Origin of the sequence: Phytohabitans houttuyneae, from assembly GCF_011764425.1 — a bacterium.
GTDB classification, from domain to species: Bacteria; Actinomycetota; Actinomycetes; order Mycobacteriales; family Micromonosporaceae; genus Phytohabitans; species Phytohabitans houttuyneae.
Genome location: NZ_BLPF01000002.1, coordinates 1,084,264 through 1,140,825, shown reverse-complemented (window position 1 = coordinate 1,140,825; position 56,562 = coordinate 1,084,264). Strand labels below are relative to the sequence as shown.

Annotated in this window: 55 protein-coding genes and 2 pseudogenes (2 of these 57 cut by a window edge); 26 read left to right on the top strand and 31 right to left on the bottom strand. The window is 71.1% G+C overall.

Annotation, left to right across the window (positions count from 1 at the left end; all coding sequences use genetic code 11):
* The 4 genes in view from Phou_RS28645 to Phou_RS28630 are tightly spaced (each overlapping or abutting the next) and all read right to left on the bottom strand, a layout consistent with a single transcriptional unit that may run on beyond the window.
* Positions 1-332, bottom strand: the 5' portion of a protein-coding gene (locus Phou_RS28645; RefSeq protein ID WP_173061347.1) for an FtsX-like permease family protein. Its footprint begins 1,561 nt before the window's first position; only the first 332 of its 1,893 coding nucleotides appear in the window; the start codon lies at positions 330-332; the stop codon falls past the left edge of the window.
* Positions 224-607 carry a hypothetical protein gene (locus Phou_RS28640; RefSeq protein ID WP_173061344.1) on the bottom strand — a complete coding sequence of 128 codons (384 nt, stop codon included), beginning with the start codon at positions 605-607 and terminating at the stop codon, positions 224-226. The genes Phou_RS28645 and Phou_RS28640 overlap by 109 nt, the downstream gene beginning before the upstream one ends.
* Entirely contained in the window at positions 604-1,293 is a 690-nt protein-coding gene (locus Phou_RS28635) for an ABC transporter ATP-binding protein (RefSeq protein WP_173061341.1), read from the bottom strand. The genes Phou_RS28640 and Phou_RS28635 overlap by 4 nt, the downstream gene beginning before the upstream one ends.
* Positions 1,290-1,814, bottom strand: a complete 525-nt coding sequence (locus tag Phou_RS28630) for a PadR family transcriptional regulator (RefSeq protein ID WP_173061338.1) — start codon at positions 1,812-1,814, stop codon at positions 1,290-1,292. Before Phou_RS28630 ends, Phou_RS28635 begins: the two co-directional genes overlap by 4 nt.
* A gap of 151 nt (positions 1,815-1,965) precedes the next feature.
* Here Phou_RS28630 and Phou_RS28625 point away from each other — a divergent pair, with 151 nt between their 5' ends.
* Positions 1,966-2,412, top strand: coding sequence for a CBS domain-containing protein (locus Phou_RS28625; protein ID WP_173061335.1), 447 nt, complete (start codon positions 1,966-1,968; stop codon positions 2,410-2,412).
* Positions 2,413-2,452: 40 nt separating this feature from the next.
* A complete protein-coding gene (locus Phou_RS28620; protein ID WP_173061332.1) occupies positions 2,453-3,751 on the top strand; it encodes an ArsB/NhaD family transporter in 1,299 nt (432 codons plus the stop codon).
* A gap of 26 nt (positions 3,752-3,777) precedes the next feature.
* On the opposite strand, the gene Phou_RS28615 is transcribed toward Phou_RS28620, so the two are convergent.
* The 4 genes from Phou_RS28615 to Phou_RS28600 all read right to left on the bottom strand — a co-directional run bounded on the left by Phou_RS28615 (position 3,778) and on the right by Phou_RS28600 (position 7,377).
* The gene (locus tag Phou_RS28615; RefSeq protein WP_173061329.1) at positions 3,778-4,209 is read right to left on the bottom strand and encodes an STAS domain-containing protein; all 432 of its coding nucleotides are present in this window, start codon (positions 4,207-4,209) and stop codon (positions 3,778-3,780) included.
* A gap of 111 nt (positions 4,210-4,320) precedes the next feature.
* The gene (locus Phou_RS28610; RefSeq protein WP_173061326.1) at positions 4,321-5,898 is read right to left on the bottom strand and encodes an ABC transporter permease; all 1,578 of its coding nucleotides are present in this window, start codon (positions 5,896-5,898) and stop codon (positions 4,321-4,323) included.
* Positions 5,895-6,821: an ABC transporter ATP-binding protein gene (locus tag Phou_RS28605; protein ID WP_246273920.1), complete on the bottom strand. Its 927-nt coding sequence runs from the start codon at positions 6,819-6,821 to the stop codon at positions 5,895-5,897. The genes Phou_RS28610 and Phou_RS28605 overlap by 4 nt, the downstream gene beginning before the upstream one ends.
* Before the next feature lie 58 nt (positions 6,822-6,879).
* Positions 6,880-7,377 carry a GbsR/MarR family transcriptional regulator gene (locus tag Phou_RS28600; RefSeq protein ID WP_173061320.1) on the bottom strand — a complete coding sequence of 166 codons (498 nt, stop codon included), beginning with the start codon at positions 7,375-7,377 and terminating at the stop codon, positions 6,880-6,882.
* 230 nt (positions 7,378-7,607) lie between these two features.
* Between Phou_RS28600 and Phou_RS28595 the strand changes: the two genes are divergently transcribed.
* A complete protein-coding gene (locus tag Phou_RS28595) occupies positions 7,608-8,870 on the top strand; it encodes an MDR family MFS transporter (protein WP_218579240.1) in 1,263 nt (420 codons plus the stop codon).
* Here the strand turns inward: Phou_RS28595 and Phou_RS56200 are convergent.
* The 8 genes from Phou_RS56200 to Phou_RS54585 form a co-directional block, all read right to left on the bottom strand.
* The gene (locus Phou_RS56200; RefSeq protein ID WP_173061317.1) at positions 8,848-10,599 is read right to left on the bottom strand and encodes a cellulose binding domain-containing protein; all 1,752 of its coding nucleotides are present in this window, start codon (positions 10,597-10,599) and stop codon (positions 8,848-8,850) included. The two genes, Phou_RS28595 and Phou_RS56200, sit on opposite strands and share 23 nt — an antisense overlap.
* A gap of 310 nt (positions 10,600-10,909) precedes the next feature.
* On the bottom strand, positions 10,910-11,584 hold the full coding sequence (locus Phou_RS28585) for a hypothetical protein (RefSeq protein WP_173061314.1): 675 nt from the start codon (positions 11,582-11,584) through the stop codon (positions 10,910-10,912).
* Positions 11,585-11,745: 161 nt separating this feature from the next.
* A complete protein-coding gene (locus tag Phou_RS28580) occupies positions 11,746-13,260 on the bottom strand; it encodes a SulP family inorganic anion transporter (protein ID WP_218579239.1) in 1,515 nt (504 codons plus the stop codon).
* A gap of 206 nt (positions 13,261-13,466) precedes the next feature.
* The gene (locus Phou_RS28575) at positions 13,467-15,290 is read right to left on the bottom strand and encodes an alkyl/aryl-sulfatase (protein WP_173061311.1); all 1,824 of its coding nucleotides are present in this window, start codon (positions 15,288-15,290) and stop codon (positions 13,467-13,469) included.
* Between the two features lie 110 nt (positions 15,291-15,400).
* Positions 15,401-16,036, bottom strand: coding sequence for a class I SAM-dependent methyltransferase (locus tag Phou_RS28570; RefSeq protein ID WP_308784569.1), 636 nt, complete (start codon positions 16,034-16,036; stop codon positions 15,401-15,403).
* Positions 16,033-16,176: a hypothetical protein gene (locus Phou_RS55065; RefSeq protein WP_308784568.1), complete on the bottom strand. Its 144-nt coding sequence runs from the start codon at positions 16,174-16,176 to the stop codon at positions 16,033-16,035. Before Phou_RS55065 ends, Phou_RS28570 begins: the two co-directional genes overlap by 4 nt.
* Positions 16,177-16,186: 10 nt before the next feature.
* Entirely contained in the window at positions 16,187-17,770 is a 1,584-nt protein-coding gene (locus tag Phou_RS28565; RefSeq protein ID WP_173061308.1) for a B12-binding domain-containing radical SAM protein, read from the bottom strand.
* The gene (locus Phou_RS54585; protein WP_173061305.1) at positions 17,767-18,993 is read right to left on the bottom strand and encodes a glycosyltransferase; all 1,227 of its coding nucleotides are present in this window, start codon (positions 18,991-18,993) and stop codon (positions 17,767-17,769) included. Before Phou_RS54585 ends, Phou_RS28565 begins: the two co-directional genes overlap by 4 nt.
* A gap of 137 nt (positions 18,994-19,130) precedes the next feature.
* Here Phou_RS54585 and Phou_RS28555 point away from each other — a divergent pair, with 137 nt between their 5' ends.
* Both Phou_RS28555 and Phou_RS28550 read left to right on the top strand, forming a co-directional pair.
* Positions 19,131-19,496, top strand: coding sequence for a hypothetical protein (locus tag Phou_RS28555; protein WP_173061302.1), 366 nt, complete (start codon positions 19,131-19,133; stop codon positions 19,494-19,496).
* Positions 19,497-19,550: 54 nt separating this feature from the next.
* On the top strand, positions 19,551-20,288 hold the full coding sequence (locus Phou_RS28550) for a lysophospholipid acyltransferase family protein (protein WP_218579238.1): 738 nt from the start codon (positions 19,551-19,553) through the stop codon (positions 20,286-20,288).
* An 88-nt stretch (positions 20,289-20,376) separates the two neighbouring features.
* Here Phou_RS28550 and Phou_RS28545 read toward each other — a convergent pair whose 3' ends face one another.
* From Phou_RS28545 to Phou_RS28535, 3 genes are all read right to left on the bottom strand, one after another.
* Positions 20,377-21,408 (bottom strand): glycoside hydrolase family 11 protein, encoded by a 1,032-nt coding sequence (locus Phou_RS28545; RefSeq protein WP_246273919.1) that lies wholly within the window; start codon positions 21,406-21,408, stop codon positions 20,377-20,379.
* Positions 21,409-21,933: 525 nt separating this feature from the next.
* Complete coding sequence (locus Phou_RS28540) at positions 21,934-22,815, bottom strand: hypothetical protein (RefSeq protein ID WP_173061299.1); 882 nt, start codon at positions 22,813-22,815, stop codon at positions 21,934-21,936.
* 110 nt (positions 22,816-22,925) lie between these two features.
* A complete protein-coding gene (locus Phou_RS28535; protein ID WP_173061296.1) occupies positions 22,926-23,297 on the bottom strand; it encodes a roadblock/LC7 domain-containing protein in 372 nt (123 codons plus the stop codon).
* A 170-nt stretch (positions 23,298-23,467) separates the two neighbouring features.
* Here Phou_RS28535 and Phou_RS28530 point away from each other — a divergent pair, with 170 nt between their 5' ends.
* The 4 genes from Phou_RS28530 to Phou_RS28515 all read left to right on the top strand — a co-directional run bounded on the left by Phou_RS28530 (position 23,468) and on the right by Phou_RS28515 (position 27,590).
* The gene (locus Phou_RS28530) at positions 23,468-23,809 is read left to right on the top strand and encodes an ArsR/SmtB family transcription factor (protein ID WP_173061293.1); all 342 of its coding nucleotides are present in this window, start codon (positions 23,468-23,470) and stop codon (positions 23,807-23,809) included.
* 120 nt (positions 23,810-23,929) lie between these two features.
* Positions 23,930-26,608 (top strand): pyruvate, phosphate dikinase, encoded by a 2,679-nt coding sequence (gene ppdK / locus Phou_RS28525; RefSeq protein WP_173061290.1) that lies wholly within the window; start codon positions 23,930-23,932, stop codon positions 26,606-26,608.
* A 10-nt stretch (positions 26,609-26,618) separates the two neighbouring features.
* Entirely contained in the window at positions 26,619-27,014 is a 396-nt protein-coding gene (locus Phou_RS28520; RefSeq protein ID WP_173061287.1) for a hypothetical protein, read from the top strand.
* Positions 27,015-27,110: 96 nt separating this feature from the next.
* A complete protein-coding gene (locus Phou_RS28515; RefSeq protein WP_246273918.1) occupies positions 27,111-27,590 on the top strand; it encodes a nitroreductase/quinone reductase family protein in 480 nt (159 codons plus the stop codon).
* A 181-nt stretch (positions 27,591-27,771) separates the two neighbouring features.
* On the opposite strand, the gene Phou_RS28510 is transcribed toward Phou_RS28515, so the two are convergent.
* The gene (locus Phou_RS28510; protein ID WP_173061284.1) at positions 27,772-28,452 is read right to left on the bottom strand and encodes a CBS domain-containing protein; all 681 of its coding nucleotides are present in this window, start codon (positions 28,450-28,452) and stop codon (positions 27,772-27,774) included.
* A gap of 197 nt (positions 28,453-28,649) precedes the next feature.
* On the opposite strand from Phou_RS28510, the gene Phou_RS28505 reads away from it, so the two are divergent.
* From Phou_RS28505 to pflA, 6 genes are all read left to right on the top strand, one after another.
* Positions 28,650-28,964 carry a hypothetical protein gene (locus tag Phou_RS28505; RefSeq protein ID WP_173061281.1) on the top strand — a complete coding sequence of 105 codons (315 nt, stop codon included), beginning with the start codon at positions 28,650-28,652 and terminating at the stop codon, positions 28,962-28,964.
* A 96-nt stretch (positions 28,965-29,060) separates the two neighbouring features.
* Positions 29,061-31,712: a bifunctional acetate--CoA ligase family protein/GNAT family N-acetyltransferase gene (locus tag Phou_RS28500; RefSeq protein WP_246273917.1), complete on the top strand. Its 2,652-nt coding sequence runs from the start codon at positions 29,061-29,063 to the stop codon at positions 31,710-31,712.
* Between the two features lie 11 nt (positions 31,713-31,723).
* Positions 31,724-32,569 (top strand): universal stress protein, encoded by an 846-nt coding sequence (locus tag Phou_RS28495; protein ID WP_173061278.1) that lies wholly within the window; start codon positions 31,724-31,726, stop codon positions 32,567-32,569.
* 100 nt (positions 32,570-32,669) lie between these two features.
* Positions 32,670-33,137, top strand: coding sequence for a universal stress protein (locus Phou_RS28490; protein ID WP_173061275.1), 468 nt, complete (start codon positions 32,670-32,672; stop codon positions 33,135-33,137).
* A gap of 28 nt (positions 33,138-33,165) precedes the next feature.
* Positions 33,166-35,400: a formate C-acetyltransferase gene (pflB, locus tag Phou_RS28485; protein WP_218579237.1), complete on the top strand. Its 2,235-nt coding sequence runs from the start codon at positions 33,166-33,168 to the stop codon at positions 35,398-35,400.
* Entirely contained in the window at positions 35,397-36,146 is a 750-nt protein-coding gene (gene pflA, locus Phou_RS28480) for a pyruvate formate-lyase-activating protein (protein ID WP_173061269.1), read from the top strand. Before pflB ends, pflA begins: the two co-directional genes overlap by 4 nt.
* On the opposite strand, the gene Phou_RS28475 is transcribed toward pflA, so the two are convergent.
* From Phou_RS28475 to Phou_RS28465, 3 genes are all read right to left on the bottom strand, one after another.
* Positions 36,093-36,560 carry a pyridoxamine 5'-phosphate oxidase family protein gene (locus Phou_RS28475; RefSeq protein WP_218579236.1) on the bottom strand — a complete coding sequence of 156 codons (468 nt, stop codon included), beginning with the start codon at positions 36,558-36,560 and terminating at the stop codon, positions 36,093-36,095. The genes pflA and Phou_RS28475 overlap by 54 nt on opposite strands.
* Before the next feature lie 128 nt (positions 36,561-36,688).
* Positions 36,689-37,699: a type I glyceraldehyde-3-phosphate dehydrogenase gene (gene gap, locus Phou_RS28470; protein WP_173061263.1), complete on the bottom strand. Its 1,011-nt coding sequence runs from the start codon at positions 37,697-37,699 to the stop codon at positions 36,689-36,691.
* Positions 37,700-37,719: 20 nt separating this feature from the next.
* Entirely contained in the window at positions 37,720-37,995 is a 276-nt protein-coding gene (locus Phou_RS28465) for a DUF1876 domain-containing protein (RefSeq protein WP_173061260.1), read from the bottom strand.
* Between the two features lie 639 nt (positions 37,996-38,634).
* Here Phou_RS28465 and Phou_RS28460 point away from each other — a divergent pair.
* The 8 genes and pseudogenes from Phou_RS28460 to Phou_RS28425 all read left to right on the top strand — a co-directional run bounded on the left by Phou_RS28460 (position 38,635) and on the right by Phou_RS28425 (position 47,463).
* The gene (locus tag Phou_RS28460) at positions 38,635-39,702 is read left to right on the top strand and encodes a hypothetical protein (protein WP_173061257.1); all 1,068 of its coding nucleotides are present in this window, start codon (positions 38,635-38,637) and stop codon (positions 39,700-39,702) included.
* A 222-nt stretch (positions 39,703-39,924) separates the two neighbouring features.
* Positions 39,925-40,581, top strand: a complete 657-nt coding sequence (locus Phou_RS28455) for an SRPBCC family protein (RefSeq protein WP_173061254.1) — start codon at positions 39,925-39,927, stop codon at positions 40,579-40,581.
* Between the two features lie 159 nt (positions 40,582-40,740).
* Positions 40,741-41,097, top strand: a complete 357-nt coding sequence (locus Phou_RS28450) for a VOC family protein (protein WP_173061251.1) — start codon at positions 40,741-40,743, stop codon at positions 41,095-41,097.
* 79 nt (positions 41,098-41,176) lie between these two features.
* Complete coding sequence (locus Phou_RS28445; RefSeq protein ID WP_173061248.1) at positions 41,177-42,241, top strand: baeRF2 domain-containing protein; 1,065 nt, start codon at positions 41,177-41,179, stop codon at positions 42,239-42,241.
* Positions 42,242-42,523: 282 nt separating this feature from the next.
* A pseudogene (locus Phou_RS55060) lies at positions 42,524-42,775 on the top strand (DUF1918 domain-containing protein); the annotation flags it as partial.
* 49 nt (positions 42,776-42,824) lie between these two features.
* Positions 42,825-43,835, top strand: coding sequence for an Acg family FMN-binding oxidoreductase (locus Phou_RS28435; protein ID WP_173061244.1), 1,011 nt, complete (start codon positions 42,825-42,827; stop codon positions 43,833-43,835).
* Between the two features lie 50 nt (positions 43,836-43,885).
* On the top strand, positions 43,886-46,480 hold the full coding sequence (locus tag Phou_RS28430; RefSeq protein ID WP_173061241.1) for a cation-translocating P-type ATPase: 2,595 nt from the start codon (positions 43,886-43,888) through the stop codon (positions 46,478-46,480).
* Positions 46,477-47,463: an Acg family FMN-binding oxidoreductase gene (locus Phou_RS28425; RefSeq protein ID WP_173061238.1), complete on the top strand. Its 987-nt coding sequence runs from the start codon at positions 46,477-46,479 to the stop codon at positions 47,461-47,463. The genes Phou_RS28430 and Phou_RS28425 overlap by 4 nt, the downstream gene beginning before the upstream one ends.
* 29 nt (positions 47,464-47,492) lie before the next feature.
* Here the strand turns inward: Phou_RS28425 and hypE are convergent, their stop codons facing one another.
* From hypE to hypF, 6 genes are read right to left on the bottom strand one after another with little or no spacing between them, the layout of a single operon-like run.
* Positions 47,493-48,527, bottom strand: coding sequence for a hydrogenase expression/formation protein HypE (gene hypE / locus Phou_RS28420; RefSeq protein ID WP_173061235.1), 1,035 nt, complete (start codon positions 48,525-48,527; stop codon positions 47,493-47,495).
* Positions 48,527-49,633, bottom strand: a complete 1,107-nt coding sequence (gene hypD / locus Phou_RS28415) for a hydrogenase formation protein HypD (RefSeq protein WP_173061232.1) — start codon at positions 49,631-49,633, stop codon at positions 48,527-48,529. Before hypD ends, hypE begins: the two co-directional genes overlap by 1 nt.
* Positions 49,630-49,902 (bottom strand): HypC/HybG/HupF family hydrogenase formation chaperone, encoded by a 273-nt coding sequence (locus Phou_RS28410; RefSeq protein WP_173061229.1) that lies wholly within the window; start codon positions 49,900-49,902, stop codon positions 49,630-49,632. Before Phou_RS28410 ends, hypD begins: the two co-directional genes overlap by 4 nt.
* A gap of 5 nt (positions 49,903-49,907) precedes the next feature.
* A complete protein-coding gene (locus tag Phou_RS51350) occupies positions 49,908-50,222 on the bottom strand; it encodes a Kae1-like domain-containing protein (RefSeq protein ID WP_218579234.1) in 315 nt (104 codons plus the stop codon).
* A complete protein-coding gene (locus tag Phou_RS55710) occupies positions 50,120-50,416 on the bottom strand; it encodes a Kae1-like domain-containing protein (RefSeq protein ID WP_371872207.1) in 297 nt (98 codons plus the stop codon). The genes Phou_RS51350 and Phou_RS55710 overlap by 103 nt, the downstream gene beginning before the upstream one ends.
* Entirely contained in the window at positions 50,413-52,209 is a 1,797-nt protein-coding gene (gene hypF / locus Phou_RS28405) for a carbamoyltransferase HypF (protein ID WP_218579233.1), read from the bottom strand. Before hypF ends, Phou_RS55710 begins: the two co-directional genes overlap by 4 nt.
* Positions 52,210-52,419: 210 nt before the next feature.
* On the opposite strand from hypF, the gene Phou_RS28400 reads away from it, so the two are divergent.
* Genes Phou_RS28400 through Phou_RS28390 form a run of 3 tightly spaced genes read left to right on the top strand, consistent with a single transcriptional unit; the run spans position 52,420 to position 55,367 of the window.
* Positions 52,420-53,832 carry a cytochrome ubiquinol oxidase subunit I gene (locus Phou_RS28400; protein WP_173061226.1) on the top strand — a complete coding sequence of 471 codons (1,413 nt, stop codon included), beginning with the start codon at positions 52,420-52,422 and terminating at the stop codon, positions 53,830-53,832.
* A gap of 12 nt (positions 53,833-53,844) precedes the next feature.
* Positions 53,845-54,846, top strand: coding sequence for a cytochrome d ubiquinol oxidase subunit II (gene cydB / locus Phou_RS28395; RefSeq protein ID WP_173061223.1), 1,002 nt, complete (start codon positions 53,845-53,847; stop codon positions 54,844-54,846).
* 20 nt (positions 54,847-54,866) lie between these two features.
* Positions 54,867-55,367, top strand: coding sequence for a flavodoxin domain-containing protein (locus Phou_RS28390; RefSeq protein ID WP_173061220.1), 501 nt, complete (start codon positions 54,867-54,869; stop codon positions 55,365-55,367).
* A gap of 5 nt (positions 55,368-55,372) precedes the next feature.
* Here the strand turns inward: Phou_RS28390 and Phou_RS28385 are convergent, their stop codons facing one another.
* Together Phou_RS28385 and Phou_RS53135 are read right to left on the bottom strand one after the other, a co-directional pair.
* Entirely contained in the window at positions 55,373-55,831 is a 459-nt protein-coding gene (locus tag Phou_RS28385) for a hydrogenase maturation protease (protein ID WP_173061217.1), read from the bottom strand.
* A pseudogene (locus tag Phou_RS53135) lies at positions 55,828-56,562 on the bottom strand (Ni/Fe hydrogenase subunit alpha); its annotated part runs 429 nt beyond the window's last position; the annotation flags it as partial. The pseudogene Phou_RS53135 and the gene Phou_RS28385, both read right to left, overlap by 4 nt.

Here is a 56,562-nt window from a genome sequence, read left to right as displayed (position 1 = left end):
ACCGCGATCATCCCGAAGAAGACGCCCCAGATCCCGACCAGGTCGGCGCGCGCGTCCGGCTGCTCGATGCCGCGGATCTCGGTCGCACCGCGCATGGCCCGCAGCTGGTCCGGTGTGTGGCCGACGACGGCGACGAGCTCGTCGGGCATGAGCAGGCCGTCGGGGCCGATCTCACCGACGACCGCGCCCGGGTACCGGTCGTCCAGCTCGCCGTCCGGCACGCTCAGCAGCAGCCGCGCGAGCGCGGGTGAGACCACCTTCTCGCCCGGCCCGGGCAGCCGCGAGATCCCGGGCGGCACGGGCGGCCGGTCGCCGAGCGCGGCGACGTGCACCCGGATGACGTCCTGCCCGCGTACCGGTCGGTGACCGCGAGCCACAGCGCGTGGTCGGGTGCGGTGGGCGGGCTGGCGGCGGTGGTGCGGTGCCACCCCAGGCGGTCGACGTGGCCCTGCAGGATCGGCACCGCGGCGAGCGCCAGCAGCGCCAGCGGCACGCCGATCGCGACCCCGACGGTCATCAGCGCGAGCCGGGCCAGGCTCTCCCGCCCGCCGGCGCGCGCCATGCGGACCCCGAGCAGGGCCATGCGGACGGCGAGCCGGAGGTTCACGCCAGCACCGCCGGCAGCATCGTCTGTCCGTCTCGGACGGTGACCTGGCGGTCGGCGTACGCCGCCACGCGCGGCTCGTGCGTCACGAGCACGACACTGACGCGCTCGGACTTGGCCGTGGCGACGAGCAGCTCCATGACCTGGTCGGCAGCGACCGAGTCCAGCGAGCCGGTGGGCTCGTCGGCGAAGACGACGCGCGGGCCGGCGATCAGCGCGCGGGCCACGGCGACGCGCTGCCCCTGGCCACCGGAGATTTCGCCGGGCAGGCGGTGGGCGACCTCCACCAGACCCAGGCGCGGCAGCCAGCTCTCGGCGGCCGCCAGCGCGGCGCGGCGCCTTTGGCCGCCGAGCAGCAGGGGGAACGCGATGTTTTCCAGCACCGGCAGCTCGGGCACCAACTGTCCAAACTGGAAGACGAAACCGAACTCGCCGCGCCGCAGCCGGCTGCGCTCCCGGTCGGCCATCAGGTCGACGCGCCGCCCGTCGAAGAGCACCTCGCCCGCGTCCGGCGTGAGGATGCCGGCCAGGCAGTGCAGCAGCGTCGACTTGCCCGACCCGCTGGGCCCCATGACGGCGAGCACCTCGCCGGCCGTGACCGCGAGGCCGGCGCCGCGCAGGGCCGGCGTCAGCCCGAAGCTCTTGCACAGCCCGTGCCCTACCAGCAGCGGCGCGCCCTGCTCGCTCATGGCGCCAGCTCCGCGGCGAGGGTGTCCAGGCGCCCGGCTGCGTGGTCGATCCAGCGCAGGTCCGCCTCGATGTGAAACAGCTGGTAGTCGATGAGCATGCTGTCGCGCAGGCCGACCTTGCGCCGGGCGGCGGTGAGCTCACGCATCACCGCGAGGTGCCGGTCGCGCTGGCGCTCCAGAAACTCCTCGGCCGGCTTGCCGGACAGCAGCGCCAACGCCACCTTCGTGAAGAGCACCGTCTGCAGCTGCGGCTGCGGGTCCTCCGGCTCGGCAAGCCACCGCGAAAGGTCGGTGACGCCGTCCGCGGTGATCGTGTACCGCTTGCGGTCGGGGCCCGCGCCCTGCTCCACCCCGATGACCTCGATGAGGCCGTCCCGCTCGAGCTGTGCCAGCGTGCGGTAGACCTGCCCGAACCGCAGCGGCCGCGCGGCGCCGAACCTGCGGTCGTAAGACTGCTTGAGGTCGTAGCCATGGCGGTCGGCCTCGTTGAGAAGCCCCAACAACGTGTACGACACCGTCATGCGCGAGACTATACCCGACGGGTATACCCGATGGGTAGAGCTTCCGGCGGAGGCTGCGGTGAACGCCTCGGCCGGGTAGGGTGAGCGCCAGGTGTGCCGGGAAGTCTGGTCGGCGTCGTTGTCGGCGTGACCAGGGCAGGAGGCACCACCGTTGCGGGCACAGGATCTGGCCACCCCGTATCCCACCGTCGAAATGGGCACCTCGGCGATGGATGCCGCGCGGCTGCTGGCCGGGCAAAACCTGCCCGGGCTGATCGTGATCGACGACGCGGGCCACCCGGCCACGATCCTGCCGGGCACGCAGGTGCTGCGGATGGCGATCCCGTCGTACTGCCAGGAAGACCCCGCTCTCGCGCGGGTGATCGACGAAGCCGCGGCGGACCTGTTCCTGCGTAACGTCGGTGACCGCACCGTGGCCGAGCTGCTGCCCCGCGAGCGGCGCGAGCTGCCGGTCGTGTCGCCGGACGCCACGGTCCTGGAGATCGCCGCGGTCATGGCACGCAGCCACAGCCCGCTGGTGGCGGTGACCGGCAAGGGCGGCGACCTGCTGGGCGCGATCACCCTCGACGCGCTGCTGGACCGGATGCTCGGCACATGAGCGGGAGGGCCGACGCGCCGCCGGCGCGACGAGGACCGCGGTGAGCGGCAGTGCGTGGGCGGCCGTCGCGGTCTTCGCGATCGCCTACCTGCTGATCGCCACCGAGCGGGTGCACCGGGTCGCCGCGGCCCTCGGCGGTGCGGCGGTGATGCTGGTCATCGGCGCCACCGACGCCGAGCACGCGTTCTTCTCGGAAGAGGCCGGGATCGACTGGAACGTCATCGTCCTGCTGATCGGGATGATGCTGATCGTCGCCGTCCTCAAGCGCACCGGCGCGTTCGAGTACCTGGCCATCTGGGCCGCCAAGCGAGCCAAGGGCCGCCCTTTTCGGGTCATGGTCCTGCTCGTGCTCGTCACCGCGGTCACCTCGGCTTTTCTGGACAACGTCACCACCGTCCTGCTGGTCGCACCGGTCACGTTCCTGGTGTGCGAGCGGCTGGACGTACCGGTGGCACCCTTCCTGATCGCCGAGGTCCTCGCCTCCAACATCGGCGGGACGTCCACTTTGGTCGGTGACCCGCCGAACATCATCATCGCCAGCCGCGCGGGCCTGTCCTACAACGACTTCCTCATCCATCTCGCGCCCATCATCGCGGTCCTCGTGGTGGTGTTCATCGGGCTGTGCCGGATCCTGTTCCGGTCGGCGTTCCGGTACGACCCGGAGCGGGCCGCGCGCATCGCCAGCCTCCGCGAGCGCGACGCGATCCGCGACGGCCGGCTGCTCGTCGTCAGCCTGGTGGTGCTCGCCGTGGTGACGGCCGCTTTCGTGCTGCACACCGCGCTGCGGCTCGAGCCCTCGGTGGTGGCGATCGTCGGCGGGCTGGTGCTGCTGGCCCTGTCCCGGCTGGACGCGGGCGAGGTCGCCAGGGACGTGGAGTGGCCGACGCTGGTGTTCTTCGCCGGCCTGTTCGTGATGGTCGGCGCTCTCGTCGACACCGGCGTGATCGAGCAGATCTCGCGCGCCGCGACCGACGCCACCGAAGGCCGGCTGTTTTTCGCCTCCATGGTGCTGCTGTGGGGTTCCGCGCTGCTGTCGGCGTTCGTCGACAACATCCCCTACGTCGCGACGATGAGCCCCGTCGTCGCGGACATGGTCGACAACAGCGGCAACACCACGCAGTCGCAGGTGTTGTGGTGGGCGCTCGCGCTCGGCGCGGACCTGGGCGGCAACGCCACCGCGGTCGGCGCCTCGGCCAACGTGGTGGTACTCGGCATCGCCGAACGTGCCGGCAGGCCCATCACCTTCTGGCAGTTCACGAAGTACGGCATCGTGGTCACCGTCGTGACGGTCGCGTGCACGGTGCCGTATCTGTGGCTGCGCTACTTCGCCTTCGCCTGACCGCGGTGGCCGCGCCTGCGGTCACGTCACCGGCCCCGCCGCGGCCGGGTGTGCGTCGACACGAACCGCGGCCCGGCACCCGCCGCGGGCCGCCGGCGAACACGCCGTGGCGGCCGGACCGGCGTGCACCACTGGGCGATCGGCTCGCTCGGCACCGGGTGGCCCGGATGAAACTGGAGCAGGGCCCGGATCAGCGGCGAGGTGCCGCGAACCGCCAGACCGACACCGGCCGCAGCGCACGCGCGGTTGCCGCTGACCAGGCATCCGACGCCGGCGTGGTCGACGCGCTCGACATCGGTGAGGTCGACGACGATGGAACGGGGACGCGGCGTCCGCGCCGTCTCGGCCGTGATCGCCGCACCGAGCTGGCGAGCGGTCTGCTGGTCCAGCGTGCCGTGCAGGGCCAGGACGACCAGGTCGCCGTCCCGCGGATGCAGATGAGCGATCGACAGCGTCACGGCAGTGTCCCGTGAAGTTGTCGCGCCATTGTCAGCCCTCCTGCGCACAACGTATGCCGCCTGGCCGTCCGGCGCAACGCGAGCGCCGGGCCGGCCCGTGCCACCCGCGCCTCAGTAGCCGAGGTCGCGTCGCCGCAACCCGGCATATCCGCCGGCGGCGAACGCCAGAGCCAGCGCACCGAGGACCAGCAACGGCGCCGCGGCCCAGGCTTCGAGGGGAACCTCCGGGGTGTGGTCGAAGGGTGAACCACGGCGCAGCCACCGCGGCAGGCCGAACGACTCGGCGAACAGGGCGACCATCGCGCAGTATCCGACCACCACCCACGCCACGGCCGCGGCGGCCCGGGGCAACCAGCCGATGCCGAGCACGGCGACGCCGGTGACCAGCCACACGGCCGGCAGGTAACCGAGCGTGACAGCGACCATCCGCGGGACCTGCCCGCCGTCAGAGGTGGCCAGTCCGTAGGCGAGGCCTTCGCCGAAACCCGCGGCGACCAGGACCAACGCGGTACCGGCGGCGGCCACGACAAGGTGGCTGCCCAGCCAGCCGGCGCGACTGGTCGCGGTGGCCAGCAGCGGCTCGGCACGCCCCGACGTCTCCTCCCCACGCGCCCGCAGTGCGGTGACGACACCGTACGCGGAGGCGATCAGAGCCAGGGTCAGCGCGGTGAACGCCAGGTACGAGTTGACGATGTCCGCGGCGCCGCCGGGCAGGTAGTCGGCCACCGCGGGGTTGTCGACGACGAACTGCTCGATGGTGTCGCCGATCGAGCCGTAGGCGGCACCGAGCAGGAGCAAGCCGACAGCCCACCCGGTCAACGCCCCGCGCTGCAGTCGCCACGCCAGCCCGAGCGAGGAACCCAACGCAGCCGAGGCGGTCGCCCGTCCGAGCCGCGGCCGGACGAGTCCGGCGGCGAAGTCCCGCCGCTCCAGCAGCGCCATCGCCCCGGCGACCAGCAGACCGATGGCCACGACCGGGAAGAGCAGCGGCCACCACCGGTTGTCGACGTACGGAAACGTGCGCTGCGCCCAGCCGATCGGCGAAAACCACGCCAGCGTGCCATTTCCGACGTCGCCGGCGGCGCGCAGCACATAGGCGGCACCGAGGGACAGCGCGACTGCGCCGTAGGCCGCGCGGGCGTTTTCGAACACCTGCACCGCGACGGCGGCGAGCGCGGCGAACGTCATCCCCACCGCCGCGGTCGCGACGCCGAACAGCACAGATCCGGCGACCGGCAGGCCGGTGACGCTCGCGACGGCGAACACCAGCACGGCGACGGCCGCGTTCGCCAGGCCGGCCAGGGCGAGCGCGGCGGCGAGGGTGGCGTGCCGGCCGACCCGGGCGGAGCGGACCAGCTCGGCCCGTCCGGACTCCTCGTCGGCGCGGGTATGCCGGCCGATCAGGAACATGTTCATCAGCGCGACGACGATCGACACGAACCCGAGGATCTCGAACACCACCTCGCCGCCGATGTTTTCCAGCAGGCGGATAGGCCCGCTCATCGCGACGACGGCGGTGTTGCTGCCGATGGTCCGGCGCAGGTTGGCCAGGTCCTCCGGCGACCCGTACAAGCCTTGGCTCTGGGTGGACTGGACAAGCACGAGCAGCGTGGCGCCGAGCAGCCACCAGGGCAGGGCGAAGCGCTCCCTGCGCAGCATGAACCGCAGCAGCCCGCCGATCCCGGTCATCGCGCCGCCGCCTTCGCCTCGGCGCCGTCCTCGTCGCCGTAGTGGCGCAGGAACATCTCCTCCAGCGTCGGCGGCGTGCTGATCAGGCTCCGCACGCCCAGCGGGGCAAGCTTGCGCACCACCTCGTCGAGCTCGGCGGTGTCCACGTCGAACCGCGCGTGGTGGTCCTCGAGGACCAGGTCGTGGACACCGGCCAGCGCCTCGATGCCGGTCAGCGGCTGGGTGGTCTCCACCGAGATCGAGGTACGGGTCAGGTGGCGCAGCTCGCTCAGCGTGCCGGTCTCCACCGTGCGCCCGAGCCGGATGATGCTGACCCGGTCGCACAGCGCCTCCACCTCGGCCAGGATGTGGCTGGACAGCAGCACCGTGCGGCCCTCGGCCTTGACCTGGTGGATGCACTGCTGAAACTGCGCCTCCATCAACGGGTCCAGCCCGGAGGTCGGCTCGTCGAGCAGCAGCAGCTCGGCGTCCGAGGCCAGAGCGGCGATCAGGGCGACCTTTTGCCGGTTGCCCTTGGAGTAGGTGCGGGACTTCTTGCGGGGGTCGAGGTCGAACCGCTCCAGCAGCTCCGCACGCCGGGCCCGGTCCAGTCCGCCGCGCATCCGGCCGAGCAGGTCGATGACCTCGCCGCCGGTGATGTTCGGCCAGAGGTTGACGTCGCCGGGCACGTACGCCAGGCGCCGGTGCAGGGCCACGGCGTCCCGCCACGGGTCGCCGCCGAGCATCCGGACGGTACCGGCGTCGGACCGCAGCAGGCCGAGCAGGATCCGGATGGTGGTGGTCTTACCGCTGCCGTTGGGTCCGAGGAAGCCGTGCACCTGACCGGACTCGACGGTCAGGTCGAGCCCGTCCAGGGCCTTGGCACGGCCGAACGACTTCGTGAGGCCGGCTATCTCGATCGCCGGCGAGTCGGAAACGCTCACGTCAACACTCCACAGTGGAGAGAAGGAAGAGTCAGGCATGGTGCGCGCGGGACGGTCGTCACGGCTGCTCGGCCCGACGACTTCGCGCCTGCTCGGCGTACGCCTCCCAGCGGTGGACGTGCTCCTCGCCGTACTCGACGCCGACGAAGTCGAAGAAGTCCATCAGCTCGTACAGCCGCTCGCGCTGTTGTGGCCGGTCTTCGCCCACAACGGACAGACCGAAGCGTGCGGCCTCGATCCCGGGACGGAGCCTGGCTACCCGGGCCCGCAGGATCTGCGCCCAACCACCGGACCTGAGCTGGTAGTGGTGCTGCCGGGTGTTCGGCACCGGCACTCGCTCGACCAGCTGGCCGAGCTCGAGCTGCCGGATCACTGTGCTGATCGAGGCCTTGCTCGCCCGAAGCGCCGCCGCCAGCTCGGTGATCGACTGCCGTTGCTGCGGGCCGATCATCAGCCAGGCGTAGATCCGGCCCATCATCCGGGAGCTGCCGAGCGTCTCGAAGAACATGCCGATCCGCTCGATGAACTCGCGCTCACCCGGCGACGGCTCGGTCATGGCTCACACCCCCTGACGTTCAGAGGATACTGAACGAAGCGTATTCAATGAACAGCCGGCGGCCTATGCCTCGTGCGACCGAAGAAAACGTGTTGACCGGCCGCCGGCGTGATCAGCAGGATCTGGCACATGATCCCGAAGGCCGCCTTCCTGTCGCTGACTCCCGCCGCCGCCCCGGCGCGGGTCCGACGCCAGGCCGCCCTTCTGCGGGGATCCACTTTCGTCCGGTCGTGACCGCCCCGCAACGCGGGCTGCCCAAGGCCTTCTGGGTCCTGTGGGCCGGCACGCTCATCAACCGGATGGGCACCATGGTCGTGCCCTTCATGACGCTCTACCTTGTCGAGGACCGCGGTATCTCGGTGCTGGTCGCCGGCGGCGTGATGGCGGCCTTCGGCGCCGGATCGCTTGTCTCACAACTGCTCGGCGGAGTGCTCGCGGACCGTATCGGCCGGCGGGCGACGCTGCTGGCCGGGACGTGCAGTACCGCCGTCTTGATGGTCGCCTTGGCGTACACCCGGCATGTTGCGGCGATCGTCGCGCTGGTCCTGGCCCTCGGCGTCACGATCGACCTCTACCGGCCGGCCTCCCAGGCGCTGGTCGCCGACCTGATACCGCCGGCCGGCCGGGCCCGCGCGTTCGGCCTGCTCTTCCTTGCCGCCAACGTCGGCTTCGCGAGCGCGATGGCCGCCGCCGGCTTCCTCGCCGCGCGCGGGTTCACCGTCCTGTTCTGGGCGGACGCGATCACCGGCGCGCTGTTCGGGCTGCTGATCTGGTGGCTGGTGCCGGAGACCCGGCCGCGGCGCGGAACCGCGGGCTCGCCGGGAGGCTTCCGGGTGGTTCTGCGAGACCGGACGATGGTCGCCTTCACCGCCTGCGTCTTCGGCTACTACTTCGTGTACTACCAGTCCGACATGACACTGCCGCTGGCCATGCGGGAAAACGGTGTCTCCGCGTCGGTGTACGGACTCTGCATGGCGCTCAACGGCTTGCTCATCTGCATCGTCCAGCCGTTCATCGGGCCCTGGCTGGGCCGACCGGACCCGGGTCGGGTCTGGGCGGCCGGCGTGGCGCTCGTCGGCCTGGGCTACGGCCTGACGGCCGCCGCCCACTCGGCGCCGGCCTACTTCGCCACGGTGGCCATCTGGACCCTTGGTGAGATCCTGCCCGCCGCGGTCACCGGTGTGATCGTCGCCCGCCTCTCCCCTGAGCACCTGCGTGGCCGCTATGCCGGCTTCCAGGGAATGGCGTGGTCGGGGGCTGGCTGGCCGCTTCGGTCGGCGGCAGCGGCCTGTTCTCGATCAGCCCTGTGCTGCTGTGGATGTGCTGCGCGGCGGCGTGTGCTCTCGCCGCGTCCGGTCTGCTCGCCCTTTCACCGAGAATTCGCCGTCGCGAGGACGCCACGGTGCCGGGCACCCGGTGAGGCGACGTGGCCGGGTCCGGTGCGCACCGGACCCGGCCACGCGGGAAGGCTCAGCTGCAGGCGGTGCCGTTGAGGGTGAAGCCGGTCGGTGCGGCGCTGTTGCCGCCGTGGGTGGCTTGGAAGCCGATGGTGGTCGAGCCTCCGGGTGGTATCGAGCTGTTGTGGCTGACGTTCGTCGCGGTCACCTGGCCGCTGTTCGGCGAGTAGGTGGCGTTCCAGCCGGAGGTGATGGTCTGACCGGATCCGAGGGTGAATCTCAGCGACCAGCCGTTGACCGGGCTCGTGCCGGTGTTGGCGATGGTGATGTTGTCGACCAGGCCGTTGTTCCACGCGCTGACCGCGTTGGTCACCGTGCACGCGCCGGTGCCCGGCGGCGGAGTGGTCGGCGGGGTCGTCGGAGGCGTCGTCGGCGGGGTGGTCGGTGGTGTGGTGGGTGGGGTCGTCGGCGGGGTGGTCGGCGGCGTCGTGGGTACGGAGCCCTCGGTGATGGTGACGGTGGAGATACTCCGGGCGGGAACGTTGACGGTTGCCTGCCCGTCGCTGAGGTTCGCCGGCTGTGACGCGGCGCCGAGGTTTTGCGACGTCACCGTGTACTCGGCCGCCGAGATGCTCTGCGGTGTCTGGATGACGGCGTTGTTGACCGCGCTGTTGGAGCGGTTCAGGATCACCAGCGTGATCTTGCCCCTGCCCTGGTAAGCCGTGACCTCCAGCGAGGAGGCTCTGGAGCTCTTGGTGAGGGCGACCCGCTTGTCACCGGGCCGGACGTACTTGGCGTACTGCGAGAACGCCTGGCCGCGTCGCAGGACCGCGCCCTTCGTGGTGCCGTACTGCGCGTCGCCGTCACCGATGAAGGAGTAGAAGCGGCGGCCGTACCACCAGATGTAGGCGCTCCAACTGGCCTCCATCGACCGGTGCACGGTGCGCATGATGTCGTCCAGGGTTTCGTTCCAGACGACCGCGTTGCTGGCGTTGCCCCAGATGTTCGAGCCGCTGCCGTCGGCCGCGTGCAGGTTCCACTCGGTCATCCACTGGTTCTTGCCGTACTGGTTGGCCAGCGGGTACGGGGAGAGGTTTCCGCTGTTCTCCGCGTCATACAGGTGGCCGCCCATGTAGCCGACGTTGTTGCGCGCGGTGGCGTCCTGCAGCGTGGGGTCGGTGAACGCGCGGTTGAACCGCAGCGACTCGGCGACCATGAGCTTGGTGTCCCGGACCTTGGCGCCCTGGTCGCGGACCCAGTTGCGCAGCTCGGTGCCGGACCAGTCCATCGAGTCGTAGTCGGGGTGCCAGTCCGGCTCGTTCTGGACCGAGGTCACGTCGACCGTGACGCCCTGGTTCTTCATGTACTGGACGTAGCCGTTGAGGTGCTCGGCATAGTCGTCGTAGAAGTCGGTCCGCAGCTTGCCGCCGCCGACCCTGCTGTTGTTCGTCTTGAAGTTGGCCGGGGCGGTCCAGGGCGAAGCGAGGATCTTGACGCCGGAGCCGTACGACTTCGCCGTCTGCAGGCTGCTCGCGTACAGGCCCCACTCGCTGGCCACGGGGGACACCACGGTCCGCACGATCGACAGGCCGAGCTGCCCCGGGCCCATACCGACGAGGGTCTGGGTTTCGCCGGTCGTCCACGGGCTGCCGGAACCGTTGAAGATCGGCGTCGCGGCGCCGAACCCGTCGATCGTCTGGAACGAGGAGGCGGTGTTGACGGTGATGTCGGGTGTCGCGGCCAACAGCGGCGGGGCGGTCAGCACGCCCGCCGCGGTGACCACCGCCGTCGCCGCGGCCACCAACGCGATCTGGGACTTCTTCATGGGTCGCTCCACTGGCTCGTGCGGCTCTCCCCCGCGGATCGACGGGCTGGCCGAGGCACCAGATTACGAAATTCTATCGAAACATCCAAGTACCTAAATCTCATGGTGAAGGATGCCGCGGTTCGGCCGGATGCCCGTTATCGCCGCACCGCACGGGTATCCGAGCGGGCGCAAACCGCCGCAAGTTGCGACATCGGAGCGGGAGGTTTCGGCCGTGTCAGTCGCACAGCGCCGCACGGCATCGCCAACCGGACGCAGAAAAACACAGGCCACGAGCCATATTGATTGACCGAAATTTTCGAGCCGGCGTTCACACCTCGACCGGGAAGAACGCCAAGGTGAGGACGCAGCCGGCGAGGGCGGCGAGGGCCAGTCCGGTGAGCGTGTTCTGGGTCGTGCGGTTCCTGGACTTGCTGGCCAGGCCGGCGAAGAGCAGCACGAGGGCGAAGATGACCGCGGTCAGCACGTAGTTGTCGCTGCGCTGGTTGGCGGCGCGTGCCGTGGCCGACTGCCGCTCGGCCTCCTCGACCAGCTCCTGGGAGGCGGCTTCCGCCGCGAGGCGGTACTCGGGCATGTCGAACGGGGTGGCCGGCGCCGCCGGGTTGAGGAGCGGGCGGGTGGCCAGCCAGGCGCCGACAGCCGGCCGGAAGTCCGGCCGGAAGCGGTTGAACAGAAACCCGGACACCTGGTCGGGGTCGGGTTGGTAGTTTCCGGACGGCCGAGCGGCGGGGTTGGCGACGATCTCGGCGTTGAGAGCGTTGAGCCAGGCGGTGAACGAGACGACGTCGATGGTGCGTTGCCGGCTGGCAACGGTCGCCGCCTGACCGGCCTCGGCACGGGCGGCTCCGGCCGCGGCGTAGGAGTCCGCCTGCACGCCGCTCCACTTGGCGCTCTGGAAGCCGGCCCAGGCCGTGCCGACGGCCGCCAGCGCCATCATCAGAGCGAGCAGCAACTCCCAGCGCGGTCGGCTCGACGCGTCCTCCATGCCGTCGAGTATGTCCTATTACAACACTTAAAGATGCATTTGGTCCGGCGGCCAGTCCCCGTGGTCGTGGTCCTTGGGCGGTTCCTCCCGCCGGCGGAGCCCGAGCCAGACGGCCGCCGCGGTGGCGACAGCGGTCACGATCGCGGCCACGATGTGGTTGGTCATCGCGCCGCCGTCCGTCCGCCGATCCAGTCGTGGGCGTCCGCGGCGGCGTGGCGCAGGGCTTCCCCGATGGTACGGGTGCTGTGGTAGAGGTTTTCCTCGCCGATGCTGTCGATGCCGCCGAGCTGGTCGAGCAGGTGTGTGTTGTCGGTGACGACGACGAGTTTGCTGCCGGCGCCGCGCAGGGCGCCGGCGTAGTCCCCCAGCTCGCGCAGCAGGGTCGCGCCGGCCTTCTCGGCTCCGCGCAGCCGCAGGATGACCACCGCGTCGCGGGTCCGCGCGTCGGGCTGGGGCAGCACCTCGCGGAGCGTGGTGGCGGTGGCGTAGAAGATCGCGCCGTAGGGCTGGAGGATGACGACCTCGCCGGCAGGAAGCGTCGCCGGCGGACTTGTTTCGACGGCCCGGCCGCGCTCCAGCTGGATGCGCCGCAGGCGCAGGCCGCCGGCTTGCTGCGCGACGAACACGACCGCGGAGATGCCCACCCCGACGAGGACCGCGAACTGCAGCGGCAGCAGCAGCGTGAGCAGGAACGTGACGGCCATGACCGTGGCCGGGAGCTGGCCCGCGCCGGCGACGGACCTGATCTTGCCGACCTTGACGGCACCGAACCCGATGACGATGAGCAGCGCGGCCAGGGCCGGCATGGCCACCAGGCCGATCATCGGTGCGGCGAACAGGACCAGCAGCGCCATGGTGATCGCCGCCAGCACCAGGGCGGTCCGGTTCGCGGCACCGCCCGAGACCGCCAGGGAGCTGGCCGACATCGAGCCGCCGACGGGCATGCCGCGAAACAGCCCGGCGAGCAGGTTGCCGGCGCCCTGGCCGACGAAGTCGCGGGACAGGCGCCCCGGTGCCCGGCCGTCGGCGGGCAGGCTCGCCGAGATTCCGGCACCCTGGATCAGCCCGACGAACGCCAGCGACGCCGCCGGAAGCAGCAGGTCGGGTACCGCGCCGAGCGACGGCAGGACGGGAGCCGGGAGGCTCGCGGGCACGTCGGCGATCTGCGAGACCAGCGCCACCGGGTGTCCCAGGGCCTCCAGCCCGGCGGCCGCGAGCGACCCGGCGGCGACCGCGACCACCATGCCAAGCGCACCGAGCCGGGTGCGGCGCAGGAGCACGATGAGGCCGGCGGTGAGCACCGCGACGGCGAGCGTGGGCAGGTGCACGCTGCCGGGATGGATGAGCAGGTCGAAGGCGCGCAGGATCCGGTTGGCGCCCTCGGAGGTGTAGCCGGTGGCGTTGTCGAGCTGACCCAGGACGATCGACACACCGACCGCGGAGACGAACCCGGTCATGACGGAATGCGAGACGAATCGCAGCAGGCGGTCCGCGCGCAGTATCCCGGCGAGCACCATTGTCAGCCCGGTCAGCAGCGTCAGCGTGCAAAGCACCGCCTGCGGATCGCCGAGCGCCTCGAGGTCGACGTCGGCGACGAGGATGGCCATCGCCCCGGTGGACTGCACGGCCAGGAGCCCTGTGCCGGTGAACAGCACACCGCCGAGCATCCCGAACATCCCCCGTACAGTCCGGCCACCGGGCTGACCCCGGCCAGCACGCCGGAGGCCAGGCTGTCCGGGATACTCTCCACCCCCAGGACGAGGCCGGCTCTCGCGTTCGCGACGATGCCGCGCCGGCGAATCGGCTGGCGCGGCTTCAACGCGGCGAAGTTCGCCACGCGGAGCCAAGCGGTGCCGCGTCCGGGCTGCCTCATCGGGCGCGGTCAGGGTTCGATGATGTTGAAGTCCGGATCCCCCGGGTCGAGCACGGCCATCAGCTGGCGCAGGGCGTCCTGGTCGCCGTCCATGGTGAGACCGGCGGCCGCCGCCGCCTCGACATCCCCCATGGCGAGCTGACCCAGCGCGGCCCGCGGGACGGTGAGCGTCAGGCGCACCTCGCCCTGACCGTCGCGCACGTACGCGAAGACCCCGTTGCGCAGGGTGGTCCGGAAGGTCAGGTCGTGGTCCGGAAAGCGCCACCGGATCGCCACGTCCGCGTTCCACGCCTTCGGACCGTCGACCTGTACGGCGAGGGCGTCGAAGAACATCTCCGGCGGCAGTTGGGCGAGCATGTCGGGTGAGCTCGACGCGGCGGGCGTGCCGAAGTTGCCCTCGCGCAGCTCCATCGCACCGGACAGGTAGCTGTTGCGCCAGGTGCCGTTCTCGCAGCCGAAGCCGAGCTTTTCCAGCACGTCCGCCAGCAGGGCCCGGCCGTCCTTGTGGTCGGGGTCGGCGAACACGACGTGGTCCAGCACCTGGGCCGCCCACCGCAGGTCGCCCTCGTCGGCGCAGCGCCGGGCCTTGTCGACCACCGCGTCCGCGCCGCCCATGAAGTCGACGTAGCGCCGGGCCGCCTCCTGCGGCGGATGCTGCCACAGCCGCGCCGGGTTGCCGTCGTACCAGCCCATGTACCGCTGGTAGACGGCCTTGACGTTGTGGCTGATCGAGCCGTAGTAGCCGTGCGTGTGCCACGCCTTGCGCAGTGCCGGCGGCACCTCGATCATCTCGGCGATCTCGGTGCCGGTGTACCCCTTGTTGATGAGCCGGACGGTCTGGTCGTGCTGGTACGCGTACAGGTCACGCTGCAGGCTCAGGAACTCGACGATGTTGTCGGCACCCCAGGTCGGCCAGTGGTGGGAGGCGAACACCACGTCGGCCTGGCCGGCGAACATCTCGATCGCCTCGGTCAGGTACCGCGCCCACGCGTGCGGGTCGCGCACCAGCGCTCCGCGCAGGGTCAGCAGGTTGTGCAGCGTGTGGGTGGCGTTCTCGGCCATGCACAGCGCCCGCCGGTCCGGAAACAGGAAGTGCATCTCCGCCGGCGCCTCGGTGCCGGGCGCCATCTGAAACACCATCCGCACGCCGTCGACGGTCAGCTCCTGGCCGGTACGGGAGATCTCGACCGTCGGGGCGATCACGCTGACCGTCCCGGTCGACGTCGTCTGCCCCAGCCCCGCGCCGACCCCGCCGCGCACGTCCCGAGGCAGCGCGGCGCCGTACATGTACCCGGCGCGGCGGGCCATCGCGGTGCCGGCGTACACATTCTCCGCGATGGCATGCCGCAGGAAACCCTCCGGCGCGATCACCGGCACCCGGCCCGAGTCGACGTCCTCCTGGGAGATCACGCCCTTGACGCCGCCGAAGTGGTCGACGTGGCTGTGCGTGTAGATCACCGCCGTCACCGGCCGGTCACCGCGGACCGACCGGTACAGCCGGAGGGCCGCGGCCGCGGTCTCCACCGAGATCAGCGGGTCGACCACGATGACCCCGGTGTCACCCTCGACGAAGGAGACGTTCGACAGGTCCAGGCCGCGCACCTGGTAGATGCCGTCGACGACTTCGAACAGGCCCCGCTTGGCTACCAGCGACGACTGCCGCCACAGGCTCGGGTTCACCGAGTCGGCCGCCTCACCGGACAGGAACGCGTAGGCGTCGCCGTCCCACACGACGGCTCCGCGCTCGTTTTCGACCACTCCCGAGTCCGGCGTCGCCAGCAGGCCACGGTCGGCGTCGGCGAAGTCCTGCCGGTCCTCAAACGGAAAGGTCATGGCATCCTCCGCACGTCCGCGCACCGCAGGCAGCGTGGTCGGCACCGACCACCCGATCAGGCTATTACCGATCTAGACGGACATTCAGAGGAATTCAGACATCGCGCCGCTCAGCTCTGCGGCGTGAGGGTGACCAGGTAGTACGGCGCGTCGGCGTTGTCGACGTCGGACAGCACCCAGCCGGTACCGGCGACCAGCTCGGCCAGCTCGTCGAGCGAGCAGACGAGGTAGTCGAACCAATCGGTGGCCAGCTCGCGGTAGCGCAGCCGCAGGCGCAGCTGACCACCGAGCCGCCCCAGCTCCCGGTTGCGTGCGTGGTAGCCGACCTGGACCGGGTCGGTCGTGCCGTACGGGTCGGTCCCCTGCGCGATGATCTGGGCGCCTGGGCTGGCCATCCCGGCGAGCGCGGCCAGGAACGCCCGCGCCCGGTCCCGGCCTTCCAGCAGCCCGACGTTGTTACCCAGCAGCAGGAACGTGTCGTAGCGCTCGCCGGCCGTCGCGTGCTGGTCGACCGTCGCGTGCACCAGGTCCCGGACCCCGCGGGCGCGGGACACCTCGATCGCGCCGGCCGAGATGTCCAGGCCGGTGACCGCCACCCCGCCGTCCTGCAGCACCAGCGCCACCCGGCCGGCGCCGACCCCGACGTCGAGCACCCGGCCGCGCACCCGGTCCAGCGCACGGTGGTCGTACGGCGGCCACTGGTCCGGCTCGCAGAAGTACGACTCCGCCAGCAACCCGTTGATCAACCCGTCGTCGCGCTCGACGATCTCGATGACCGGCCGCGGGAGCCGGCCCCCGCCAGCGGGCGGCGGCCGAAGCCCCTGGCCACGGCGAAGGCATCGGTCAGCATGGCGCCGAACACGTCGCCGGACTGGCTCATGATCACGGTGTCTACGCTATCCGGTGGGGTCCGGCCGCACCCGCAGGGCGCGTCGGGCGGCCGGCCGGTAGCGCTCCAGCCACGGCTGAAGGCGGGACTCACCGTCCGTGATCAGGATGGGGTCGAAGTAGCGGCGCCGGTCCTCGGGCGAGATGTCCGGCGGAAACCAGCTGTACGACGGGTCCAGGATGTCCGCACCGCCGAGGTAGTTGCGGTGCACGCCGCGCGAGGCGATGTGCATCTCGTGCATCACCCGGAGGTTGGCGTTGAGCAGCACGGCGTGGTCGACCAGGTGCCCGCGCCGCGTCTGCCAGGACATTCGCAGCGACTTGAGGACCAGGCGCCGCCGGCTCACGAGCCGGTTCGTGTGCCGGAAGACCGTCTCGGCGAAGCGGCTCAGCTCCTCGTCGCTGTCGCGGCCGCCATGGTACGCGATGGTGGTGCCGTCCAGGTCGCGAAGCCGCAGGTGAGGGCGCATCTCGCCGCGCTCGGCGCTGTCCCAGAAGAGCCGGGTGCCCAGCAGCGGCGCGATGAACGAGAAGTACGACGGGTACGTGAGAACCTCGATCCGGGCGAGCTCTTCGGCCTGCGCGGTCATCTCGGCGGTCGTCGTGACGCGCGGGTCGAACAGGTAGCCGTACACCACCACGATTCCCCGGCGCCGGGCGAACGCGACGTCCTCGAAGAGCGTGTCGGCGTATTTCACGTTCTGCCGCTTGTTGTTGGCCTTCAGGAACGCCGGGTCCAGCGACTCGATGCCGGTGAACAGGATCCGGCACTTCGCGCCGGCCATCTGCTCGATCAGGTCGTGGTCGCGCAGAATGTCCTGGGTGACAAGCGCTCCCCAGCCCTTCAGGCGAGGGTGCCGCCGCAGCGCGGCACAGAGCTCGCGGGTGTACGGGCCGTCGTTGGCGAAGTTGTTGTCGATGAAGCTCACGATCGGGTACCGCCGCTTCATCGACCACCACGGGCTGCTGTCGATGGCGTCGTCGATCATGGCCAGCACCCGGTCGACCCCGAACGTGGTGTGCCGGGCCCGCTCGGCCGGCACGGTGCAGAAGGAACAGGCGAAGTCGCAGCCCCGGGACGCCTCGACGAGGTGCAGCTGTCCGCCGATCCCGGCCTCGCCCAGCAGCCGGTAGTCGACGCGGTAGTCACTGATGCTGGTCGGCGCGGATATGTAGAGCCGGCGCAGCTGACCGTGCGCGAAGTCGCGCATCACGTCGGGGACGCTGTCCACCCCGCCCGCGCAGACGGCGTCGAAGAACTCCGCGGCGAAGTCCGGGAAGAGCGTGCAGATGCTTCCACCGGCGACGGTGACCGCGCCCTTGCGCTTGAACAGGTACGCCAGCTGGCGCTGCCGGTCGAAGTCGCGCTGCAGCCCGGTCAGGAACACGAGGTCGACCGCCGGCACGTCGTCGACGCCGTACAGCCCGTGCCACATCTCGTGGTGCAGCGTCACGTCGTACCGCTCGCGGTCGATCTGCGAGGCGATCTGCAGTCCGGACTGCGGCTGGAGCCAGTAGCGGTCGGGCTTGGCGGAGCGGTCGTTGTTGAACGTCGCGCACACGACCGCGACCTTCTTCCTGGCAACGGTCACCGGCCGGTCCCTTCGCTTCGACTTCGCTGCGCGGCTGGCTGAAGCGAGCGGTAGGCCGCCAGCAGCCGGTCGAGGTACCGGCTCGCCGGGTAGGCCGCGGCGGCGACGCGGCCCGCCTCGGACAGCCGCCGGTGCAGCCCCGGGTCGCTGAGCACGCGGCAGATGGCGGCGGCGAAGGGTTCCGCCCGCGCCGGCGTGCTGAGCCGGACGTCGTCCGTGCCTGCGCCCGGGCGTGCCGCGAGCGCGGGGTCGGCGAGCACGGCGGGCAGGCCCATCTGCTCGGCCTCCAGCAGCACCAAACCCTGGGTGTCCGTGGTGGACGCGAACGCGAGCACGTCGGCCATCCGGTAGTACCCGGCCATCCGCGCGTGCGGCACCGGGGCCACGACCCGCAACGCGTGGGCGACGCCGAGCCCGCGGGCCAGCCGCAGCAGGGCGCGGCGCCGCTGCCGGACGCCGAGCATCACCAGATGGGCGTCGGGGATCCGCTGGAGCAGCTGCGCGAAGGACGCCAGCATCAACGAAGGGTTCTTCTCCGGGGTGGCCCGCCCGACCGCGAGTACCACCGGGGCCGCCTGCGGGATGCCCAGCGCGCCGCGGACCTCCGCCCGGCTCGAGGGATCGTCCGCGAGCGCCAGCGACGTGGGCACTGTCCAAACAGGTGGGATCCGGGTGAACTCGGCGAAGCCCGCCGCGGTCTTCTCCGACGGGGCGAGGATGAGCGAGATGTGGTCCACGAGCGCGTCGCCGAGCCGGAGCAGCTGGCGTCGCCGGCGGCTGCCGGGGCGCAGCAGGCGCAGGTAGTCGCGGGCCGTCCAGCCGAGCCGCAGCTTCAGCGCGGCGGCCGCGGCACCGAGCTGTATCTCGGGGAAGAAGGCGGAATAGGCGAGCATGTCGGTGTGCCAGGTCATGACCACGGGGATCGCGTGCGCCCGGGCGTGCCGCATCCCGCCGATCCCGATCGGCCCGGTCGTGTGAATGTGGACGATGTCGGGCGCCGGGCGGGCGGTGGCGAGGCGGGCCACGCCGACGCGGATGTCGCGCAGCGGCACCGGCACCGAACGCACACCGTACGGGTCGCGCCGCCGGCCCAGCAGCGGCGCCGGCTGGTAGAGCCGCACCTCGTGGCCGGCACCGCGCAGCAGCGACACCGTGGCCGCGACCGCGGTGGCCACGCCGTCGGAGCGATCCCGGTGGCTGTCACAGAAGTGCGCGATCCTCATGCCATTCGATGCCCTTCCCCCGGATAGGGCACCATTGTGCATCCGCGGCCCGCCGGCGTCACCGACCGCCGGTGGAGGTGCCGGCGGGGAATGGGGGAACGGTGGATGCCCGTGGGCACTCGGCCGCCGCTGTAGAGGTGCCGTTGCTGCTCATGGCGGGTACGCCCGCGGCCGAGGCGCTGCAGCCGGCCGGCTTCGACCCGCTGAAGGCCACGCTGAGCGACATGGCCGGGCTCGACGCCGCCCACCGCGAGGTGCTGACCGGCGTGATCATCGGCATGGGTTTCTGGTACATCGTGATAGCACGATGGCTGACGGTAGTCGGCATGGCTGCGGCCCGCGGTCGCGACCGCCGTCAGCGCCGTCCTGTGTGGACTGTTCGCGTGGTTTGCGGTGAGCGTGGCCCCGGTGTCGTGGATGGGGCTGCCCGAGCACATCCTCGCGGCCGTCCTGGTGACCTGGCCGTCCGTCGTCCTCACACGAAGCGGCCGCCCCCGCCATGACGGCGACGACTCGACGAGGAGACAGATGAACACTTCACGGCCGGAGCCGGTGCGATGATCGTCGCGATATCCGTGCTCTTCTGGGCCATCGTCGCGCTGACCTGCCCGCTGTTCTTCCTCGGCGCAGTGGTGGTCTGGGCCGTGACGCTGCCGTTCGACCGGCGCCGGGTGGTGCTGCACCTCTACTCGTCCGCGTGGGCGGCGTTCTACATCTACGTCAATCCACTGTGGAGGATACGCGTGTCCGGGCGGCACCTGCTGCCGTGGCGCGGCGGCGCGGTCCTGGTCGCCAACCACAGCTCGCTGGTCGACGTGCTGGCGCTGTTCGCCCTCTTCCGGCCGTACAAGTGGGTCTCCAAGGCCAGCATGTTCAAGGTGCCGCTGATGGGCTGGAACATGCGGCTCAACGGGTACGTCCCGCTGGTCCGCGGCAGCGGCACCTCGGTACGCACGATGATGGCGCGCTGCGGGAGCCTGCTGCGCGCCGGCGCACCGGTGTTCTTCTTCCCGGAGGGCAGCCGCTCGGCCGACGGGCGGCTCGGCACGTTCAAGATGGGCGCCTTCTCCCTGGCGGTCGACCATCAGGTGCCGGTCTATCCGATCGCGGTCTGGGGCACCCGGGACGCCCTGCCCAAGCACGGCTTGACGTTCCGCCAGCGCGCCAACATCCGGGTCCAGGTCCTGCCGCCGCTGCTGCCCGCCGACCATCCCACCGCGGAGGAGCTGCGCGACGCCACCCACCGGGTGCTGGCCGAGGCGCTCGCGGCCTCTCCCGCTCCGGAAGGCGGGTGACCGGCCCGGCGGTCGGCGGAATACGACGTGGCGCGGCGGCCGAAGCCGCCGCGCCACCCCCAGGTGCGGTGTTACGGGTTGTCGGGACTCAGCCCGTTCTGCAGGTGACCGATGGCCAGGTCCAGTTGCCGTTAGCCATGATCGTTACGCCGAAGTTGTTGCCGCTGCCGTTCGGTCTGGCGGTGACGGTGCCCGTCGTGCCGCTGACCGAGGCGTTCCAGCTGTTCTGGATGCTCTGGCTGCCGTTCAGGGCGAGGGTGACGGTCCAGTTGCTGGTGTTGACCGCGACGTTGAGGTTGAACCGGTCACCGAACTGCTGGCCGGCGGAGAGGGTCGCGGTGCAGTTGCTGCCGCCACCGGGCGGCGGCGTGGTCGGGCCCGTGGTGGGGTTGGTGCCGCCGCCACTGCCTTCGCGGACGGTGATGTCGGAGCTGCCCTGGCTCTGGTAGCCCTCGGTCGCCATCACCTGGTAAGCCCAGCTGCTGCCGAGGTTCAAACCAGCACGCGCCCACGCGTCGACGTGGTTGGCGAAGGTGATGGTGCCACTGCTGCGCTTCTGCTGGCGCACACTCCAGTACTGGTAGAACGTGGCAGTGCCATCGATCGACGGCTGGTTCACCCGCTGGCTGCGCAGAATGTCATAGGTGCCGCCGTCAGTGGTGACCGTGCCGAGCCGCTGGGCGCCGCTGCTCGGGTTGTAGCTGCCGAAGTTCTCCACCACGTAGTACTCGATCAGCGAGTTCCGCGTCCACCCGTACAAGGCCAGGTACGTGTTGTTGTTACCCGGGTTGTACGTACCGGAGTAGCTGACCGTCCTCCGCGAACCGGTGGCCCAACCCTTACCGCCAACCCAGTTGTTCGTGCTCCTGCTCCAAGAGCTGGAGTAACGGCCATTCTCGCGCAACGTCATACAGGCGTCGCCACTGTCCTTCCAGAACGAGAAGTAGAACCCGTTGTGCGTGCCAGTAGTGTTCGAGCAGACCTGCCGGTCCGCCTCGGCGTACGCGTTTGTGGCCATCACCGTGCCGCCGGCCGCCAGCACCGCGGCGCACGCGGCGCCGAGCAGCAGCCGTAGGCGGCGCCTCGTCGGTCTAGCGGGGGCGGGGTTCAGGTCGTTCATCAGCGTGCTTCCTCCTCTGGAGCATGGGGCGTGGGGGTTCCAGGCGGCGGGGGACACGACCCCGGCGGGCTGCGTGGTGCCGCCCGGCCGGGGATGGCCGGTCGTCGTACGGTCGACGGCTCTGGCGCCAGGTCGGTGAGCGCCCGGATCGACGGCGGTCGAGGTCCGTCGACGGCCGTCAGTATTGGGGAGCCATCTCGGCCATGTCAACACTTCCCGGAAATCTGCCGGTAACAGTGGTGGCCTTCTCTCGACATTTTGCCTGGGTAAAGGGTACATACCCCCGCTAAAGTAGCCCTACGACTCCGTTCCGTTTCGTTCAACTTCCCGGAACAATCGCCTGCTGTCCGGAAGCTTTCCGGAAGGAGATTGACGAGCCTCGTCGCACGCTGCGATACTTCGATTTACGAAGGTCGATGTGATGTGCTTGGTCGGGCTATCGGTCGGCCCTTCCCGCTCGCACCGACATGTCCCGAAGTCTCCGCCGGCCGCGCCAGGCCAGCCGCGCGGCCGGCGGCTTTCGACTCAGGTGGCGCTGGCGCAGACGACGTACATCGTGACGCTCCAGCTGTCGTTCACGGTGCCGTTCTCGTGGCCGATCGCGAGGCCGTTGAACTCACCCGCCACGACCCGGTCGATCGTGAGCCGCCCGTCCAGGTCCACTGTGTCACCGGTGACCTGGGCGCCGGCGCCGTGTGCCTCGGTGCCGACCGGGCAGGAGCGGTTGGCCGACTTCTCCGCGGTGGAGTCGGTCGCGCTGACCCGGATGATGCGCTCCTGGGTCGAGGCGGCGTTGCCGCAGACCGCGTACGACCGCAGGGACCAGCTCTGGGTGTACGTGCCGTGCTCGGTGGCGCGCACCGTGTTCGAACGCAACGAGAGCGCACCGGTCGTGATGATGTCGTGCACGAACACGTTGCCCAGCCCGCCGATGATGTCGAAGCCGTTGCCGTAGAGCTTCTGTCCCTCCGGACAGGCCGCGTCGGACTCCTTGACCCGGTCGGAGTCCACCGGGTCGAGCAGGCCCGGCTCGACGTGCAGGTTGGTGACCGCCGGTCCACAGTTGGCGGTCGCCGTGAGGCTCCAGTTGCCGGAGTAGCTGCCCACCTCGTGGGCCGTCACCACGGCGCTGGTCGGGTTGGCCGCGCCCATCGGACGCATCGTCTCCAGCGTCACCTGCCCGTTGCCACCCTGGATGGCGGCGCCCGGCCCGTACAGGAACGTGTTGTTCGGGCAGGTGACGGTCACCGACTTCGGCGAGGTGGAGTTCATGCCACTCGTCGGCGTGGTCTTGAACGTGTTGATGATGTTGGCAGCGCTCGCCGGGCCCGCGGGCGCGGCGAGCGAACCGCCGAGTACCAGAGCGAGTGCCACGCCGCCGCGCCAGAACAGCTTTCGTCCGTTCATCCGGATCTCCTTCGATGTCCGCACCCTGAATCCCAGGTCGGCATCGTGTCCGGAGTGCTTCATCGGATCGGCATCGTCGCGGCACAGAAGCGGTCCCCCGCTGGCGTTTCTCAGATCTCGACCGTGGCCTCGATCTGGCGCAGCTGGTGCCGGGCCATGCCGAGGTTCGCCCGCTTCCGGTTCAGCGCCAGGTACAGAAACAGTCCTTGGCCGCCTCGCGTCGTTACGGGCCGGATAAGGTGGTACTGCGTGTCCAGCGTGATCAGAATGTCCTCGATGTTTTCGCCGAGGCCCACCAGCTCCATGGCCCGGACCTGGGCGCGCACGACGTCCGTGTTGCCAGCCGCGGCCACGGACAGGTCGAGGTCCGCCGAGCCGCCGGCCACGCCGAGCGTCATGCCACTGGTGTAGTCGACGAGAGCGACGCCGATGGCACCCTCGATGCCCATCGCGTCCTTCAGCGTCGTATCAATCATCGCCATCGTGCCTGCCTCTGCAAATCCGCCGTCCTGAGGTGCGACTCACGCTACTGCAGTTCTCGCTACTTTCTAAACTTCGCAACTCATGAGACCCGAAAGTACGGCACGACCCTGCCGGAGCGACCGAACCGGATCGCGGCCACGTAGCGTGTCCACCCGAAGGGGGTGGCTCTGTGAGTGCGCCGCTGTACCAGGTGAAGGCCGAGTTCTTCAAGACGCTGGGGCACCCGGCCCGGATCCGGGTGCTGGAGCTGCTGGCGCTCCGGGAGCACGCGGTCTCTGAGCTGCTGCCCGAGGTGGGCATCGAGCCGGCGCACCTGTCGCAACAACTCGCCGTGTTGCGCCGGGCCAACCTGGTGGTCACCCGGCGGGACGGCTCGGCGGTGTACTACTCGCTGGTCAGCCCGCAGGTCGCGGAGCTGCTCGCCGTGGCGCGACGCATCCTCACCGAAGTGCTCAGCAGCCAGGCGGAGCTGCTCGGCGACCTCCGCGCCGGCGAAGACCTGTCCAGCTAGCGACCCGGTTGCGGGACCAAGGTCCCCCGCCGCACGAAGCCGATCGGCCCTACACCCCGCCTGCCCCGCGTTGGTACCACAGAGGTGACGACCTGCGTCGAGGCGAGAGGCGGCCTGGTGATGGCCAAGTATGTGTTCGACTTCGTGGAGGGTGGCAAGGACCTCAAGGACCTGCTGGGCGGCAAGGGCGCGAACCTGGCCGAGATGACCCGCTTGGGGTTGCCGGTGCCGCCGGGGTTCACGATCAGCACCGAGGCGTGCCGCGCGTACCTGGCCGCCGGCACCGTGCCGGCGGGGCTCTTCGACCAGGTGAACGCGCACCTTCGGCTTGTCGAGGACCGGCTGGGCAAGACATTGGGCGACCCGGCCGACCCGCTGCTGCTGTCCGTGCGCTCGGGCGGGAAGTTTTCCATGCCCGGGATGATGGACACGGTCCTGGACATCGGGCTGACCGACGTGAGCGTGCACGGGCTGGCCGCGCAGAGCGGCGATCCGCGGTTCGCTTGGGACTCGTACCGGCGACTGATCGGCATGTTCGGCAAGACGGTGTGCGGGGTGCCTGGCGAAGCGTTCGAACGCGAGCTCGCCGCCCACCGCTCGCACGCCGGCGTGGCCACCGACGCCGAGCTGGGTGAGGCGGACCTGCACCACCTCGTGGAGGTGTACAAGAAGGTCTTCGCCGACCACACCGGGCGCGACTTCCCGCAGGCGCCCCACGAGCAGCTGTACCTGGCGATCGAGGCGGTGTTCGCGTCGTGGAACACCGAACGCGCGGTGCTGTACCGCCGGCAGGAGCGGATCCCGCAAGACCTCGGCACGGCCGTCAACGTGATGGCCATGGTCTTCGGCAACCTCGGTTCCGACTCGGGCACCGGTGTGGCGTTCACCCGCGACCCGGCCACCGGCGTACGCGGCGTCTACGGCGACTACCTGTCCAACGCTCAGGGCGAGGACGTGGTCGCCGGCATCCGCAACACCGTGCCACTGCAGCGGCTGGAGCGCATCGACCCGCGCTCGTACCACCAGCTGCTGTCCATCATGGACAAGCTGGAGCACCACTACCGGGACCTGTGCGACATCGAGTTCACGATCGAACGCGGCACGCTGTGGATGCTGCAGACCCGGGTGGGCAAGCGCACCCCGGCGGCGGCGTTCACGATCGCCGCGCAGCTGGTCGACGAGGGTGTCATCGACATGGACGAGGCGCTGCGCCGCGTTTCCGGCGCCCAGCTGGCCCACCTCATGTTCCCGAGCTTCGACCGCGCGGCCGCGCCCGCACCGCTCGCCGTCGGCGTCCCGGCCTCGCCGGGAGCCGCGAGCGGCCGGGTGGTGTTCGACGCGGGCCGGGCGGTGCAGCGGGCGGCGGCCGGCGAGAAGGTCATCCTCGTGCGCCGAGAGACCAACCCGGACGACCTGCCTGGCATGATCGCCGCACAGGGCATCCTCACCTCTCGCGGCGGGAAGACCTCACACGCCGCCGTGGTGGCACGCGGCATGGGCAAGACCTGCGTGTGCGGCGCGGACGCGCTCGCCGTGGACACCGACGGTGGACAGTTCACTGTGGATGGCACGGTCGTGGTCGAAGGGGACGTGGTGTCCATCGACGGCGCCACCGGCGAGGTGTTCCTCGGCGAGGTGCCGGTACACCCCTCCCCCGTCGCCCGCTACTTCGAGGGCGAGGTGCCATCCGGGCAGGACGGCCTGCTGGACGCGGTACACCGGCTGATGTTGCACGCCGACCGGACGCGGCGGCTGGAGGTGCGCGCGAACGCCGACACCGGTGCTGACGCGGCCCGGGCCCGGCGGTTCGGGGCCGAGGGGGTCGGCCTGTGCCGCACCGAGCACATGTTCCTCGGCGCCCGCCGCGCCCTCGTCGAGCGGCTGATCCTCGCCGAGACGGACCAGGAGCGGCAGGACGCACTGGCGGCACTGCTGCCGCTGCAGCGCGGCGACTTCGTGGAGATCTTCGAGGCGATGGACGGGCTGCCGGTCACGGTGCGGCTGCTGGACCCGCCGCTGCACGAGTTCCTGCCACCCCTGGAAGAGCTGACCGCGCGGGTGGCCCGGGCCGAGGCACTCGGCCAGGACCCCGGGCGGGACGGCGCACTGCTGGTTGCCGTGCGGCGGATGCACGAGCAGAACCCCATGCTCGGGCTGCGCGGCGTGCGGCTCGGCCTGGTGGTGCCCGGCCTGTTTGCCATGCAGGTGCGGGCGATCGCGGAGGCGGCCGCCGACTGCACCGCGCGCGGGCTGTCGCCGCGGCCGGAGATCATGGTGCCGCTGGTCGCGGCCGTGCAGGAGCTGGAGGCCGTGCGGGCCGAGGCCGAACGCATCCTCGACGAGGTCGGCGGCCTGCCACACGTCCGGATCGGCACGATGATCGAGGTACCGCGGGCGGCCGTGACGGCCGGCGAGATCGCCGGTGCCGCGGAGTTCTTCTCCTTCGGCACCAACGACCTGACCCAGCTCGGCTGGGGCTTCTCCCGCGACGACGTGGAGGGCACCTTCTTCCCCCGCTACCTCGGGATGGGCATCTTCGGCGTCTCCCCGTTCGAGTCAATCGACGAGCCCGGCGTGGGCCGCCTGGTGCGGATCGCCGCGGACGAGGGCTGGGCCGCCCGCCCGGACCTGAAGATCGGCGTCTGCGGCGAGCACGGCGGCGACCCCGACTCCATCCACTTCTTCCACACCGTCGGCCTGGACTACGTGTCCTGCTCGCCCTTCCGGGTCCCGATCGCCCGCCTGGAGGCCGGCCGCGCCGCGGTCGCCACCGCGGCGGCCGGATCCGACAGCCGTTAGGAGGCAAGCGATGCTCGACACCATCGTCCGCCCGGACCAGGGCCCGCAGACCGATCCGGTGGGACCGCCGGTCACCCTGCCCGGCCCCGAGCCAACGATTCTGGTACCGGTGCTGCGCGGCGGCGCCGTCCCGCGGCCGATCGGCGCATACGTGGTCGGTCGCGGCACGGTCCACTATCGACCGGCGTTCGACGTCCGCGAGATTCTGGCCGCCGCCACGGTGGTCGCCGCCGTCACGGCGGTCGCGGTCAGCCGCCGCGGCCGGCCCGCCGTCGGATCCGTCCACATGGGACCCGGAGGCTGGGTGAGCATCAAGGGCGTGCCCGCACCGGCCCTCAGACCAAGCGGCCGCCCCTGGTGGGCTCGCCTGCTGCGCGCACGGCGCCTGGTCGTCGAACGAGCCTGACCGATCGGCTACTCGCCTGCCGTCGCTCACCGGGCGAGTACGCCACAAGGCGCGCGGGCCGGCCCTGACCGGCCCGCGCGCGAAGGGAGGCCCGCAATGCGTGGAGTGCCGTGGTGGCAGCGCGCACAGCGTTGGATGTACGCCACCGGAAGGCCGAACCGTCTGGCACGGGTGCTCAACCGGATCTCGGCGGCCCAGTTCGCCGCCGGCGTGCTCGCCCCGCCGAACTGGGTCACGCTGGAGGTGACCGGCCGTCACACCGGCCGGCCGGTGTCGCTCCCCCTTGTCGTCGCGGACCACGAGGGCCGGCGGTACCTGGTGTCTATGCTCGGACCGCGGGCAGGCTGGGTGCGCAACGTGCGTGCGGCCGGCGGCCGTGCGGTCCTTCGCCGGCGCGGTCGCGAGGTGGTCCAGCTGACGGAGGTGCCGGTCGCCGACCGCGCGCCGATCCTGCGCCGCTACCTCAAGCTCGCACCGGGTGCCCGCCCCCACATCGGCGTGCGGCCGGATGCACCGATGGAGGAGTTCGAGCGGGCCGCGGCGGCGACACCGGTATTTCTTGTCACGCGCGGCTAGCGCATCGATGACAACACGGTTGCGAGTGGTGGCCGGGCGAGGAGTCGAACCTCGCATGTAGGCGCGGGGAAAGTCCCTCGGTCCGCCCCACCCTGTTCGGGTAGTTGCCGCATGTCTACCGGCCCTGCGTCGGGGTGCCGGGCCGAGCGCCGGCACCCCGAGTCCTTGCCTGATCGAGCGGTCAGGCGCCGCCGACGATCGCGAGTGCGTTGTCGTCGAACAGGTACGTCAGCCGGTCCTGCACCGCGACCACGCCCGCGACGGCCTCGGTCAGGCGCACCGCGGTGATGGCGGCGCTGTGCCGGTCCAGCTCGCCGACCAGCGTCACCACGCCATCGTGGACCTCCACCCGGACGGTGCCGTCCCGCAGGGCGAGCACCCGGTGCAGCACGCCCTCCACGACGTCGCGGCGGATGTCGCGGTCCGGGCGCAGGTGCACCTTCAGCAGGTCGCTGCGGGTGACGATGCCGACGAGGCGGCCGAGGTCGTTGATGACCGGCAGTCGCTTGACATGCTCGGTATCCATGCGACGGGCCGCGGCGGGGATGAGGGTGTGCGGCATGACCGTTACCGCGGGCACGGTCATCAAGTCACGGGCGACCACGGCGGTCGCCTTGGTCCGGCGGGCGCGCCGGCGCCGGCCCTCGAACACCCGGCGGGCGTCCGGATGCCCCTCGGTTTCGATCTTGTGCAGCAGGTCGGCCTCCGACACCACGCCGAGCACGCGGTCGAAGTCATCGACCACGGGAACGGCGCTGATCTGCCGGGTGGCCAGCAGGTCGACGATCTCGCGGTAGGGCGCCTGCTCGTTCACCGTGACCACGTCCGTCGTCATGACGTCGGCCACCGTCCACAGCTTCATCGTCCGCCTCGCTTTCTGGCCGTCGTTTCATCTCTCGTCTTGACCGTAGAGCCCGCCGCCACCTCCGCGTCAGTGCCGAGGTGCCGCGGCTGGGGGGACCAAGGACCGGCTCGGGCGGGACTGCCGGCCCTGGGCGCCGGAACGGCACCGGACCATGGTGGTCGCACGAACGATCTTCGCTACTGGGAGGGATCGCGATGACTCGGATGGTCGCGCCACCGCAGCCTCAGGTGTACGTGCAGGACTCAATCCGCGCCGGCCTGGTGCAGTACGCCAGTCGCAAGGTGACCGCCGCGCTGGAGCACGCGCCGCGGCCCGTGCTGTTCGTCCGGCTCAACCTGAGCCGCGCCTCAAGTCGTGGCTTGCGCCGGCCGTACTCCGTCGCGGTGCACGCCGACGTGTCCGGTGTGGACATTCACGTTTCGGCGGTCGCGGACACGTTCACCGAGGCGGTCGACCTGGCACAGCGGCGCCTGTCCGCACGGCTGAGCCGCGCGGACCGCTGGCGGTGACCGCGGGCCGATGGTCCCGAGCCGGGTGGGCGGATCGCCTCTGTCCGGGTCGGTGCCTCAGGGAGTGTGCTGAGAAGCGGACGAGAGGAGCAGGTCGTGTCCAGGTTCGTGGTGCAGGACTGCGACGCCTTGACCGCGGACGGCGGAATCGTGCGGATCCGGCCCGCAGGCGACACGGACGCCGCGGCGCTGGGCCGGCTGTTCGCCGAGGCGTCGCCCGAGAGCCTGCGGTTGCGCTTCTTCGCCGCTCCCGGCCAATCCGTGATCGACACTGAGGTGCACCGGCTGGTTCGCGCGCCGGGCGCGAACCACGCCGCGGCGGTGGCCGTGGCCTCCGGCGAGGTGGTCGGCGTCGCCTCCTACGAGCGGTCCCCCAAGACGCCCGCTCGGGCCGAGTTCGCGGTCTTTGTCGCCGAGCCGCACCGCGGACGCGGCATCGGCACGCTGCTGCTGGAACACCTGGCGGCCCAGGCCCGCGACAATGGCATCGCCACTCTCACCGGCGAGGTGCTGCCCGGCAACTTCCGCATGCTCAAGGTCGCCCGCGACCTCACCAGCGGCACCGCCGCGCACCTGGCAGACGGCGTTGTGGACCTCAACGTCGGCACCGCCGTCGATGATGCGACCCTGTTGGCGGTCGAAGCCCGGGACCGGGTCGCCGAGCGTGAGTGCATGCGGCCCATGCTCGCTCCGCGGTCGGTCGCGGTCGTCGGCGCTGGCCGGCGGCCGGGTGGGATCGGTCACGAGACGCTGCGCGCGATCGTCGAGGGCGGGTTCAACGGGCCCGTGTACGCGGTGAACCCGCGAGCGGAGACGGTCGCCGGCGCGCCGTCCTACCCGTCGCTGTCGCAACTGCCGGAACCGGTGGATCTGGTCGTCGTGGCCGTTCCCGGTCCAGCGGTACGGGACGTGCTTACGCAGGCGGCGCAGACCGGGGTCCGGGCGGCGGTCATCTTGAGCTCCGGCTTCGGCGAGGCCGGGCAGGACGGGCAGCACATGCAGGCCGACCTGGTACGGCTGGCTCGCGGGCACGGCATGCGGCTGGTGGGGCCGAACTGCCTCGGCATCGTCAACACCGCGAGTGATGTGCGGCTCAACGCGAGCTTCGCGCCCACAGCCGCACCGGCCGGCGGCCTGGCCATTGCCTCCCAGTCCGGGGCGGTGGGGATCGCCCTGCTGGCCCAGGCGGCCCGGACCGGCTGCGGCATCTCGACGTTCGTCTCGCTGGGCAACAAGGCCGACGTCAGCGGCAACGACCTGCTCGCCTACTGGTACGACGACCCGGCGACCCGCGCGGTCGCTCTCTACCTGGAGTCGTTCGGCAATCCACGCAAGTTCGCCCGCCTGGTTCGCGCGCTGGGGCGACGCAAGCCCGTACTCGCCGTCAAGAGCGGCCGGTCCGCGGCGGGCCGCCGAGCCGGCGCTTCGCACACTGCCGCCGCCGCGGCGCCGGACGTGGCCGTGGACGCCCTCTTCGCCCAGGCCGGAGTGATCCGAGTGGACACCCTAGGCGAGCTGCTGGACACGGCGCGCCTGCTGACCGAGCAGCCGCTGCCGGCCGGCGACCGGCTTGCGATCATCGGCAACGCCGGCGGCGTGAACGTGCTGGCGGCCGACGCCGCCGAGGCGGTCGGCCTACGGGTACCGGCGGTGCCGGCGGCGGACAACCCGCTCGATCTCGGCGCGGGCGCCAGCCCGGAGGCGTTCGCCGCCGCCGTCGACGCGCTCGCGGCCGGCGGCGAGATCGACGCGGTACTGCTCGTGGTAGCGGCCACGAAGGCGAACGACGTGGACGCGGTACTGCACCGGGTGACACCGGTCCTGGACCGGCACGAACACCTGACCGCGGCCGCCGTGCTGATCGGCGCGACAGACCCCCCAGCAGCGCTCGGCAGCCGCCGTACCCCCGTCTATGACCTCCCTGAGCAGGCCGTACGGGCGCTCGGCAACGCCGCCCGGTACGGCGACTGGCGGCGGACGCCACTCGGGGACCGGCCGGTACTGCACAATCTCGACCGCACTGGCGCGCGGACGCTGGTCGAGGCGGCTCTCGCCGACGGTGGGGGCTGGCAGCCGTACCCCCGGATCGCCGCCCTGCTGGGCATGTACGGCATCCCGGTGCTCGCCTCGGAACAGGTCTGCGGCGAGCGGGAGGCGGCCGCGGCGGCCGCGGCGGCGGGCTACCCGGTCGTGCTGAAGGCCGCTGACCCGGATCTGGTTCACAAGAGCGACATCGGCGCTGTCCACATCGGACTGGCGGATGCGGACGCGGTACGGACCGCGTATCGGGCCATCGGCGCCGCACTCGGCCGCACCGACCCACCCGTGCTCGTCCAGGCGATGGCACACGGGCAGGCCGAACTCGTGGCGGGCGTGGTGCACGACCCGCTGTTCGGCTCGCTGGTCATGCTCGGCCTCGGCGGCGTGCACACCGACCTGCTCGGCGACCGGGTGTTCCGGCTCGTGCCGATGACCAGCCAGGATGCCGGGCAGATGTGGCGCTCGCTGCGCGCCGCCCGGCTACTCACCGGCTACCGCGGCGCGCCACCGGTCGACACCGCGGCGGTCGAAGACCTTGTGTTGCGGCTCGGCCGGCTCGCCGAGGACATCCCCGAGATCGCCGAGCTGGACCTGAATCCCGTCCTGGTCGGCGCCGACGGCGCTGTCGCGGTCGACGCGAAGCTGCGGTTGGCGCGTGTCGACGCGGAGCCCGACCCGATGCTGCGCCGCCTGCGCCAGCCCGCGTGAGGAGGAAGATCATGGTGACCGGACCGATCGTCGTTGGCTTCGACGGCACTGAAGACGCCGTTGCCGCCGCTGTCTGGGCGGTGGACGAGGCGGCCAGCCACGGCGCGCCGGTACGCCTGCTCTACGCGTGCCAGCCGGGGATGGCCTGTCCGTGCGCGCCGTGGCCCGCAGCTGCCGCCAGGGCGCAGGCCGAGTCGGTGGTGGACGCCGGCGTCAGTGCCGCACGGGCCGCACGCCCCGGGGTCACCGTCACCGGTGCTGTGCTGGCCGGGCCGCCGCACGTCATCCTGACCATGCAGTCCCACCATGCTTCCCTCGTCGTGGTGGGCAGCCGTGGCCCGGATCGGTTCACTGGTCCGGTGCTCGGCTCGGTCGGCCTGGCCCTGGCCGCCCACGCCCATTGCCCCGTCACGGTCGTGCGCGAGCCGGAGCATCCGAGCGCCGGCGCTGGCCACGTGCTGGTCGGCCTCGACGGCTCTGCGATGTCGTTGCGCGCGCTCGCGTTCGGCTTCGACTACGCCGACCGGCGTGGGCTCGCCGTGCATACGATCCAGGCCTGGTCTGCGCCGCGCCACCACGACCGCGACGCCGTGCCCGACCGCGCGCACGGACACCTGGCCGCGACGGTTGCCGCCTGGAAGGACAAGTTCCCGCGGGTATCCACAACGTGGGAGATGGCTCGCGGCCCGGCCGCCGAGGTGCTGGTGGAGGCAAGCCGCCGCGCCCAGCTGGCGGTGGTAGGTCCGCGCGGCGCCGGCGAGTACAGCCGTCTGCCACTGGGCACCGTCGGCCAGCATCTGCTGCGCCACGGCCACTGCCCGGTGGTGGTGGTCCGCGAGCCGGGCGACTGCAACTGACGACCGTGATGGGCATGGTCCCGATCATCATGGGACTTGTGGCCCTGCCCGACCGGACCTGCAAGGCGAAAGCTGAAGGTAGCCGGACAGGGAGGGTCAGATGGCACAGCAACGGATCGTCGTGGGACTCGACGCGTCAGCGGCCGCCCGCGACGCGTTGTGGTGGGCGGTGCGGGAAGCGGCGCGCATCGGCGCCAGCGTCCTGGTCGTGACGGCCTGGCCAGACCGCGATCGGGCGGCAGCCCGCGACCGGGACGCGCTGTTCGAGGCGCGGCTGGATCTGCACCGCATGCAGCGCGACCGCATAGCCGAGGCCGCGGCCGGCCTGTCCCCGCGCCCACCGATCGTCCGCGAGCTGGTGCTCGCCGAACCTGTCACCGCGCTCAGCCATGCGGCCACCATCGCCGACGTCGTGGTGATCGGCAGCGACACCGCGAACGGCCTGCGCCGTAAAAGCCTTCCCGCCACGCTCGCCCGGCAGTTGACCCATCATCGCCACCCGGCCGTCCTGGTCGTCGCCACCGCACGGGCAACGGAGCCCGCCCCCGTTCTCACCCCTGCGGCCTGACGCCGCCACCCGACCGATGGAGGAAGTCATGACGAGGCTCGACGCCTGGCGCGGATTCGTGGGCGACGGCTGGCGGCAGCGGATAGACGTGGCCGCGTTCATCCGGCACAACTACACCCCGTACGAGGGGGACGCCGGATTTCTGAGCGGGCCGACCGCGCGCACGGCCGCGCTGTGGGACGGGCTGGGGCCGCTGTTCGCGCAGGAGCGCCGCCAGGGCGTGTACGACGTCGACGCCGCCACGCCGTCGACCATCACCTCGCACAGGCCCGGCTACATCGACCGGGACAAGGAGCTGATCGTCGGGCTGCAGACCGACGCCCCGCTGCGCCGCGCCATCATGCCCAACGGCGGGATCCGCATGGTCGAGAGCGGGCTGGCGGCCTACGGCTACAGCCTCGACCCGCGGGTGAAGCAGACGTTCACCGCGCACCGCAAGACGCACAACGAAGGCGTGTTCGACGCCTACTCCGACGCCGTGCGCAAGGCCCGCCGCTCGCACATCATCACCGGCCTGCCCGACGCCTACGGCCGCGGCCGCATCATCGGCGACTACCGGCGCGTGGCCCTGTACGGCGTGGACCAGCTGATCGCGGGCCGGCTGGCCGACAAGGCCCGCCTCGACGCGTTCGCCTCCTCCCCCACCGTCATCCGGGACCGGGAGGAGCTGGCCGAGCAGGTGCGGGCCCTGGACGAACTCAAGCAGATGGCCGCCGCATACGGGTACGACATCTCCGGCCCGGCTACCACGGGACGCGAGGCGGTCCAGTGGCTGTACTTCGCCTACCTGGCCGCCACCAAGGAGCAGAACGGCGCGGCGATGTCGCTCGGCCGCACCGCCACCTTCCTGGACATCTACCTGCAGCGGGACATCGCCGAAGGGCGCCTGACCGAACAGCGGGCCCAGGAACTGGTCGACGACCTCGTCATCAAGCTGCGGATCATCCGCTTCCTGCGCACGCCCGAGTACGACCAGCTCTTCTCCGGCGACCCGACGTGGGTCACCGAATCGCTGGGCGGCATGGCCCGCGACGGCCGCACCCTGGTCACCCGCACGTCGTTCCGGTTCCTGCAGACGCTGTACAACCTGGGCCCGGCCCCGGAGCCGAACCTGACCGTGCTGTGGTCGCCGGCCCTGCCCGAGGGGTTCAAGCGGTTCTGCGCCCAGGTGTCGCTGGACACCAGCGCGGTGCAGTACGAGAATGACGAGCTGCTGCGCCCCGCGTACGGCGCCGACACGGCGATCGCCTGCTGCGTGTCCGCCATGCGCGTGGGCAAGGACATGCAGTTCTTCGGCGCCCGCGCCAACCTCGCCAAGGCGCTGCTGTACGCCATCAACGGCGGCCGCGACGAGATCACCGGCCAGCAGATCGCGCCGGCGACCGCACCGGTCGGCGGCGAGGTCCTCGACTACGACGAGGTCGTGGCCGCGTTCGAACGGACCCTGGACTGGCTGGTGGCCACGTACGTCGACGCGCTCAACGTCATCCACTACATGCACGACAAGTACGCCTACGAACGCCTGGAGATGGCGCTGCACGACTATCCCGTCCACCGCTTCCTGGCCACCGGCATCGCCGGGCTGTCCGTCGCGGTCGACAGCCTGGCGGCGATCAAGTACGCCAAGGTGAAGGTGCTGCGCGACGAGACCGGACTGGCCGTCGACTACGGTGTCGAGGGCGACTTTCCGTGCTACGGCAACCACGACGACCGCGCCGACAAGATCGCGGTGTGGCTTGTCGAGGCGTTCATGGACCGGTTGCGCCGCCAGCCGACCTACCGCAGCGCCGAAGCGACGCTGTCGGTGCTCACCATCACCTCCAACGTGGTGTACGGCAAGAACACCGGCAACACACCGGACGGGCGCCGCGCCGGTGAGCCGTTCGCGCCCGGCGCCAACCCCGGCAACGGCCGCGACCGGCACGGCCTGGTCGCCTCGGCCCTGTCCGTGGCAAAGCTGCCCTACGACAGCGCGCGCGACGGGATCTCGCTCACCAGCACCATCACCCCCGGCGGCCTCGGCCGCAGCCGCCACGAGCAGATCACCAACCTGGTCGGCGTACTCGACGGCTACACCGACGCCGGCGGCTACCACATGAACGTCAACGTGCTCGACCGGTCCACCCTCGAAGACGCCATGGCCCACCCCGAGCGGTACCCGCAACTGACAATCCGGGTCTCCGGCTACGCGGTCAACTTCGTCCGCCTGACCCCGGAACAGCAGCGGGACGTCGTCTCCCGGACATTCCACGGATCGCTGTGAGCACCCCCCTCCGCACAGCGATCGCCGGGGCGGTCCACTCCTGGGACATCTCCACGGGAGTGGACGGCCCTGGCACGCGGTTCGTCGCGTTTCTGGGTGGCTGCCCGCTGCGCTGCCTGTACTGCCAGAACCCGGACACCTGGCGGATGCGGCCCGGTCAGCGCACCGAACTCGACACACTGTGGACGATCGTGTCCGGCTACACCCGCTTCATCCAGGTCGCCGGCGGCGGCCTCACGGTCAGCGGCGGCGAACCGCTGCTGCAGCCACAGTTTGCCGAGGCGCTGCTGCACCGGGCCCGGGAGGCCGGCCTGCACACGGCGCTTGACACCTCCGGCTTCCTCGGCGACCGGGCCAGCGACGCGCTGCTGGACGCGACGAGCCTGGTCCTGCTGGACATCAAGTCCGGCGACCCCGACACGTACCGCCGGGTCACCGGCGGCGACCTCGCACCCACGCTGCGGTTCGCCCGCCGCCTCGCCCACCGGGGCGTGCCGATGTGGATCCGCTTCGTGCTCGTCCCCGGCCTGACCGACGATCCATCCAACGTGGACGCCGCCGCCCGGCACGCGGCATCCCTGTCCACGGTGGAGCGGGTTGAGGTGCTGCCGTTTCACCGCCTCGGCGCGGCCAAGTACGAGGCGCTGGGCGTGCGGTTTCCGCTCGCCGGCACGCCCGCACCGGATCCTGCGCTACTGGAGCGGGTGCGCGGGCAGTTCCGCGACCGCGGCCTGCTCGTCTACTGAGGACACAGCAGCCCGGATGCGGTAGCCGGTGACCATGCGCGCCTCGATACGGATCACGCAGTCCGTGGCGATGTCCACCCACGGCCGCAGCAGCCCCTGGTAGCGGGCCACCTCGCGGGAGTCTGCGACCAGGTGCGCGACGCCGGTGACGACGACGCTCCAGCCGAGCTGGTCGACCACGTCGATGTCGTCTGCCTCGTAGGCGACCACCACCCCACGCCCGGAACCGACCGCGGTGGCCAGGCTCCCGCCAAGATGGCTACGGATGATCACCGTATCGCCGTCCAGGACATGGTTGACGGGACGGATCGCCGGCAGCGCCTTTTCGGTGTACACGACCCGGCCGAGCGAGACGCTCCCGAGCAGCCGCAGGCAATCCGCGACATCGATCTGCTCCAGTACGCGCCGCGACACGCCACCGATCCTCGGATAGGTCTGAGCTATCGGACAGGGTCGAAGGTCCCGAACCGGACGTGCCATCGGGCCTACGGCGGCTCTGGGACGGGTCGGGCTCGGCGCGACGGCCGAGCCCGATCCTCCCGTCAGCCCTTCCCGGCGATGAGGGTGGTGAGGTCGATCAGACGGTTGGTGTAGCCCCACTCGTTGTCGTACCAGCCGAAGACCTTGACCAGGCTCCCCTCCGACTGGGTCAGCCCAGCGTCGAAGACGCACGATGCCGGATCGCCGACGATGTCGCGGGAGACCAGCGGCCGGTCGGCGTAGCGCAGCACACCGGTGAGCGCTCCGTTCGCGGCCGCTGCGAAGGCTTCGTTGATCTCCGCGACGGTGGCCGGCAGCGCGAGCTCCGCGGTCAGGTCGACGATCGAGCCGTCCTCGACCGGGACCCGCAGCGCGACACCGTCCAACCGGCCGGCCACCGTGGGCAGCACAAGGCCGATCGCCTTGGCCGCACCGGTGCTGGTCGGGATGATGTTCACCGCGGCGGAACGGGCTCTGCGCAGGTCCTTGTGCGGGGTGTCCAGCACCGCCTGGTCGTTGGTGTAGGCGTGGACGGTCGTCAGGTAGCCGCGGGACACGCCGAACGCGTCCTGCAGCACCTTGACCATGGGTGCGGCGCAGTTGGTCGTGCACGAGGCCGCGGAGATCACCTGCTGCCGCGGGTGATACTCGTCGTCGTTGACACCGAGCACGATGGTGGCGTCCACGTTCTTGCCGGGCGCGGAGATCAGCACCCGGCCCGCGCCGGCCTTGAGGTGGCCGCCCGCCGCGTCGCGGGTACGCAGCTTGCCGGTCGCCTCGATCACGAGATCGACACCAACCTGCGCCCACGGAAGCCGCTCCGGCTCGCGTTCACTGAACGTCGCGATCCGGCGGCCGTCCACGACAATCGTGGTCTCCTCCACACTCACCTCGGCGTCGAGCGGGCCGAACGTCGAGTCGTACGCCAGCAGGTGCGCCAAAGTGGCCGGTTCCCACAGGTCGTTGACCGCGACGACCTCGTACCCTTCGTCCAGCAGGTTTCGGTCCAGCAGCCCACGCAGGTAGTTGCGGCCGATCCGGCCGAACCCGTTGATCGCGATCCGGTAGTTCATCTTTCTTCGCCTCCGGTCTTTCAGTTGGGCAGGTGCGCGCCCTTCCGCGTGATCTGCTCGATGTCGCCGGCCGCCGCTTCCAGCAGGCGGTGACCGAGGTCGGACAGCGCCCGGGAGACCGCCAGCTCATCACCGATCTCGGGTATTTCCCGATCCACCGGATTGCGCCGCGCCTCGCCGGTGCCGACCAAGCCGATCCGATCCGGCGTGTGCAGGCGCGCCTCGGCGCGCGTGTGCCGCTCGTCGTCGTGCTCGTCGATGAAGATGTCGACGGTCCATCGCTTCGCGCGTGTCATCGTGATCACCTCACAGCTACAGCCTGCCGGTCGCCGCGGCGGCGCTCCCAGGGGCGAAGGTCCCGCCGACACGTTGCACAGGACCCTGCCGGCCGGCGGCCACGCGGAGCAGCGTGAGGGTGTGACGCCCGCCGGAAAGGGGCGGCTCCGCCGGCACCGGAATGCCAGGCCGTGGTTCCGAAAACCACAAGACCCACCGTCGCCAAGACGGAAATCCGGTGTCGGCGGCCAGCGCAGAGGCCGGCGGGCGTCGCCGACCGGTACGCCACCTTCAGAGGAGGGCGGGCGATGGGCTGTCTGGCCCGGCGCCACGGGCCTTCCGGCCGTGTGTCCAGCCGCCGGCGGCTATCCACTCTGGAATGTAGGAGCGTGCGCGGGATGACGCGCTCTCCCCTTCCTGCCTGCAGCGCGCCCCCTCCGTCCGCGTTCCATCGCGCGATGAGGGAGATGAGGGAGATGAGTACCCCGGACGTAGTCGATCGGGGCAGGGCGCCCGTCCCGCCCGCTTGGGACGAGGCAGACACCCTTCCGCTCGGTCCGCCGCCGGCTGGAGGTCCGCCGGAGACCGGCGGCGGCCACCCAGGAGACAGCGGTGGTGGGCACGGACATCGCCGGCGGCTGTGGCTGACAGTGGCCGCCGTGGCAGCCGTGGTGCTGCTCGTGCCGCTGCTGGCTTACGCGATCGCGCGTACCGGCGGCGAAGACGACCAGCCGGCGGCTCCCCGCCCGACCCAACCGGCACCCACCGAGCCGGCAGTACCATCGCCGACAACGGCGCCCACCGAGCCGCCAGCGGCGGTCCCAGACGGGCGCATCCCGATGAGCGTGCTGCGGAACGCCACGGTATTCATTCCAGCCTGGCCGTCCGACGCGTTCGTCATTGGACCGTCGGGCTGGGTGCGTTTCACCAATGGTCAGAACACGCCCGCGAACGGCGATCCCCTGCACCTCACCGAGGCCGCCTACGGCGACGTTGACCATGACGGGGCACAGGAGACGGTCGTCAGTGTCTTCGCCGGCTACGAGGGGGGCAGCTGGCAGCTGTTGGCCCTTGACCGGGACGCGAACGGCAAGATCATGACAATCGGCCGCGTCGTCGCCACGACCGGTCAGATCAAGAGGATCGGCGACTTCTCGGTTACCCAGGCCGGGTACGTGCGGGTGCGGGTGGCGGACTTCCTGGTGTGCTGTGGCGAGGACGGAACGTTACCGCAGTGGCAGACTCGCTCGTACGCTTGGCGGTCCGGCAAGTTCGTCCTCGTGGCGGGTCCGTCGACCTTCCCGCCGAACCCGCGGGTGACCGACCTCGCGGTGTCCGCCGCGGCGCTGGTGCTGGGTCCTGCCGTCGACGGCGTGCGGCACGGCACTCTGCGGGTGACAGTCACCGTGCGGAAGGTGGTCCGGCCGGACCACGTGGCCTTGATGTTCCAGATGCCCGCCGACCTCATCCGCGAGGGCGACGGGTGGACCGGCGAACGCGTCGAACCGCAGGGTGGCGGGATCGTCTGGGTGCACCTGGACAACATGTACGCACCGGCGGTGGGCGCGTCTCGGACGTACGCCTTCAACCTCGGCCGCACCGGCACCGCGAGTCAGGAGGGCTCGCTGGCCGTGACGGTGGCCGGACGAACGGACGCGAACAAGGCAATGGCCGATGTGCATGCAGACGACAACGCCGTCACGGTCGCGATCCGGACGACAGCCTGACGAAAGCGTTGCGGCGGGTCGAGGTCGGCCGGTTGGTCCCCCACGCCCGGGACCTACGGCACATGCCAACTCGGAGCCGGAGCAGCACGCTTGAAGGTGTGGGCGGTGGAGCCTGCGGTTTGCCGCCCATGCTGACCGCGATCGGCGTGCCGAATGACCCGAAGGGGTCGAAACCCGGTACCGGGTCCGTAGCTGCGGCCGGTCGCGGACGGAGGAGGACCGATGAATAGACGAGTGAGCTGGACGCTTGCCGCGGCTGGGCTGGGTGCCGCGCTGGCCTCCACCTATCCGCTGCTGCTGCGTGACCGCTGCCTGCACTGGGGTGCCACACCCGACGAGGTCATACGGGAAATCCCGGGTGACGACCTCGTCATACAGCCCGATGTGCTGTCCACCCGCGCGGTGACCATCGACGCACCGCCCGAAGCGATCTGGCCGTGGCTCGTGCAGATGGGCAGCCGCCGCGGCGGCGCCTACACCTACGACTGGATCGAAAACCTCTTCGGGCTCGACATGCACAGTGCCGACGAGATCCTGCCCGAGTTTCAGGACCTCAAGGCCGGCGACGTGCTCCCGATCGGCGCGGACGGACCGAGCATGACCGTGGAGATCTTCGAACCGGAGCGGGTACTGTGCCTGCGCGCCGACAACGCCGCATGGGTGTGGACGTTCGCGCTCTACCCGGTGGACGGCGGCACTCGGCTGATCTCGCGCAACGTGATCGCGACGCCGTACGCGTCGGCCGTGCGGCGGCTCTACAACATGTTCGTCCTGGAACCGGGCAGCCTCCTCATGGAGCGCAAGATGTTGCTGGGTATCAAGGAGCGCGCCGAGCGGACCGCCCGCGGCCGGCAAGGAATGGTCGCGTCCCAGGGATAGCCGGGTCGCACGCCCCATCCGCCAGGACAGGGCTGAAGTCCTGGCGGATGAGGTCCTCCGGCCCGTTCGCGACCGGCAGCGGGCGCGCTACCGTCCCCACATACCGCCCCCAGCGGGACACCGCTTCGCCCCGCGCGAGTGCGGATGGAGGTACCAGCCATGACACATCCGGTGGTGCACTGGGAAATCGGTGGCCGGGACGCAAAACGCCTGCAGGCGTTCTACGCGGACCTGTTCGGTTGGAAGGTCGACGAGCAGGACCCCGAGTATGGCCTGGTGGAGACCGGCGACGGAGTCGGTGGCGGCATCATGCGGACGCCGGCGCAGATGCCACCGTACGTGACCATCTACGTGCAGGTCGACGACCTGGACGCCGCCCTGCGCCGGGTCGGCGAGCTGGGTGGCCGTCAGGTCAAAGGGCCAACCCCGATCACGAACGTCGGTGCTTTCGCCCTGTTCCAGGACCCGGAAGGCAACCTGATCGGGCTGCTGACGCCGGGCTTCATCAATGCCTGAGGCACCTCTTGCACGAGGGGGGACGATGTCGACGACGAAACGCACGGACCTCGACGCGATACGAGACCTCGTCCAACCGATGACGGCGACCGCATCGCTGTACTTGGGCCTTGAGCCGTCCGAACCGACCGGCGACACGAGCGAGGATCTCTATCTGCGCTGGCGCGCGATGGCCGCGCGGCTGCGCGCCGAGGGCGCTGACGAGCGCACACTGGCGGCCATTGGGCAGCACCTCGCGGACCTACGGGTGTACCCCACCGAGGTGGCGGTCTTCGCGGCCGCTGGCGAGCTCCGGATGGCACGATCTTTGCCGGGCGGAGCTCGCTATGATCTGGCCTCGTTCGGGGCGCCTGCCCGCGTCGGACCGCTGCTGGCCTGGCTGCGAGGCCGACCGCCACACGTGATCGTGGCAATCGACCGTACCGGTGCCGACCTCGTGTCCGCGCCGCGCGGGGCGCTCACCGGAGCCGAGCGCAGTGTCCTCGGCCCGGACGACGAGATCGAGCGGAACGCGCCCGGCGGCTGGTCTCAGCCGCGGTACCAGCGTCGTGCCGAGGATTCCTGGCAGCACAACGCGGCTGCGGTCGCCACGGCGGTCGTGGAGGAGCTGCACCGGGTGCGCGGCGACCTGGTCCTCGTCGCCGGCGATGTGCGCGCGACGCAGTTGTTGCGTGACCGGCTCGCACGCATGGAGCACGGCGTCGATGTCCGCCGGATGCCCGGCGGACGAGGCGCCGACGGGTCGGCGGCCAACCGCCCGGCGGCCGTGGCGCAGCTTCTCGACGCGTACGTGGCTGAACGGACCGCAGCGGCGTTGGCCCAGCTGAACGAGGCCGCCGGCCCGGACGGCCGCGCGGTGCAGGGCCTGTGCCCGACGCTGGCGGCCTTGGCGGCCGGACAGGTGGAGACGCTCCTCGTGGCCGACGACCCTGCTGACACGCGCCCGGCATGGTTCGGCGATCACCTCTGGGCGGCGCCCAGCCCGGGCGATCGGACAGCACTGGGACACGCTTGCCGCCGCGGGCGGATGGTGGATGTCGCTGTCCGCGCCGGCCTGCTGACCGGCGCCGACGTCTGGATTCTCACCGCCGCCGAGGCGGCGGGCCTGCCGGACGGCATCGGCGGGCTGCGCCGCTATCACTGAGGAGCCCGGTCCGGCTGGTACCCGGCGGCTGCGGCTCTTCCTTTGCTTGGCCTGACCGCGCCCAACCACGTGCCGGTCGGCCCCGGCTGCTGAACTCATGAGCGGTACTGTGCTGGTCCTCGAGGACGACCTCGAGATCCGCGAGCTGCTGCGCCGTTGCCTGGAGCTGCGCACGGCGGCACTGTCGCGGTCGAGTCGACGCCGGTTGCGGCGCGGTGTTCACGATCGGGCTCCCGCTCGCCGCGAGGGAGCGGCCACGCGGAGCCGAAGGTCCCGAATCGCATGGCAGGAAGCCCCTGGAGCGGCGGCACCGCCTGCCGGCAGGGTCAGGGCAGAGGCTCCCACCGGGGGCGATGTTCATCGGAGGGCACCATGAAGGCCAACGTCGGCGACCGCCTCGTTCTGCAGGGCACGCACGTCGGTGACCCGAATCGGGTCGGTGTCGTCACCGCGGTGCGCAACAACGCCGGTGACCCGCCCTATGTCGTCAGGTGGCTGGACAGCGGCATCGAGTCACTGGTCTTCCCGGGCGCCGACGCGCGCGTGGAGCCGGCGCGATCGACCGCGGGAGGGGTGAAGGGCGATGATCGGCGGCAACTGGACGGCCGATGCGGACGGCGTGCCGTCGGGCGCCTTGCGTGCGTGCCTCGAGGACGCCGTCGCCGCGCCGTCGGTGCACAACACCCAGCCGTGGCGGTTCCGGGTGTGCGGCGGCACGATCGAGGTTTTCGCCGATCGCGGCCGCCGACTCGACGTGCTCGACCCGAACGGTCGTGAGCTGTACATCAGCCTGGGCGCGGCGGTGTTCAACCTGCGGGCGGCGATGCTGGCGCGTGGCCGCGTGCCGGTGCTGCGCCTGCTGCCGGAGCCGTCCGAGCCTGACCTGGTCGCGCGGGTCACCGTCGGACCGGCGACCCGGCCGCCGGCCACCGCGATCATGCTGGCCGACGCGATCCCCCGCCGGCACACCAACCGGCAGCCGTTCACCGACATCCCGGTGCCCGAAGAGGCGCTGACCGACCTGACCGTCGCCGCCGACACCGAACGCGCCCGGCTGGTCATCACCGACCCGGCGGCCCGCGACGCGGTCCTCGATGTGGTGCGGATTGCCGAGCAACGGCGCCGTCACGACCCGGCGTACTGGCGTGAGCTGAGCGAATGGACCCGTCCGGGAGTGGAGCGCCGCGACGGCGTGCCACCGGAGGCGTTCGGCCCCTGGGACGCGTTGGAGGTCGTGCCGATCCGAGACTTCAGCGTGGTTCGCCCGGCGCGCCGCCGCAAGCCCGTTCCGTTCGAGCGGGCACCGACGATCGCCGTCCTCTACACCCGCGGCGACACACCGGACGAATGGCTGCGTGGTGGCCAGGCGCTGCAGCGGGTACTGCTGACCGCGACCGTGCGCGGCCTGGCCTCGACGATCATGACCCAACCGGTGGAGGTGCCTCACCTGCGGGCGCTTTTGCAGGACGCCTCTGACGGCTACGCCGCCCAAGCGGTGCTGCGGTTCGGCTACGGGCCGTTCAGCGCGGCCTCTGCCCGGCGTCCGCTCGAGGAGGTGCTGGTCACCGCCGGCGGGACCAAGGTCCCGGATTGACCGGGACGCCGGCCCTGCCCCCGCGGCGGCGCCGCCAGGAGGCTGGAGGCATGGTGGCGACCACGGCATCGGCGAACGTTTCCGGGCTCACCGGGCGGGATGCCGCCAGCCGGCTGCGGGCCGACGGGCCGAACACTGTCGCGCCGCCGCCGCGCAGGCATCTCGTCACCCGGATCGCGCATCAGCTCACCGACCCGCTGGTCGTCCTGCTCATCGCAGCCGCCGCCGTGACCTCGGTGCTCGGCGACTATCCGGACACGGCCGTCATCTTGCTCGTTGTTGTCGTGAACACCGTGATCGGTGTGTCACAAGAGGTCCGCGCCGACGCCGCGGTCACCGCCCTGGACCGGATGACCGCACCGACCGCGCGCGTCGTGCGCGACGGCCGTCACCTGGTGATCCCAGCGGCGGACGTGGTTCGGGACGACCTGGTGCACCTGGAACCGGGCGATGTCGTGCCGGCAGACCTGCGACTGCGTGAGGCGCACCGCTTCCAGGTGGACGAGGCCGCGCTCACCGGCGAGTCCGTACCGGTCGCGCAAGAGGCAGGCGCCGACGTGTACGCGGGCACCGTCGTGGTGACTGGCCGGGCGGCCGGCACGGTGGTACGGACCGGGCCCGCCAGCGCTCTGGGGCGGATCGCGCAGCTTGTCGCCACGACCCGGCCTGGCCCGACCCCGTTGCAGCGCCGGCTCGCCGGTCTCAGCCGGACGTTGGGCATAACCGCGCTCGTGTTGTCCGCCGTCGTCTTCGCCATCGGCGTGGCCAGTGGGCGGGCTGCCATCGACATGGCGATCACCGCGGTGAGCCTCGTGGTGGCCGCGGTGCCGGAGTCGCTACCGGCCGTGGTGACCCTCGCTCTGGCCCTCGGCGCGCGCCGCATGGCCGGCGCCCGGGCTATCCCGCGCCGGCTGCACGCGGTGGAGACGCTCGGCTCGGTCACCGTCGTCGCGTCGGACAAGACCGGCACGCTGACCGAGGGCCGGATGGCGGTGCAGCAGGCGGTCGCGGCACACGGTGTCACCTACCGGGTACGCGGCAGCGGATACAGCCCAGCCGGTGAGCTGTTCGACGCGGCGGACCACCCGGTTGCGGCGCCACCGGCCCTGCGGGACCTCGCCCGGGCCGTCCTGCTGTGCAACGACGCGACGCTCACCCCACCGGACGGCGAAAATCCACAGTGGACAGCAGTCGGTGACCCGATGGAGGCGGCGCTGGTCGCCTTCGCAGGCCGGTGCGGCCTGGACCCGGAGGCCGAACGCGCCGCCTGGACCCGGGTGGCCGAGGTGCCGTTCGACCAGGACACCCGCCGCATGACCACCGTGCACCGCCGCCCCGACGGCGGATACCTGCTGGTGTGCAAGGGTGCCCCGGAGTCGGTGCTGGCCGCCCCACTGGTGGAACGGACGCCGAGCGGCATGCTGTCCAACGCCTACCGCATGGCCGCCGCCGGGCTTCGAGTGCTCGCGGTCGCCACCGCCGAGTCGGACGCTGCGCCGGATCTTCGGACCGTGAACGACCTGCGCCCGGCTGGGCTGGTCGCGGTCGGCGACCCGCTGCGCGCACAAGCACCGGGCATCGCGACCGCCTTTGACGACGCCGGAATCCACCTCGTGCTGATCACCGGCGACCACCCGGCGACCGCGGCCGCGATCGGCAGCCAGCTGGGCATCTGGCGTGGCGGCGACGGCGTCGTGCGCGGCGACGAGGGTGGCGTCACCGCGTACGGCGTGGGTGACCGGCGGGTCTTCGCCCGCATCCAACCGGAGCAGAAGCTCGACATCATCGCCGCCTTGCAGGAGCGGGGCCACGTGGTCGCGATGACCGGCGACGGCGTCAACGACGCACCGGCCCTGCGCCGCGCCGACATCGGCGTCGCCATGGGCGGCGGCACCGAGGTCGCGAGGCAGGCCGCCGACCTCGTCCTCGTCGACGACAACCTCGCCACCGTCGGCGCCGCCGTCGCCGAGGGCCGCCGCATCTACGACAACATCCGCCGATTCCTGCGGTATGCACTGGCCGGCGGCACCGCCGAGATCCTCGTCATGCTCGCCGGCCCGTTCCTGGGCCTCGCCGTACCGCTGCTGCCTGCCCAGATCCTCTGGATCAACCTTCTCACCCACGGCCTGCCGGGCGTTGCACTCGGCGCCGAACCGGCCGAACCGGGCACCATGCGCCGCCCTCCCCGCTCGCCGCAGGAATCCGTCCTGGGCGCCGGCCTGCTGCGCAGCGTACTGCTCGCCGGCTCGCTGCTGGCCGCCGTCGTGCTGGCCGCCGCCGTCGGCGCGAGCGCGCTGGACCTGCCGTGGCAGTCGGTCGCCTTCGTCGTCCTCGGCCTGGGGCAGCTCGGCATCGCCCTGGCCGTACGCGCGCCGCGCCGTGCCGGTGGCGGCCGCAACCACGCGCTCACCGCCGCCGTGGCGGTCTCGGCGCTCATGCAGCTGGCTGGCGTACTGGTGCCACCGCTGCGCGACCTGCTCGGAACCGAGTACCTGTCTGCCAACGATCTTGCAGCGTGCGCCGCTGTCGCGACCCTGCCGGGTCTCGCCGTCTGGCTCGCGGAGCGGGCCTCGGGACCGCGCAACTCGATCCCGGCGACCGGCTCGGCGACTAGGATGGGTCCGGCGGGAGGGGTGATCGAATGAGCCACGCCGATCGGCCGGCTGCGGCGGTACTGGCCGAGGCCGCCGCGGCCGCCGGGTACGCACCGTCCGTGCACAACACCCAGCCGTGGCGCTGGCGGGTCACGGACGAGGCGCTCGATCTTTACGCCGTACGCGACCGCCAGTTGCACGTGGCCGACCCGGAGGGACGGCTGCTGACCATCAGCTGTGGCACGGCACTGGACCACGCGGAGGTCGCACTGTCCGCCGAGGGCTGGTCGACCGCCGTGCGCAAGCTGCCCGACGCCGCTGACCGAAACCACCTCGCCCATATCACCCTCGCTGACCGTACCGGGGTGACTCCCGAGGCCATGCGCTTGTTTCAGGCCGTCCGCGTGCGCCACACCGACCGCCGACCAGTCAGCGGCACGCCTGCCAGCGAGGAGGCGATCGGCGTGATCGAGCGCGCGGTACGGGCCAAGGGTCTGCACCTGCACCTGCTCACCCGCGACCAGACCCTTGACCTGGCCGCGGCCGCCTCGCACGCCGACAAGGTGGAGACAAACGACGAGGACCAGCGCACCGAGCTGGCGTACTGGATCGGCGGTGACCGAGCGGACGGCGCCGGCGTCCCGGACGCGGTGATCCCCAGCCACGCGCCGGAGACGACGGTGCCGGGCCGCGACTTCGTCCGCGCCGGAACGCTCACAGTCGGCCCCGGTCACGACAAGGCGGCCACGTACGCGGTGCTCTACGGGCCGGGCGACGAACCAGCCGACTGGCTCAGCGCCGGACAGGCCCTGTCGGCTGGTTGGCTTGTCGCGACCGAGCTCGGCGTGAGCGTGCTGCCGTTCAGCTCCGTCATCGAGCTGCCCGGCACGAGGCAGACATTGCGTCGCGTGATCAGCGACGTCGGCTATCCGTACCTGGTCCTGCGTCTGGGTGTCGCTGACCCCGACGCCGCCGGTCCGCCGCACACGCCGCGCCTGCCGGTCGCGCAGACCATCGAGGTGGTCACGGCCTGAACGCAGCCGGAGCGGCCGGGCCGCTCTGCTCAGCAGATGCGCGGTAGCTGCTCGCCGACCAGCATGTCGACCACCCGGGTCGACCCGACCAGGGTGTGGGCGGTGACCCGGCCCGCCGGTCCGGCGGTGACCGTGCCGATGGCCCGGGCAGCGGTGGCTTCCGGGCCGTCGCGCATCGCCGCCAGGACGGCGTCCGCGGCCCGCGGCGAGACCAGCGCCACCAGACACCCTTCGTTGGCGACGTGAAGCGGGTCCAGGCCGAGCAGCTCGCAGGCGGCACTGACCGGTGCCGGAACGGGCAGCAGCGCCTCCTCGATCTCGATGCCCACCGCGGCGGCATCCGCGATCTCGTTGAGGGCGCTGGCCAGCCCGCCGCGGGTGGGGTCGCGCAGGGTGTGCACGTCCGGGCCGGCTGCGGCGATCATGCGGGCTACCAACCGGTGCAGGGCCTGGCTGTCGGAGGAGATCTCGGATTCGAAGCCGAGGTCCTCCCGCGCGGCGAGGATCGCGGTGCCGTGGCAGCCGATCGGTCCGGACAGCAGCACGACGTCGCCCGCTCGGCCATGGGCGGCCGAGACGTGGGCGCCGGGCAGGAGCGCGCCGAGTCCGGTAGTGGTGACGTAGATGCCGTCAGCGGCGCCGCGGCCGACGACCTTGGTGTCGCCGGTGACGACCGGGACGCCGGCCGAGCGGGCGGCCGCGGCGACCGAGGCGGTGATCCGGGCCAGGTCGTCGATTGGCAGGCCTTCCTCCAGTACGTAGGCCAGGCACAGCGCGACCGGTGCTGCGCCCCGCATGGCCAGGTCGTTGACGGTGCCGTGCACGGCCAGCGAGCCGATGTCACCACCGGGGAAGAACCGCGGCGTGACGACGAACGAGTCCGTGGACAGCACGGCCTGGCCGCCGTTGAATGGCACCAGGGCGGCGTCCTCCGCCACGCCGGGTCCGAGCAGGTCAGGGGTGATGACCTTGCCGAGCAGCTCGGCCATCAGCTGCCCGCCGGAGCCGTGGCCGAGCAGCACCCGCTCGGTCTCCGCACGTGGCATCGGGCAGGTCGGGTTCATCATCGACTCCCCACTGTGGATCGCTGGCGACCTGCACCGTGGAACGCGGCGCAGGTGCCTTCCGCGGACACCATCGGTGCGCCCAGCGGCGTGCGGGGTGTGCACGCCGTGCCGTACGCCGCGCAGTCGGTCGGCAGGCGGGTGCCGCGCAGGATGTCACCGGCGATGCATGCCGGGTGCTCGGTGGTGTTCAGGCTCTCGACGGCGAAGCGGTGCTCGGCGTCGTAGGCGGCGTACCGGGGAGCCAACGCCAGGCCGCTGGCGGGAATCTCGCCGACCCCGCGCCACGAGCGCGCGGTCACCGTGAAGACCTCCCGGATCGCGTCCTGGGCGGCGGTGTTGCCGGCGCGGTGGACCGCGCGGGCGTACTGGTTCTCCACCTCGGCGCGCCCTTCCTCCAGCTGCCGCACGGTCATCAGGATGCCCTCGATCAGGTCCAGCGGCTCGAATCCAGTGACCACGATCGGCACGCGATAGCGGGCGGCGATCGGCTCGTACTGGGTGTAGCCCATCACCGCACACACGTGTCCGGCGGCCAGGAAGCCGCGCACCTCGTTGTCCGGTGCGTCAAGGATGGCGGTGATCGCCGGCGGCACCAGCACATGGCTGACCAGGACGGTGAAGTTGGCCAGCCCGCGAGCCGCGGCGTGCAGCACCGCCATGGCGTTCGCCGGGGCGGTCGTCTCGAATCCGACCGCGAAGAAGACCACCTGCCGGTCGGGGTGTGCCTCGGCGATGCGGACGGCGTCCAGCGGCGAGTACACCACCCGCACGTCGCCGCCGCGGGCCTTGACGCCCACGAGGTCGCCGGTTGACCCGGGTACCCGGAGCATGTCCCCATAGCTGGTGAAGGTCACCTCCGGCCGTGCCGCGATCGCCACTGCCTTGTCCACCATGGCCAGCGGGGTCACGCACACCGGGCAGCCCGGTCCGTGGATCATCCGGATGCCGGCCGGGAGCAGCTCGTCGATGCCTTGCCGCACAATCGTATGGGTCTGCCCGCCGCAGACCTCCATGATGGTCCACGGCTTGGTGGCCAGCTTGCGCAGCTCCTCGAGGAGGCGGCGGGCCAGCACCGGGTCGCGGTACTCGTCGAGGTACTTCATGTGCGCTCCAACGTCGTCCCCAGCTCGCGTGCGAGCGCGTCCGGTATCGCGCGGATGACGGCGAGTGTGCGAGCCGCCTCCGCCTCGTCGACTCGGCTGATCGCGAAGCCGACGTGGACGATGACGTAGTCGCCGATCTGCGCCTCCGGTGTGTAGACCAGGCAGACGGGACGGCGGAGCCCTTCGAAGTCGACGATGCCGGTACGCAGGTCCGGCCGGTCCGCCGAAGCCCGCACCTCGACGATCCTGCCGGGGATACCCAGGCACATCGCACTCACCTCCTGGCCAGCTGGGCGGCCGCGACGACCGCCTGCCCGTAGCTGATGCCGCCGTCGTTCACGGGTACCCGCGCACCGAGGTAGGCGTGAAACCCGGCGGTTTGCAGGGCCGCCGTGGTCTGCGTGGCGAGCCGGCTGTTCTGCCAAACCCCGCCACCCAGGCACACCGTCCTACTCGGACCCCCCACTCGAGAGACCAGGGCGACGGTCACCTCCGCGACGGTCGTGTGGAAGCGGGCCGCGACGAGCCCGACCGGCTCGACGGCGACACGCTCCAGCGCCTCGCGAAGGGTGGGCGCCGGGTCGTACACCCACAGCCCCCTCGCCTGACAAGACGCCACCGCAACGCCGCCGCGGTGGGGAAGGGTGCGGCCGCGGCCTCGAGCCGGATCGCGGCCTCACCTTCGTACCCGCTGTCGTCGGCGACGCCGAGCAGGCTGGCAACGGCGTCGAATAGCCGGCCCGCGCTCGATGCGAGCGGCGTGTTGAGGCGCCGTTCGATCATCCGCCGTACGACGCGCACTTCGCGCGGGTCCAGCCGGGTGAGCAGATCGCCGGCGAGCGAGGGGGCACCGGCCCGCCGAACTCCTCGGCGCCGAAGATGTAGCCCAGCGCCATCCGGGCGGGCCGGCGGACCGCGGCCGCACCGCCGGGCAGCGGCGCAAGCGCGAAGCGGCCCATCCGCCGGTAGCCGGTGTAGCCGGCAAGTAGCACCTCGCCACCCCAGAGCGTGCCGTCGTCGCCGAGCCCGAGACCGTCGTACGCGACGCCGATGAAGGGCTCGGGCAGGCTGTGCTCCGCGGCGACAGCGGCCACATGTGCGTGGTGGTGCTGGACGGCCAGCCGCCGGCCAGCCGGGAAGTGGGCGACCGCGTACTGGCTGGACAGGTACCCGGGGTGGAGGTCATGCGCGACGAATCGCGGGTCGGCGTCGCGCAGCCGGGCCAGCGTGGCGACGGTCCGCTCGAACGCGGCCAGGCACTGGGCGTCTTCCAGGTCACCGGTGTGCGGGCCGAGCACCGCCTGCCCGCCGGTCGCCAGCGCGGCCGTCTGCTTGAGCTGCGCACCGACCGCCAACAGTGGTTCCGGTGGGGCCACTGGCAGCGCGAGTGCCTCGGGTGCATATCCGCGGGCCCGGCGCACCACTCTCGGCGCGCCTGCGACCACGCTGGCGACGGAGTCGTCGTACCGCGAGTGGATCGGCCGGTCATGGTCGAGCACGCCGTCGACCAACGAGCCGAGCGTTTGTAGCACGCTCCCCGAGTCGATGGCCATCGGCTCGCCGGCACGGTTGGCGCTGGTTACCACGAGCGGACGGGCCAGCCGATGCAGCAGGAGGTGATGCAGCGGGCTGTAGGGCAGAAAGACTCCCACCTCGGGCAGCCCGGCAGCCACACCGGCATCGAGGCGAGCGTCGGTGCGCCGGGCGGCCAGGACGATCGGGCGGGCAGTGCTGATCAGCAGCGCGCGTTGCGCCCTGTCGAGGTGGGCCAGCCGACCGGCCGCGTCCAGATCCGGCGCCATGACGGCCAGAGGCTTGGTCGGGCGCTGCTTGGCAGCGCGCATGCGTGCCACCGCCGCCCTGTCGGTCGCGTCGCACACGAGTTGGTAGCCACCGATGCCCTTGACCGCCACGAGTCCGCCGCCGGCGACGGTCTCGACCGCCGCGGCGAGGGCGGCCTCACCCACGGCGCCGCCCCGCCACGACAGCTGCGGGCCGCAGGTGGGGCAGGCGATCGGCTCGGCGTGGAACCGGCGGTCGGTCGGGTCGTGGTACTCAGCGGCGCAGTCGGTGCACATCGCAAAGCCGGACATCGTGGTGCGGACGCGATCGTAGGGCAGATCGGTGACGATAGTGGCGCGCGGACCGCAGTCGGTGCAGTTGATGAACGGGTATCGGTAGCGGCGGTCGGCGGGGTCGAACAGCTCGATGAGGCACGCCGCGCAGGTGGCCAGGTCCGGTGGCAGGTCGCGGCCCCCGCCGCCGACCGCCACGCTGTCCAGGACGTGGAAGCCGACGCCGGTGCTCCAGCCGTCCAGGAAGGCGGTGTCGACGCGGTCGATCCTGGCCTGGGCTGGGGCGTCACGCACCAGGCGGTCGAGGAAGGCGGCGACGGCGTGGTTGGGACCGGCGATCCTGATCGTGACGTGGCCGCCCGCGTTGCGGACGTCGCCGCGCAGGCCGCAGTTTGTCGCCGTCCGGTAGACGAACGGGCGGAATCCGACGCCCTGTACCACGCCGTGCACTTCGACCCGCAGGCCTCCGTGCAGCTGCGTCGGGGTGATGGTGGCGGTCACTTCTCCCCCTCGGGCCGGTCTGGCGTTCACTGCCAGCCTGTGCTCTGGCCCCGGCGGCGGGTAAGTGCCGAAGGTCCGCTGCCAGGTCCCATGCGGAAGGGTCTTTCGGCCCTTCTGGCCGACGGGTTGGCGACCAGATCCTCTCCAGGAACGGCCGCACACCGAGCGCCGGTCGACTACTTGGCTCAGCGGCTGAAAGGGGACGGCAGCGTGGACGCTCTCGACCTGGCGCGGTGGCAGTTCGGCGTCACCACCGTCTACCACTTCCTGTTCGTACCGATCACGATCGGCCTGTCCTGCCTGGTCGCGACCATGCAGACGGTCTGGGCGCGGACCGGCGACGAACGGTGGCTGCGGCTGACCCGCTTCTACGGCAAGCTACTCCTGATCAACTTCGCGATGGGCGTGGTCACCGGCATCGTGCAGGAGTTCCAGTTCGGCATGAACTGGAGCGACTACTCCCGCTTCGTCGGCGACATCTTCGGCGCACCCCTGGCCATCGAAGCCCTCCTCGCCTTCTTCCTGGAATCCACATTCCTCGGCCTGTGGATATTCGGCTGGGACCGACTCCCCCGCCGCATACACCTCGCATGCATCTGGGCGGTCGCGGTCGGCACCATCCTGTCCGCCTACTTCATCCTCGCCGCCAACTCCTGGATGCAGCACCCGGTCGGCTACCGCTTCAACCCCGAGACCGGCCGCGCCGAGCTGCACGACTTCGGCGCCGTGCTGACCAACAAGGTCACCCTGGTCACCTTCCCGCACACACTCGCCGGCTGCTTCCTGACCGCCGGCGCACTCGTACTCGCCGTCGCCCTGTGGCACCTGATCCGCCGGCCCGGCACCGACCAGGCCAGCGCCTTCCGCAGCGCCGCGAAACTCGGCGCCTGGGTCACCGTCATCGCGGCGGCGGCGACAATCGTCACCGGCGACGTCCAAGGCAAGATCATGACGCAGGTACAGCCGATGAAGATGGCCGCCGCGGAGGCGCTCTACGAGACCGAGCAGCCGGCCGCCTTCTCGGTCTTCACCATCGGCACGCTCGACGGCAGCCGCGAGGTCTACTCGCTCAAGATCCCCGACCTGCTGTCCTGGCTGGCCACCGGCGACCTGAACGGCGAGGTCAAAGGAATCAACGACCTGCAGGATCAGTACGTCGCCGAGTACGGTCCCGGCTCCTACACGCCGATCATCCCGGTCACCTACTGGAGCTTCCGCCTGATGATCGGATTTGGCATGCTCGCCGCACTGGTCGCTGTCTGGACGCTGTGGACATTGCGGCGAGGGCGCGCACCGGCATCGCGCTGGCTGCTTCGCGCCGGCCTGGTCCTGCCGCTGCTGCCCCTGGCTGCGAACGCGTTCGGCTGGATCTTCACCGAGATGGGCCGCCAACCGTGGATCGTGTTCAGCGAGATGCTCACCCGCGACGGTGTCTCCCGCAGTGTCTCCACCGGCGAGGTCGTCACGTCACTGGCCGGGTTCACGCTCCTGTACGGCCTGCTCGCCTTCATCGAGATCCGGCTGCTGCTGCGCTATGCCAGAGCCGGCCTGCCCGAAGCGCAGCCACCCGCCGACACCGACGTCGACGACACCGAAGACCGCCCGCTCTCGTTCGCCTACTGAGGAGCATCCACGATGGACCTCTCGACCCTGTGGTTCCTGCTCATCGCGGTGCTGTTCATCGGCTACTTCGTCCTGGAAGGCTTCGACTTCGGCGTCGGCATCCTGCTGCCCGTACTCGCCCACGACGAACGCGAACGGCGGGTACTCATCAACACCATCGGCCCCGTCTGGGACGGCAACGAAGTATGGGTCCTCACCGCCGGCGGCGCCATGTTCGCCGCCTTCCCCGAGTGGTACGCCACCCTCTTCTCCGGCTTCTACCTCCCCCTACTACTCATCCTCACCGCCCTCATCCTGCGCGGCGTCGCCTTCGAATACCGCGGCAAACGCCCCGACCCCACCTGGCGGGCCCGCTGGGACACAGCCATCATCGCCGGATCCCTCCTACCCGCCCTGCTCTGGGGCATCGCCTTCGCCAACATCGTCCGCGGCGTACCCCTCGACACCGACCACGAATACATCGGCAACCTCTGGCACCTACTCAACCCCTACGCCCTACTCGGCGGCCTCGTCACCCTCACCCTCTTCACCACCCACGGCGCCGTCTTCCTCGCACTGAAAACCACCGGCGACATACGCACCCGCGCCAACGCCCTAGCCGCCCGCACCGGCCTGATCACCGGCGCCCTCGCCGTAGCCTTCCTGACCTGGACCATCCTCGACATCCGCGGCGGCACCACCGCCACCATCCTCGCCATCCTCGCCGCCGCCGCACTCGTCGCCGGCCTCGCCGCCAACCGCGCCGGCCGCGAAGGCCGGGCCTTCCTCGGCACCGCCGCAGCCATCGCCCTCGCCGTCGCCACCCTCTTCGCCGCCCTGTTCCCCAACGTCCTACCCTCCACAACCGACACCGCGAACAACCTCACCATCGACAACGCCTCCTCCACCCCCTACACACTCAAAATCATGACCTGGGTCGCCCTCGCCTTCACCCCAATCGTCCTGCTCTACCAAAGCTGGACCTACTGGGTCTTCCGCCGCCGCATCGGCGTCCGCGACATCCCCGACGCCTGACGATCCAAGGAGGGATCCGAATGACAGTGCTCGTTGCCTACGCGACCACCGGCGGCTCGACCGCTGAGATCGCCGGCTGGATCGCCGAAGAGCTTCGCGGCGCGGCCCTTGCCGTCGACGTGCGCCCGGCTGCCGAGGTCGACGACATCGACGGGTACGCGGCGGTCGTCCTCGGCGGCGCGATGTACGCGGCCGGATGGCACCGCGACGCCCGGCAGTTCGCGCACCGGTTCGCCGGTCGGCCCGCGCTGCCGCCGGTGTGGCTGTTCAGCAGCGGACCGCTGGACAGCTCCGCCGACGAGGCCGAGGTGCCGCCAACGCCGCAGGCGCTGGAGGCGATCCGCGCGCTGCACGCGCGTGGGCACGTCACCTTCGGCGGACGGCTCAGCACCGAAACCCGTGGCTGGCTCGGGTTCATCGCCCGCCGGATGGACAGCGAAGGCCATGCCGGTGACTTCCGCAACCCGGACCGGGTCCGCGCGTGGGCGCGCGACATCGCCGCGGAGATACGCGCCGGCTGACCGGGTCAGGCCGAGACTCGCGCGCGCAGGGTCGCGACGACCTCGGTGGTCAGCTGGTCGGCAGCTGCATCCACCGCCGGTGAGAGACCGATGCCGAACGACGTGTCCGCCACCTCCACCGCGTACAGCAGCAACAGCCGGGGCAGCCGGCCGAGCACACGGGCCAACTCGACCGCGTCACCGAGGTCGGCGCCATGAGAGCTGGCCGGCCGGCCGCGAAAGGTTGGCCGGTCCAGGCTCCGCCGATGGACCCGACCCGGCTGCGGATGCCGGACCCGGACCGCGTCGACGATGACGACGACGTCTGCGTCGCGCCAGAGTTCCAGCAGACGTCCGGTTTCTCCGTCACAGTCCACCAGCCGCACGCCGGGCAGCTGATGGGAGCCCAGTCGGGCGACCACCGCCGGGCCTACGCCGTCGTCGCGCCGGTAGGCATTGCCGACTCCGATCACGACAGCGCTCACGTCGTCTCCCGCTCCACGCTGAGATCGAGGAAGTGCGTGGCACAGGATATGCACGGGTCGTAGTTGCGGATCGCTTGCTCGCACTCGTGCGTCAGCCGGTGGTCGTCCAGGGCCAGGCGGTCCTGTACGAACCGGCGCAGGTCATCCTCGATCGCGGCCTGGTTCTGCGATGTGGGCGGAACGATCCGGGCCGACCGCACGGTCCCGTCCCCGGCCAGCTCGTACCGGTGGAACAGCGTCCCTCTCGGTGCTTCGGTCGCGCCGTACCCTCTGCCGGCGCGTGCGACGACGTCCACATCGGACACCGTGGGTGGCTCGTACTCCTCGATGAGTCGCAGGGCCTCCTCGACCGCGTAGGCCAGCTCGACCGCACGCACCACGATGCTGCGGAACGGGTTCCGGCAGCCGCCGTCCAGTCCCGCCTCCGCCGCTGCCTGGGCGGCCAGCGGGGACAGCCACTGGCGGCTGAGTGCGAACCGGGCCAGCGGTCCGGTCAGGTAACGGCCCCGACCAGCCAGGTGGGCGTGCAGCGCGGTGGAATGGGAAACCTGCTCCTCGCGCACGTAGGTCTCGAACTCGCGGACCGGAAAGGTCAGACCGCGGTCAGTGCACGGCGTGCCCCGCTCGATCGCGTACCGGCCCGGCTCCACCAGGGCGAGCATCTCGTGCGGGTGGGTGAAGTCCGGAAAGTCGAACCCGGCGACCCAGGACACGGTCGCGAGCGCGTCGTC

Bases quoted from the DNA above. Each gene is read 5' to 3' on its own strand.
- Phou_RS54585 (WP_173061305.1), bottom strand. From the start codon at position 18,993: ATGAGGATCGCGCACTTCTGTGACAGCCACCGGGATCGCTCCGACGGC.
- Phou_RS28505 (WP_173061281.1), top strand. From the start codon at position 28,650: ATGACTCGGATGGTCGCGCCACCGCAGCCTCAGGTGTACGTGCAGGAC.
- Phou_RS28515 (WP_246273918.1), top strand. From the start codon at position 27,111: ATGCGTGGAGTGCCGTGGTGGCAGCGCGCACAGCGTTGGATGTACGCC.
- Phou_RS28610 (WP_173061326.1), bottom strand. From the start codon at position 5,898: ATGACCGGGATCGGCGGGCTGCTGCGGTTCATGCTGCGCAGGGAGCGC.
- Phou_RS28465 (WP_173061260.1), bottom strand. From the start codon at position 37,995: ATGACACGCGCGAAGCGATGGACCGTCGACATCTTCATCGACGAGCAC.
- Phou_RS56200 (WP_173061317.1), bottom strand. From the start codon at position 10,599: ATGAAGAAGTCCCAGATCGCGTTGGTGGCCGCGGCGACGGCGGTGGTC.
- Phou_RS28455 (WP_173061254.1), top strand. From the start codon at position 39,925: ATGAATAGACGAGTGAGCTGGACGCTTGCCGCGGCTGGGCTGGGTGCC.
- Phou_RS28435 (WP_173061244.1), top strand. From the start codon at position 42,825: ATGATCGGCGGCAACTGGACGGCCGATGCGGACGGCGTGCCGTCGGGC.
- Phou_RS28510 (WP_173061284.1), bottom strand. From the start codon at position 28,452: ATGAAGCTGTGGACGGTGGCCGACGTCATGACGACGGACGTGGTCACG.
- Phou_RS28635 (WP_173061341.1), bottom strand. From the start codon at position 1,293: ATGAGCGAGCAGGGCGCGCCGCTGCTGGTAGGGCACGGGCTGTGCAAG.
- Phou_RS28550 (WP_218579238.1), top strand. From the start codon at position 19,551: ATGATCGTCGCGATATCCGTGCTCTTCTGGGCCATCGTCGCGCTGACC.
- Phou_RS55710 (WP_371872207.1), bottom strand. From the start codon at position 50,416: ATGATCGAACGGCGCCTCAACACGCCGCTCGCATCGAGCGCGGGCCGG.
- Phou_RS28630 (WP_173061338.1), bottom strand. From the start codon at position 1,814: ATGACGGTGTCGTACACGTTGTTGGGGCTTCTCAACGAGGCCGACCGC.
- Phou_RS28425 (WP_173061238.1), top strand. From the start codon at position 46,477: ATGAGCCACGCCGATCGGCCGGCTGCGGCGGTACTGGCCGAGGCCGCC.
- Phou_RS28410 (WP_173061229.1), bottom strand. From the start codon at position 49,902: ATGTGCCTGGGTATCCCCGGCAGGATCGTCGAGGTGCGGGCTTCGGCG.
- hypD (WP_173061232.1), bottom strand. From the start codon at position 49,633: ATGAAGTACCTCGACGAGTACCGCGACCCGGTGCTGGCCCGCCGCCTC.
- Phou_RS28495 (WP_173061278.1), top strand. From the start codon at position 31,724: ATGGTGACCGGACCGATCGTCGTTGGCTTCGACGGCACTGAAGACGCC.
- Phou_RS28520 (WP_173061287.1), top strand. From the start codon at position 26,619: ATGCTCGACACCATCGTCCGCCCGGACCAGGGCCCGCAGACCGATCCG.
- Phou_RS28430 (WP_173061241.1), top strand. From the start codon at position 43,886: ATGGTGGCGACCACGGCATCGGCGAACGTTTCCGGGCTCACCGGGCGG.
- Phou_RS28585 (WP_173061314.1), bottom strand. From the start codon at position 11,584: ATGGAGGACGCGTCGAGCCGACCGCGCTGGGAGTTGCTGCTCGCTCTG.
- Phou_RS28445 (WP_173061248.1), top strand. From the start codon at position 41,177: ATGACGGCGACCGCATCGCTGTACTTGGGCCTTGAGCCGTCCGAACCG.
- Phou_RS28450 (WP_173061251.1), top strand. From the start codon at position 40,741: ATGACACATCCGGTGGTGCACTGGGAAATCGGTGGCCGGGACGCAAAA.
- gap (WP_173061263.1), bottom strand. From the start codon at position 37,699: ATGAACTACCGGATCGCGATCAACGGGTTCGGCCGGATCGGCCGCAAC.
- Phou_RS28580 (WP_218579239.1), bottom strand. From the start codon at position 13,260: ATGTTCGGGATGCTCGGCGGTGTGCTGTTCACCGGCACAGGGCTCCTG.
- Phou_RS28600 (WP_173061320.1), bottom strand. From the start codon at position 7,377: ATGACCGAGCCGTCGCCGGGTGAGCGCGAGTTCATCGAGCGGATCGGC.
- cydB (WP_173061223.1), top strand. From the start codon at position 53,845: ATGGACCTCTCGACCCTGTGGTTCCTGCTCATCGCGGTGCTGTTCATC.
- Phou_RS28545 (WP_246273919.1), bottom strand. From the start codon at position 21,408: ATGAACGACCTGAACCCCGCCCCCGCTAGACCGACGAGGCGCCGCCTA.
- hypE (WP_173061235.1), bottom strand. From the start codon at position 48,527: ATGAACCCGACCTGCCCGATGCCACGTGCGGAGACCGAGCGGGTGCTG.
- Phou_RS28390 (WP_173061220.1), top strand. From the start codon at position 54,867: ATGACAGTGCTCGTTGCCTACGCGACCACCGGCGGCTCGACCGCTGAG.
- Phou_RS28540 (WP_173061299.1), bottom strand. From the start codon at position 22,815: ATGAACGGACGAAAGCTGTTCTGGCGCGGCGGCGTGGCACTCGCTCTG.
- Phou_RS28575 (WP_173061311.1), bottom strand. From the start codon at position 15,290: ATGACCTTTCCGTTTGAGGACCGGCAGGACTTCGCCGACGCCGACCGT.
- Phou_RS28535 (WP_173061296.1), bottom strand. From the start codon at position 23,297: ATGGCGATGATTGATACGACGCTGAAGGACGCGATGGGCATCGAGGGT.
- pflB (WP_218579237.1), top strand. From the start codon at position 33,166: ATGACGAGGCTCGACGCCTGGCGCGGATTCGTGGGCGACGGCTGGCGG.
- Phou_RS28490 (WP_173061275.1), top strand. From the start codon at position 32,670: ATGGCACAGCAACGGATCGTCGTGGGACTCGACGCGTCAGCGGCCGCC.
- ppdK (WP_173061290.1), top strand. From the start codon at position 23,930: ATGGCCAAGTATGTGTTCGACTTCGTGGAGGGTGGCAAGGACCTCAAG.